The 46,611-nt window shown below is 41.9% G+C and carries 14 protein-coding genes; 1 reads left to right on the top strand and 13 read right to left on the bottom strand.

Going from position 1 to position 46,611, the window contains the following annotated elements; translation table 11 throughout:
- Positions 1–258 precede the first annotated feature (258 nt).
- Genes C7B70_RS16010 through C7B70_RS15950 form a run of 13 tightly spaced genes read right to left on the bottom strand, consistent with a single transcriptional unit; the run spans position 259 to position 45,089 of the window.
- A complete protein-coding gene (locus C7B70_RS16010) occupies positions 259–1,596 on the bottom strand; it encodes an MFS transporter (protein WP_106370016.1) in 1,338 nt (445 codons plus the stop codon).
- Positions 1,593–2,402, bottom strand: a complete 810-nt coding sequence (locus C7B70_RS16005; RefSeq protein ID WP_106370015.1) for a cupin-like domain-containing protein — start codon at positions 2,400–2,402, stop codon at positions 1,593–1,595. The genes C7B70_RS16010 and C7B70_RS16005 overlap by 4 nt, the downstream gene beginning before the upstream one ends.
- A gap of 24 nt (positions 2,403–2,426) precedes the next feature.
- Positions 2,427–3,821 carry an aspartate aminotransferase family protein gene (locus C7B70_RS16000; protein ID WP_106370014.1) on the bottom strand — a complete coding sequence of 465 codons (1,395 nt, stop codon included), beginning with the start codon at positions 3,819–3,821 and terminating at the stop codon, positions 2,427–2,429.
- Between the two features lie 41 nt (positions 3,822–3,862).
- Positions 3,863–8,131 carry a non-ribosomal peptide synthetase gene (locus tag C7B70_RS15995; protein WP_106370013.1) on the bottom strand — a complete coding sequence of 1,423 codons (4,269 nt, stop codon included), beginning with the start codon at positions 8,129–8,131 and terminating at the stop codon, positions 3,863–3,865.
- Positions 8,131–12,738: a non-ribosomal peptide synthetase gene (locus tag C7B70_RS15990; protein ID WP_233220962.1), complete on the bottom strand. Its 4,608-nt coding sequence runs from the start codon at positions 12,736–12,738 to the stop codon at positions 8,131–8,133. Before C7B70_RS15990 ends, C7B70_RS15995 begins: the two co-directional genes overlap by 1 nt.
- A gap of 19 nt (positions 12,739–12,757) precedes the next feature.
- Positions 12,758–16,006 carry a non-ribosomal peptide synthetase gene (locus C7B70_RS15985; RefSeq protein ID WP_106370011.1) on the bottom strand — a complete coding sequence of 1,083 codons (3,249 nt, stop codon included), beginning with the start codon at positions 16,004–16,006 and terminating at the stop codon, positions 12,758–12,760.
- Entirely contained in the window at positions 16,006–20,463 is a 4,458-nt protein-coding gene (locus C7B70_RS15980) for a non-ribosomal peptide synthetase (RefSeq protein WP_106370010.1), read from the bottom strand. Before C7B70_RS15980 ends, C7B70_RS15985 begins: the two co-directional genes overlap by 1 nt.
- Before the next feature lie 43 nt (positions 20,464–20,506).
- Positions 20,507–21,541: a TauD/TfdA family dioxygenase gene (locus C7B70_RS15975; RefSeq protein WP_106370009.1), complete on the bottom strand. Its 1,035-nt coding sequence runs from the start codon at positions 21,539–21,541 to the stop codon at positions 20,507–20,509.
- A 7-nt stretch (positions 21,542–21,548) separates the two neighbouring features.
- Positions 21,549–27,425, bottom strand: a complete 5,877-nt coding sequence (locus tag C7B70_RS15970) for a non-ribosomal peptide synthetase (RefSeq protein ID WP_106370008.1) — start codon at positions 27,423–27,425, stop codon at positions 21,549–21,551.
- Positions 27,422–31,831 (bottom strand): non-ribosomal peptide synthetase, encoded by a 4,410-nt coding sequence (locus C7B70_RS15965; RefSeq protein WP_106370007.1) that lies wholly within the window; start codon positions 31,829–31,831, stop codon positions 27,422–27,424. Before C7B70_RS15965 ends, C7B70_RS15970 begins: the two co-directional genes overlap by 4 nt.
- Positions 31,821–34,409: a condensation domain-containing protein gene (locus C7B70_RS15960; protein ID WP_106370006.1), complete on the bottom strand. Its 2,589-nt coding sequence runs from the start codon at positions 34,407–34,409 to the stop codon at positions 31,821–31,823. The genes C7B70_RS15965 and C7B70_RS15960 overlap by 11 nt, the downstream gene beginning before the upstream one ends.
- Positions 34,406–39,853, bottom strand: coding sequence for a type I polyketide synthase (locus tag C7B70_RS15955; protein ID WP_106370005.1), 5,448 nt, complete (start codon positions 39,851–39,853; stop codon positions 34,406–34,408). Before C7B70_RS15955 ends, C7B70_RS15960 begins: the two co-directional genes overlap by 4 nt.
- Positions 39,854–39,890: 37 nt before the next feature.
- Positions 39,891–45,089, bottom strand: coding sequence for a non-ribosomal peptide synthetase (locus C7B70_RS15950; RefSeq protein WP_106370004.1), 5,199 nt, complete (start codon positions 45,087–45,089; stop codon positions 39,891–39,893).
- 605 nt (positions 45,090–45,694) lie between these two features.
- On the opposite strand from C7B70_RS15950, the gene C7B70_RS15945 reads away from it, so the two are divergent.
- Positions 45,695–46,611 (top strand): AMIN domain-containing protein (locus C7B70_RS15945; RefSeq protein WP_146134079.1); only part of this gene is annotated, 917 nt, incomplete at its 3' end.

Genomic DNA, 46,611 nt, shown 5'->3' with positions numbered 1-46,611 from the left:
GCCGGATGCGGTGAAAGCCGCACGTCCGGATCTAACAGGGAGGGGCGGAAGATAATACTTCCCCTCGACCCTAACAATACAAGCTGACCTAGAAGATGCTCGTGCCGCTCTTGAGGAAGCACGGCAGCATGGTACTACTCCCCTTGCCGATCTTAAACAAGAACTCGGTTTGTAAATCAAATCAACATCTGCGTCTTGAAGATGCTGAATAGGCAACTTCCTTAAATGCTCGATAGCTCTATAAATCATTTAAGACTATTATTGTATTGTGCTTTTGTCGTTAACCTCATAGTCGGGTATAACAAGTTCAATATTTCGCAATTTACCCCAGGTATATCCGGTTAAACCAAGCAGTACACCGCAAAAAGCAAAGAGGGTATATTGTAGGGCGATCCCAGAACTATAATTATTACCAAATAAGTCGCCAAATGTATTTGCAAGTATACCTCCAGGGAGCATAGCAGGCTGGAAAACATGGTCAGCCAATGGGCCAGCGATCGCAAGTCCTATTGGTGCAGCAAGCTGGGTAAGCAAATAACGATTAGCAAAGACTCGTCCTTGTACCTCTGGTGGGACTTTAGATAACCAAATTGCTTGCTCCGAACTACTGATAGATGACCAAAATACAGCAGTGAAAAAACCAGCCAATATCCAAGTTGCGGGTAAATTTCCTAATCCAAACACCACCATACAGCCATAACTTAATACTGTTCCTAGCAACATCCCATGAATGCGACGTTTAAACCCACCCCACACACTCAGCGATACCGCACCAATTACACCACCTAAACCGATAGCAGATTGAACGCTGGCAAATACTGAGGTGTTGTTGTGACTGCGGGACAAAATTAGTGAAGCGTGGATACCAGAAATTGCATAATCAATAAAGTTAAAAATAAGTAGGAATATTAACAAAGATCGCAAGCTAGGATTTTTAAAGATGTAGCGCCAACCAAAAGTTAGATTTTGCCAAAGTTTTTGTTGTTCTGGTTCTCGCTTAACGACAGGTTGAGGAATTTGGACAAAATATATGGTGCAAAGGGCGATCGCAAAAGTTGCAATATCAATAGTCAAAATACCTTGCAGACCAATCTGATAATAAAGCGCTCCGGCTAATCCTGGGGCAATGATATTTGAACCAAATTGTCCCACATGATTGCACAAAGCCGCCGCTCGCGTGTAATGTTGTTTGGGTACAAGCGCCGATATAGAAGCGGAGTATGCTAAATGCTGAAAATAGCCAAATAGTCCGCTAAAAGCTGCGGTAATGTAAAGATGCCAAATTTCTAGGCGATTGGTTGTCAGGAGGATAAATATAGCAATAGTTGATATCCCGGCGGCGGAATCTCCTAAAACCATTAGTAATTTGCGATCGCACCGATCAACTAATATGCCTGCAAACAGTGCTGCTATTAATCTAGGAATTTGGGTAAAGAGGATAATCAAAGATAATGATGTAGCTTTACCTGTAATATTCCACGCCCAAATAGTTATAGCAAAATTAGTCATTTCTGAGCCAAGTATAGAGGCTACTTGACTTGCCCAAATAATCAAAAAGGTGCGGAGATTGGTTTTTTGAATATCTGCGGCGTTCAAAATTTATATCCTGTACTTACAGCTTTGCTAAAGGTAGGATGTTCTTGCCAAGTTTTACAAATATTTGCAGTAAAAACCCACATATTGAGATTAATTGCTGTTGTAATTGTTCGTGCTTGATGCCACCAAAAAGCCGGAATAAAAAGTATATCTCCTGCCTGTAATTCAGCTTCTAAACCGTTAATTTCCTTGAAACTAGGAAATTTATCTAAATCTGGTTGCTGGGGATCGATGGGACTTGACCATAATTCGTCATCAATCTTGACAATCGATAACTTTTCGTACTCCTCTGGTGGAAACAGTAAAAATGTTTTTTTTCCAAATATTTGAGCATTGAAGTTGTGATAGTTGTCATTATGAATTGTTGACTTTTGATTAGTAGCACCAATCCATAAACGAATTTCATTGCCGCTATTTTCCGGCAAGTAGTTAGGAAAACTAAAATGAGATTTAATTTTGTTAAAATACTGTTGAGTTAGCGGTGAATTGAGGGGAATATTACCTAGATAGGCTGGTCGCTTTCCCTTCGTATCGGTTAAATTAATGCTATCTATATATTCAGCAATTGACATTACTGTTTGTTCTTTAGATTGCCCAAAGAAAACATCAATTTCATTATCACTTGCTCTTAAAGGCGCAGATATATCTCCAAACATATTCTTAAACATTTCAGGTTGCCATAAAGAAGATGCTGCCCACTCTGTAGCAACCCCAGAAATAATTACTGGCTTACTTTGTAAACCATAGGTTGTTTTAAATTCGTCAACTGATGGGTTTTCAATGCGTTGAATAGGTTGGACATTCATAACTTTTTTTTATGAGGATTAGTTTTACAACAATCCGCCTAAGCGTAAATTGTTAATACTGTCTTGAACAGCCTGAACTATACAATTAATATCTTCATCAGTATGGGCTGTAGACAAGAACCCGCTACCACCTCTACTTAATATGCCTTGGTGAATTAAATGATAAGATAATAGGCTTAATCCCAAAGATGACGAATCGCTAGAATTATTACTTGATGTCGAATTACCAGGCCCAAATAATGAACCAAAGTTTATCATTTTAATAGGCATTTCCCCAGATTCAAAATAGGTATTTAAGGTTTGAATAAACTCGGTTGTGCGTTGATTTAGCTGGGTTTGTAAAGTTGCTCCCTGGGCTTTGAGGTATTGCAATATAACCTTTGCGGCGGCTAAGGATAGAGGATGTTTGCAATGCGTACCTGCAAAAAAAGTTTGCTTTACTTGAGGATAAGAAGAATCGCCATAATTCCACATTCCGCCATCAATTTTATCCATATATTTAGCTTTACCAGCAATAACACCAATGGGCATTCCGCCACCGATAATTTTGCCGTAGGTAGCTATATCGGCGGCAATATTAAACCAAGCTTGCGCGCCGCCAGGATGAATGCGAAAGCCTGAAACCATTTCATCAAAAATTAAAGCAATGTCTAATTGAGTTGTTAATTGCCTTAATTGATGGAGAAATTCATGCGGTTGAAAATCAATTCGGCTACTTTGGACTGGTTCAACTAAAATAGCTGCTAGTTCATTTTTGTTGGCTTTGATAATATCGAGCGCTTGCCAATTGCCATAATCTAAAACTAAAACATCTTCCGCAAATTTCGGTGGTGTACCTGAATCTACAGGAACCGTAGTGAAATTACCATTTATTTCTGCATTTTCAACTAACGTGCCATCAAAATGACCGTGATAAGAACCGGAAAATATAGCAATTTTGTGACGATTTGTAGTAGCTCTAGCAATGCGAATTGCGGTCATAATTGCTTCTGTGCCTGTATTACTAAAAGCAACTCTTTCCATGCCTGTCATTTCAGTAATTAACTGTGCTACTTCGCCTGATAGTTCTGTTTGTACTCCTAAGTGAGTGCCTTTATCTAATTGTTCTAAGAGTGCGGCTTTGATAAAAGGGGGATTGTGACCAAAAAGGTTGATCCCAAACCCCATAACAACATCAATATATTCGTTGCCGTCTGCATCCCAAATTTTAGAACCGAGAGATTTTTTAGCAACTATGGGATAGCACATTTCTTTGAGTGCTAGGTTAAAACCTGCGGAAACTCGGTTATCGGCTAAGGTCGCACGATAAATTTGAGCGAGTTGTTTAGATGTTTTGGTGCGATCGCTATATTGAGCGGTAAACTCTGATAAATAGTTGGCTTGAAGGCTTGGCGATAAAGGAGAAATACTTTTTTGCATGAGAGTTTTGATTAATAAAAGACGCGAAGTGGAAAGAAAAATTATTGGTGAATAATGTCTTTTTGGGGTAGAGACTCTAAGTTATTGCGAATTATACGAGATAGGTAGAGACTAAGTAATTTTTCATCGGTAGATGGACAAATAATTGAGCTATTGTTGAGGCTTTGCAGGGTATTTTTACAGTCAACGTTTAGTGTTATCGGCGGTGATTTTTTGTGTGCGTGAAGTAGCGGAATCAAAGGATATAAGGGATGTTCGGGGGAACGATCGCCAATTAAAGCTAATTCGGCTTGCCAGGAATCGCTAGAAATCTGTTTTAATGGGTAGCCAAAGGAACGAATAACCTTAAACAGCATTTTTAATTCAAAAGGTTGAGGATTTAATAGGTGAAAGGCTTTGCCTAAAGATGCTGGTTGTTGCGATAAGGAGACAATAGCTTTACTGACATAATCTACTGGTGCTAGTCCTTCTAAAAATTCTCCTTCAGGAAAACTGCCCAAGTTTAAGCAACCTACGAGTAACCTAGATAAAAGGTCGTTGGGATTGAATGCACCAGTTTGGCTATGTCCAGAAATTCGTCCTGGTCTATAAATAGATATGGGTAAACCGCGATCGCCTGCAATCTTGATTAACTTTTCTGCTACCCATTTACTTTGTGCATAGCCGCCCTCTGGGAAGGGAATCTCGTCTAGGCTAGAATCTTCTGAAACTACTTTTAAGCCTGCTTCTCCAGCCGCCGAGAAGACGCTAATAGTAGAAATAAAATGTACTGGCTTGATTTTAATTTGGCTGGCTAATCGTAAAATTTCTTGAGTTCCCAATACGTTCGCCGCCTTGAGAATAGAGTAGGGGGAAGCATGATGAACCCACGCGCCATTGTGGTAAATAACATCAATTTTTTCGGCTAAGGCTGTAAATTGTGCCTCGCTAAGTCCTAATAGCGGCTGCGATAAGTCTCCCACAACAGGAATAATTCTCGAACTTTGCCCAACATCATTGAGTGAGTAAAAGGTAAAACTGTCCTGAATCTTGTGTCTAGCCGCTTCTGCATTGGTTGCACGTACTAAGCAATAAATATTTGCGCTAGTTTGTTGGAGTAGTTCAGCAAGTAAGAATGCACCCAAAAATCCAGTAGCCCCTGTGAGGAAAATACTTGCAGGTTCAGAGATGGGAATATATTTTTTTGAGCAAGTAATTTCTAAATCGAGGACAGCTTCAGATTGAAGATCGAAAACTGGCGATGTAGGAGGATCTGATAACAGTCTTTGAGCAAATTCAGCTATTGTAGGGGCTGTAAATATAGTTTGAATAGGGATATCTACCGCAAACGTTTGTCGAATCCGGGCAAATAGCCGCACGATCGCCAAGGAATGACCGCCTAGGGCAAAAAAGTCGTCATGTATTCCTACTCTTTCTAAGCCTAAAATCTCTGCCCATATATGTGCGAGTTGGGCTTCTTGGGTGGTACGCGGTGATATATAAGTTTTTAATTGTGTTGTGTGCGCTTGCGGTGCTGGTAATAGTTGGCGATCAACCTTGCCATTAACATTTATTGGTAGGGCTGTTAGAGGTATAAAGACTGATGGCAGCATATATTTAGGTAGCTTTGATTGCAAAAAGCCGCGCAAGTCGTCAATTAAGGATGGTGCTAAAACAACATAGGCGACTAATTGATCTTTGTTTGCTGTTACGACTGCTTGCTTTACCTGGGGGTATTGAGAAATTGCCCCTTCGATTTCTCCTAACTCAATACGGAAGCCTCTAACTTTTACTTGGCGATCACTTCTTCCCAAAAATTCGATATTACCATCCTCCCGATAGCGTCCTAAATCCCCCGTTTTATAAAGTCGCGCCCCAGGAGTTTTACTAAAAGGATGGGGAATAAAGCTACTGGCGGTTAACTCTGGGCGACGGTGGTAGTGTCTGGCTAAACCGTCGCCACCAACGTAGATTTCGCCGCTAATACCGATTGGAAGCAGTTGCAAGCAGGGATCTAAGATGTAAACTTGGGTGTTGGCGATCGCACGACCAATAGGGATATTTTCTAAATAGTGATCGTCTGTAACCGGGTAACAACAGCTAAATGTGGTGTTTTCTGTAGGGCCATAGCCATTAATTAGCTGACAATGTTTAGATTGCAGTAATTTTTGAACGTGGGGAACAGATAGCACATCACCACCCGCCAAAATTTGTTTTACTGTCTGTAAATCTTCTAGTTGCTCGTCTACTATGAGGTGAAACAAGCTTGCTGTCAACCACAGGGTTGTAATTTGATGTTGGCGAATTACTTGCCCTAGTTTTAATAAAGATGCGGTGTCATTAGGAAATAATACTAATTTTGCTCCATTTAACAAACAGCCCCAAATCTCAAAAGTTGCCGCATCAAAGGAAATCGGCGCAGCTTGCAAAAATACTTCTTGAGCGTTTAATTGAGCGTAATTGGTTGCTTTGACTAACCGCACTACACCTTTATGTAGAACGCTGACACCTTTGGGAGTGCCTGTAGAACCAGAGGTGTACATAATGTAGGCTAGGTTGTCAGGAGTGACAGCAACGAGCAGATTTTTCTCACTTTCTAGGTGGATATTCTGCCAATCTGCATCTAAGCAAACAACTTTAGTATTGATGGGTGCAAGTTTTGTTAACAGCCGTTTTTGAGTTAAAAATACTGGCGCGTGAACCTCTGCTAATATCGCTGTTAATCGTTCCTGGGGATAGGCTGGATCAATGGGTACATAAGCGCCCCCAGCTTTGAGAATGGCAAGAATACCAATAACCATTTCTAAAGAACGCTCTAAGCAAATAGCAACCGGAACCTCTAACCCAACATTGAGTTTTTGCAGATAGTGCGTCAATTGGTTAGCACGGCTGTTTAGTTGTTGATAAGTTAAATATTGGTCTGCAAATACTACCGCTATGGCATCTGGAGTTTGTGCTGCTTGATTTTCAAATAACTGCTGAATGCACTTGTCTTGAGGGTAATCAGTTTGGGTATTGTTCCACTCTAATAGTTGCTGTTGTTCGGCGGTGGTTAGTAATGGTAAAGAAGCGATCGCACTTTGGGGATTTGCTACCATCCCCTCTAATAATGTTTGCAAATGACCTAACATTCGCTGGATCGGAGTAGAGGGGCGATCGCTTAAAATTTCTAAAGATAGCTCATTACTAACTCCAGCTTTGAGAGCGATCGCGTAATTGGTTGATTCTACAGATTGAATCTGGTGAACTTGCATTTCTGTTGCCCATTGTTGCAAGCCAGCGTCTACAGGGTAATTTTCAAATACTAAAATGCTCTCAAATAAAGGTACATCACGCGGTACATCACTCCAAGCTTGTACCTGTACGAGGGGGCTATATTCGTACTGCTGCGCTTCTACCTGTCGCGCTTGAAGTTGCTGCAACCAGGGTATTAGTAAGGCTTTGCCCGACACCTGTACTCGTACTGGCAAGGTGTTGATAAATAGCCCTACCATTGATTCTGAGCCAACTAAGGTAGGTGGACGACCGGAAGATGTTGCCCCAAATACAATATCTTCCTCTCCACTATAACGAGCTAGAAGAATAGCCCAAGCGCCTTGTAAGAGAGTGTTTAAGGTTAATCTGTGCTGTCGTGCTATTGATTGCAGCGCGGCGGTGGTGGCGGCGGATAATTTGAGCGAGTGGTTACTATAACCTGTTGATTTCCCTAACTTTAGCGGAGTAGGTGCAGTAAATCCTTGGAGTGTCTTGCGCCAAAAGGTTTCGGCTTGAGATAAGTCTTGTTGTTGCAACCAGTTAATATAGTCTGCGTAGGGGCGCGTTGCACAGGAGCGATCGCTTATTCCTGCATAAGAAAGAAATACTTGCTGGAGAACTAAAGCTGTAGACCATCCATCTAAAATTAAATGGTGGCTACTCCAAACAAAATGATAAGTATTTTCGGCTATTTGGATTAGAGTTAAACGCAATAGCGGCGGGTGAGTAAGATCGAATCCCTGCTTGCAGTCTGCTTGTAAAAAAGCTGCTAATTGCTGCTCAATTTCTGAGGAGTTTTGCCAGTCGTAATATTGCCAAGGTATAGTTACGGACTTATGAACTACCTGAAACGGCTCTTTATATTGTTGCCAATGAAAAGAAGTTCGTAAAATTGGATGTCGGTTAATAACTTGTTGCCAAGCTTGTTGAAAAGCTGCTATGTCAAGAGTTTGGCTAAACGGATAGCAACTTTGCACAACATAAACTCCTGACTCTGGCGCGTGGAGAGTATGAAATAGTATGCCTTGCTGCGTAGGCGAAAGCGGGTAGATATTTTCGATATTTTTTTTATTCATTAGTTTAGTTCAGCAATTAAGCTGTCTAGTTCTTGTTGCGAAAATTGCATTTGGGGAAAATCTGTAGGCGTGTAACCGCCAGCATTGGGAGATTTACAGTGAGCAATTAGCGATCGCAATGCACTAATAAAGCTCTCCGCTAACTTAGTAACGGTGGTGTGTTGATGTACGGCTTGGCTGTAAGTCCAATTTAGGCGCAACTGATTTTCGATAATTAATCCATTGATCTCTAATAGACAGTTACGCTTTCCGCGTGGGCTTTGAGTTAAACCGCTAGATTCGGACGCGCTTTGAAATATAGACAATACTCGGTCGAACTGACCTAAGTAATTAAACTTCACTTCCGCTTGGGGCAGTGCTTGCAGCCCCTCGTCTCGGCAAAGATAGCGCAATACACCATAATTAATCCCTCGGTGCGGGATGCTACGCAATTGCTCTTTAATCGTCTTTAATGCCGTTTCTGGGGCGCTATTTGCTTCTAGGTGCAAATATACGGGGAAAATAGTAGTAAACCAGCCAATTGTCCGCGATAAGTCAATATTAGGAATAATATCTTCTCGTCCGTGACCTTCTAAGTCAATTAATAGGGAATTTACCCCCGTCCACTCCGAAAAAGCTTGGACTAATGCCGTTAGTAATACATCATTAATTTGAGTTTGATAGGCGGCGGGTATTTCCTGTAGCAAAGCTTGGGTTTCTTGCTGGCTAAGGGAAACCGATACAGTAGCCGCCGTAGCTTCAATATTTTCACCATTAGTAAAATCTACGGGTAGAGGCTGTAAATAAGATTGACTAAGCCAGTAATCTCGCTCTGATTCTACGGCGCTAGATTGAGCATATATTCTTAGTTGTTCCGCCCACTGTTTGAAAGAGGTTGTTTTTGCTGGTAGTTCAATTGTCTGACCGTGACTAAGCTGCTGATAAGCTGTTTGCAAGTCTTCTAGCAATATGCGCCAAGAAACACCATCAATAATTAGATGATGAGCGATCGCTAGCAATCGGCTAGGTTGTTGCATTCCTAGTTGAAATAAGACAACTTTTACTAATTGCCCAGATAAGTTTAAGCTTGCTTGCAAAGTGGTGGCGGTAGTCTCAATTGCCTGCTTTTGCTGACTTAGAGGCAAAGCTGATAAATCAACAATGGTAAAAGGTGGTGTATTAGCGGGAGGAGGACAAATAGATGCCGTTTGGGTAAAGTGCGATCGCAGAACATCATGATGTTCGAGCAGTTTTTGAACTACTTGCTCCCAAATTTGGCGATCGCTTGTTTGAGGTACTTCTAGCATAACTGCCTGATTCCAATGATGCGGATCGGTAAGTTCCTGCTCAAAAAACCAGTGTTGGATAGGTGTTAAAGGTAGAGAACCCGTAACAAGTCCTTGTTCTGCCTGCAATACTGTTGTTGTACTAGCAACTTTGGCTAATTGAGCGATCGTTTGCTCCTCAAATATTTGCTTGGGTGTTAGTTGCAAACCTGCTTGATTGGCTTTGGCGATTACCTGCAAGCTGAGAATTGAGTCACCACCCAATTCAAAAAAGTTATCGTCTACGCCAATATTTTCTATTTGTAAAACTTGGCTCCAAATTTGAACTAAGGTTGCTTCAATAGAGTTACGGGGGGCGGTAAACTCTAAATTCGCTCTCTGAAGATCGGGTAATGGTAAAGAATTTCGGTCTATCTTGCCATTGGGTAAAAGTGGCAAAACATCTAAGAAAATAAAAATAGCTGGAATTGTATAGTCTGGTAGTCTCTGTTTTAAAAAACTCCGCAGTTCGCTAACGGTGGGGGACGGCTGACGAGCAATAATATAAGCTACTAAGCGCTGCTGACTTGGTACGTCTTCCCGGACGATGGCAACGCTTTGTTTTACCTGTGGGTGTTGGCTAAGTTGCGCTTCTATTTCTCCTAACTCAATGCGGAAACCTCTTAACTTCACTTGGCTATCAATACGACCAAGAAATTCGATAACGCCATCGGTTCGATAACGCCCCAAATCTCCAGTTTTATACAGTCGCTCCCCCGTAGCAAAAGGATGAGGAATAAACTTTTGGGCAGTCAAATCTGGGAAGTCGCCATAACAGCGCGCTAAACTATCACCACCAATATAAATTTCGCCAGTCACACCTACAGGAACTAACTGGAGGTAGGAATCTAAGACATAAACTTGCACGTTGGCGATCGCATTGCCAATCGGTACTACTCTATATTCATCCTCAAACTGACATCGCCAAAAGGTAGTATCAATCGTTGCTTCAGTTGGGCCATAAAGATTGTACAGTTCTACCTTTGGTAAACAGCTAAAAAATCGCTGTTGCAAGTCAGTAGTTAATACTTCCCCGCCACAAAATACCCGCCGCAAACTTTTACAGTGGGCGATTTTTGGATTTTCTAATAGCGATCCTAGTTGCGTAGGTACTAATTGCAAAATAGTTACTTGTTGGGCGGCAATTAGGTCAACTAAATAAGTATTGTCTTGATGTCCGCCAGGTTGGGCTAACAGTAATTTACCGCCAGCCAATAGAGGGGCGTAAAACTCCCAAACAGACGCATCGAAGCTAAAGGGGGTTTTCTGAAGTACGCAATCGGCGGGTGTTAAAGGAAATTCTGCTTGCATCCATAACATATGATTGCAAATTGCCCTGTGGGGAATCATTACAGCTTTGGGAACGCCTGTAGAACCAGATGTATAAATGGCATAGGCGATGTTTTCCGGTTGTACAGTGCTATTGGGGTTGTCCTGACTTGCTTGGGCGATTTTTTCCCAGTCACTATCCAAACAAATAAGTTGTGCTTGTTCGGGCAGCAAATTAGCTAATCTTTCTTGAGTCAGCAATACTGATACGCCAGCATCCTCTAGCATGAATGCCAACCGTTCTTGGGGATAAGCTGGATCTATTGGTAAATAAGCGCCCCCAGCTTTGAGAATGCCTAAAAGTCCTACCACCATTTCTAAGGAACGTTCGACACAGATACCTACCAAACAATCGGGACGAATACCTCGTTTTTGCAGGTAGTTAGCTAACTGATTTGCCTGAGTATTTAGCTGTTTGTAAGTTAATTGTTTGCCAGCAAATACTACGGCGACGGCATCTGGTGTTTGGGCGGCGCGATCGCTAAATAACTCATGAATGCAGCGATCTAAAGAATATTCAGCTTGAGTAAAATTCCCATCTAGCTGAGGAGTTAAAGGGAGTTTGGCGACGGGCTGATTAGGATTTGCAGCAATACCCTCTAGAACGATCTGTAAATGTTCTACCATCCGGCTAATAGTTGTCGCCTCAAACAAATCGGTGTTGTATTCCAATGCAGCCTTTAGCCCTAACTCGGTTTCCTCCATTAATAAAGTCAAATCAAACTTAGCTGTTTTGCTATCAGTCGCTACAGTTTCCCAAGTCAAACCAGATAGTTCTACAGCCGACATTGGCGCATTTTGCCAGACAAACATTACTTGAAACAAAGGCGTATGACTCAAATCTCGCTGCGGATTTAAAGCTTCTACTAATAAATCGAAAGGCAAATCTTGATGATCGTAAGCACCTAAAGTTGTCTCCCGTACCCGCTTTAATAGTTCTCGAAAGCTAGGATTATCTGACAAATCAGTCCGCAATACTAAGGTATTGACAAAAAAGCCAATTAACCCTTCGGTTTCCGTGCGATCGCGGTTGGCAATTGGCGTACCGATAACAATATCCCTCATTCCCGCATAACGAGAAAGTAACACTTGAAAAGCTGCTAAAAAAGTCATAAACAAAGTACAACTTTCCTGCTGGCTGAGGCTTTTGAGCGCAACAACTAGGTTTTGAGGGAGGTAAAAAGATTGACTTGCGCCGCGAAAAGATTGGCTATGCGATCGCATTTTGTCTGTAGGCAACTCTAAAACTGGTAAGTTGCTTCCTAATTGCTGCTTCCAGTAGTCAAGCTGACGTTCTAAAACTTCCCCTTGTAAATACTGTCGTTGCCAAACTGCATAGTCGGCGTACTGGATAGTCAATTCTGGTAAAGGCGAAGGCTTGCCGTTACAGTAACATTCGTATAACGTTGCTACCTCCTGCACCAACACATCTATTGACCAACCATCGCTAACAATGTGGTGCATGGCAAACACCAATATATGTTCTGACTCCCCCAGACGTAACAATGTACTTCTAACCAAAAGCCCCGCTCCTAGATTGAAAGGTTGCTCGACTTCTTGAATCGCTAATTTTTGTACCTCAACTTCACGTTTTACAATTGATAAATTAGTAAGATCGATTAATTGAATAGTTAACTTTTGGCAGGGAGTAACAACTTGAATCGGTTGCCCATCAACAACAGTAAATGCCGTTCGCAAAACTTCGTGTCGCCGGATAATTTCGTTAAAACTATTTTCTAAGGCGGTAATATTGAGTACACCTTTCAAGCGCAAAGCCGCAGAAATATTGTAAAAGGGACTATCTGGTTCTAACTGATTGAGAAACCACAAACGTTGTTGAGCAAAAGATAACGGCAAATTCTCAGAACTTGGGCGAGGCGTAATTGTTGGTTGAGAAGATGTAATTTCTGCTTCTGCTAGTAAGTAATCCAACAGTTCCAGTTTTTCAGATTGTAAATATAAGTCTTCCATCATATTCCCCGATAGTTTTGAATTAACCGACAGATTTAATCGTTTTCCTACTTTGCAACGCTGCTTTCGCATCTTCAGAGGACATTCCCTCAATCTGTTGCAAGATTTGGGCGATTTTCTCAGTCATTCCTGGCTTTACCTCGTAAGTAATTAAGCTTTGCGCTAACGTCGCAACGGTTGGCGATTCAAATAACGCGCGTAGAGGTAACTGGACTTTAAATGTTTCGCGGATGCGGGAAACAACTTGAGTCGCAAGTAAAGAATGTCCCCCCAACTCAAAGAAATTGTTGTAAATGCCTACTTTTTCAACACGAAGAATTTTCGCCCAAATGCCTGCTAATACTTTCTCTATGGCAGTACGAGGGGGCATAAATGTATCTGTATTAGCGGCTAAGTCAGGCTTGGGTAGCGATCGCCGATCGACCTTACCATTAGCTAAAAGTGGCAGCGCGCGAAGCAATACAAACGCTGAAGGAATGGCATATTGCGGTAACTTTGATTGCAGAAAATCGCGCAATTGTAAATTAACATCTTGACACTGAATGTAAGCTACTAAGCGTTTTCCAAGTTCATCTTCTCTAACTACAACTACAACTTTTTCTACGGCTGGGTGTTGGCTAAGGATGGCTTCAATTTCCCCTAATTCAAGCCGAAAACCGCGAATTTTGACTTGATAATCAACTCTACCTACAAAAGCAATGTTGCCATCTGGGAGATAACGGGCTACATCGCCAGTTTTGTACAAACGGCTACCTGGAAACTCGCTAAAACAATCGGGAATAAATTTCTCTGCGGTTAATTCTGGGCGATGGTGATACCCTCTAGCCAAACTTGCACCGCCAATATAGAGTTCGCCACATACTCCAATCGGGACGGGTTGTAAATAAGGATCTAAGATGTAAAGTTGAGTATTAGCGAAAGGTCTACCAATGGGGACTAATTGATCTATTGATAACTTACCTGTAACCGTTTCAAAGTAGGAACTGTCAATAGTAGTTTCAGTCAAACCATAGGAATTAATTAGACGCGCGCGATCGCCTAATACTGCTTGAATTTTCTGATACTCTGCGCCATACCAACTATCTGAACCACAAATTACCAGCCGCATAAAATCAAGGCACTGTTGACTTTTGGCTAAGTATTGGACGAGATTATTTAAAACTGCGGGGACAAATTCGGCGCATTCTACTTGATGCTGGCGCAGCAAAGAGTACAGCGCGGCGGGTTCTAAAAGATAGTCGCGGGGACATAAAACTAATTTGCCCCCAGAACACAAAGCCCGAATTAAATCCCCCACAAAAACATCAAAGCAGAAATTCGCCATTTGCAAATGACAGCTAATATTTTGCAGTTGATAAGCTGTTTCCCAACCAAAATAAGCATTAGTCAAGCTGCTATGCGTCACCATTACCCCTTTAGCAAGTCCTGTAGAACCAGAGGTATAAATGAGGTATGCCAGGTTTTCCGGTGCAACTGTACTATGAGGTTGTAATTGTGATTCTTGAGAAATTACCCCCCAATCTGTATCTAAATAAACTATTTGTCCTGACTCAAAATCGGCGGCTAAATGTTTGTGAGTTAGTAAAATCTGACAACCCGCATCCTGCAACATAAAAGTTAGTTGCAATAAAGGGCGATCGGGATCTAGGGGGACGTAAGCACCGCCAGCTTTGAAGACAGCTAAAACTGCGATCGCCATATCTAAGCTGCGTTCTAGACAAATCCCTACTAAGATGTCTGCGCCGACTCCTAATTTTTGTAAGTAATGCGCTAATTGATTCGCCTGTAGGTCTAATTGTTGATAAGTTAGGCTTTGACCTTCAAACACTACGGCGACTGCATCTGGTGTTTTTTCTACCTGTTGGGCAAATAACTGATGAATGCACTGCTGCGGATAGTTAGTAGTTGTTTTATTCCAATCTACTAATAACTGTTTCTCCGTTGCGGTTAATAGTGGTAACTCGTGCAAGCGAACTTCGGGATTGAAAACCATTGCTGTTAGCAACGTTTGCAAGTGTCCCAACATTCGAGAAATAGTCGAAGCATCAAAACGGTGGCGATCGCCAGCAATTCTTAGTTCTAACTCAATCCCAGGTATAGCGCTAATTGTGAGCGGATAATTGGTATTATCGACAGCGCTAAGATTGCGAATTTCTAAATCTGCTTGCCAATCTTGCAGCGCCCGATCAACGGGGTAGTTTTCAAATACTAATATGCTCTCAAATAACGGTACGCCTCGCGGTATTTCGCTCCAGCCTTGAATCTCAACTAAAGGACTGTACTCATACTGGCGGATTTCTAGTAATTGATTTTGAAGCTGTCCAAGCCAAGATGTCAAGGACATTTGGGCATCTACCCGAACGTGCAAAGGTAGGGTATTAATAAACATTCCTACCATGGATTCAGAACTGGGGATATCAACCGGACGACCGGAAACGGTTACGCCGTAAACTACATCATTTTGACCGCTATAACGACTCAGGAGCAAAGCCCACGCTCCTTGTACTAAGGTGTTTAGTGTTAGTTGCTGTTGTTTTGCCCAAGTTTTGAGCTTCTCGGTAGTTGCAACCGATAGCTTAAGCCGTTGTTCGTCATATTTTTCTATTTGAGGATGTAAGTTATTAACTTCAAGATTAGTTAAGGGTGTAGGTGCTTGCACTCCCTGGAGGAGTCGCCGCCAAAATACTTCTGCTTGCTCTAAGTCTTGCTGTTGCAACCACGCAATATAATCAGCGAAGCAACTGCTAGAAGGTAAAAATATATCTTCACCCTGACAAAACCCTTGGTAGAGCAGAACAAAGTCTTTGAATACTAAAGCTGTTGACCAACCATCTAAGATGATGTGGTGAGAACTCCAGATAAATTGATAAGCGCGATCGCCTAAACGAATCAATGTTAGACGCAACAAAGATTCTGTAGATAAATTAAACCCTTGTTGGCGATCGCTCAACAACAGATCCTGAAATTTAGTTTGTTGTTCTTCTGGGTTTATTTCCCGCCAATCTAATTGTTTAAGGGGTAAATCTACCTGTTTATTGACAACTTGCAACGGTTTATCAATCCCTTCCCAATAAAAACTTGTCCGCAAGGGTGCGTGGCGTTCTAAAACTCTTTGCCAAGCTTGCGTAAAGGCGACAATATTTAATAGTCCGCCAAAGCTATAGCTCAACTGGACAAAATAAGCGCCATCCGATTCATACAGGCTATGAAAGAGTAAACCCTGTTGCACCGGGGAAAGTTCGTAAATGTTCTCGATATTGGCTGTATTCATTAGTTTGTCTCCTCCGATGGGCGGTTGAACTTTGCCAAAAACTTATTTAAGTCTTGAGAGTTGAGTTTGGCTTGGGGAAAGTCTGAAGGCGTGTAGCCTGCGTCTGGGGGTGATTGGCAATAAGTAATTAGCGATCGCAACTTGGCTATAAAATCTGCTGCCAATTGCTCAATCGTGGTGCGGTGATGGATTTGTTGGCTATAAGTCCAATTAACTTGTAAGCGATCGCCTACTACAACGGCGGTAATTTCTAGCAAATAATTCCGCCTTCCCTGTTGGCTGCGGTTTGCCCCAATCGACTCTGCGGCGGGTACAAACAGCGATGATAATATTTGGTCAGTTTGACCTAAGTAGTTAAACAAGACTTCAGCTTGAGATACTGGCAGTTTTTCCCTTGTATTACTTAGATAGCGCAGTACGCCATAATCAAATCCGCGATCAGGCAACGACCGCAATTGCTCTTTGACAGCCTTTAAACTATTACCTAAATCGCTGCCTTGCCATTCCAGCCATACGGGAAAATGAGTAGTAAACCAGCCGACAGTCCGCGACAAATCAACATCAGCAAACATTTCCTCGCGTCCATGTCCCTCCAATTCCACAAAGAGCGAACTTTCTCCTGTCCACTGAGTAAGTGTTTGTAATAGCGCCGTCAGCAACACATCATTAATTTGGGTGCGATAAGCCTGATGTACTTCTTGCAATAAAGCTTGGGTTTCTTGCTGACTAAGATATACAGATACAGTATTAGCCTCAGCTACAGTATTTTTGCCCCCCGCATCATCCACAGGTAAAGCCGTCACTGGTTTGTGCAATTGTGTTGACCAGTAATTTAGTTGCGGCAAAGACTGGGAATACTCTTGTAAATGCAACGCCCATGTTTGCCACGACGTTGTTTTAGCAGGCAAAGTAATCGCCTCACCTTGGCTAAGTTGCTGATAGGCAGTTTGCAAGTCTTCAATTAAAATCCGCCAAGAAACGCCATCTATAGCTAAGTGATGAACGATAATTAATAAACGACTACGCAATCGCCCCAAGTCAAACCACGCAAACCTTACTAGGGATTCTGCTAAATTCAAACTAGCTTGCAATTTGGTGGCGGTAGCTTCTATTGCTAATTTTTGCTCAACTTCTGGCAATGCTGATAAATCTACTTTTGTAAATACCTCCCTTTGGTGAGAACTAATAATTTGCTGCCAGCCAGATTCTTGCTGCTGAAAATTCAGGCGGAGTGCATCATGATGATTAAGTAAATGCTGTACTATCTGTTCCCACAAATTGGGGTTACTTCCGGGCGCAACTTCTAATAATAGTGACTGATTCCAGTGGTGCGCGTCGGGTTGATTTTGTGCCAAAAACCAGTGCTGAATCGGTGTAAGGGGTACTGCACCTGTAACTAATCCTTGTTCTATGGCGGTAGTTGAGGTTGCAAGTGCGATCGCACCTAATTGAGCAATCGTTGGTTGCTCAAATATCTGTCTGGGAGTAAGCTTTAACCCTGCTTGATTGGCTTTGCTCACCATCTGAATGCTGACAATAGAATCTCCGCCTAACTCAAAAAAATTGTCATGGATGCCTACTTGTTCCAGGCGTAAAACTTGTTGCCAAATACTGGTTAAAGTCTTTTCTGGAATAGTACGCGGCGCAACAAAAGCTCTAGATAATTCCGGATCTGGCAATGATTTGAGGTCAATTTTGCCATTGGGAAGCCGAGGAATGGTGCTAATACACGCCAAAGCTGAGGGCATCATGTAGTCTGGTAGCTGCGGCTGGAGGAATTGATGTATTTGGGTAAGAGTAGGCGCTATTTGTCCTGATTCAGGGATGATGTAGGCTATTAAACGCTGGCGATTACTTTTATCTTTTCGAGCAACAACAATACTGGTGCGGATACTGGGATGTTGCATTATTGCGGTTTCAATTTCCCCTAATTCAATGCGGAAGCCGCGAATTTTTACTTGTTGGTCAATTCGTCCCAAAAATTCGATGTTTCCATCTACCAAATAGCGGGCTAAATCACCTGTTTTGTAAAGGCGCAGTCCTTCCACGTCACTAAATGGATGAGGAATAAAGCGTTCGGCGGTCAAATCAGGACGATTGTAGTAGCCTCTAGCTATGCCATCGCCACTAATATACACTTCGCCAGCCACGCCCAAGGGAACGGGATGGAGACGAGAGTTGAGTAGATAAAGTTGCGTATTTGCGATCGCACGACCGATAGATACTGGTACTGTCAGTTTGGTTGCGCTACTCCAAACAGTCCCTTCCGTAGGGCCATATTCGTTATATAAGGATGTTTGAGGCAGTAGTTGCTGATGATGGTTGACTAACGCAGGTAAACAAGACTCACCAGCGACAATAATATTTTGTAGTGAGGCTAACTGTGCTGGCTTTGCCTGTTCTAAAAGAATTGCATACAAGGAAGACAGGCTTAATACGTGGGATATTTGATGTTGGGTAATTAGATCGAGAAGATAAGGAATGTCTTGTTCTCCTTTTGCTTGCGGAAGTATGAGAGCGCCACCAGAGCATAAAGTCCAGAAAATACCCGCTACAGAACTATCAAAAGCAAAGGATGAAAGTAATAAGAAACTGGTGACGCTTTCTTGGTAGTAATTGATCCGCGCTTGAGTGGAATGGACTAAATTTTGATGGCTGATTTGTACGCCTTTGGGTTTCCCTGTAGAGCCGGAGGTGTAGATTAGGTAGGCTAAATTAGTTGAAGTTACAGCATAACTAGATTGGCTTGCAGCTTCAGTATCTTGCAAATCTGTATCTAAGCAAAGAACTTTTGCTAGATGTGGTGGTAAATTTTGGACGAGTTTTTGCTGAGTTAATACTATCGGCGCTTGGGTATCTTGGAGAATAAATGCTAACCGCTCTTGAGGGTAGGCTGGATCTAATGGTAGGTAAGCACCGCCTGCTTTGAGAATGGCAAGAATACCAATTATCATTTCTAGCGACTTCTCTACACAAATTCCGACTACGGTTTCTGGTTTAACGCCTAGTTGTTGCAGGTAATGGGCTAATTTGTCAGCACGTCTGTTGAGTTCGTCGTAGGTTAATTTTTCCTCTTGAAATATTACCGCAATACTATCTGGAGTACGTGCTGATTGTGCTGCAAATAATTGGTGAATTAATTGGTAACTGGGGGGAGTGGTTTGAGTATTATTAAATTCAGTTAGTAATTGATGCTTTTCGCGATCGCCTAGTATTTCTAGTTCGCTGATTAATGTTTGTGGATTATTGGTAGCACTCGTCAATAGCTGTTGAAATTGCTCTGTTAATCTACAAATATCTTGAGCTTGGTAGATGAGAGGATCGTAGTGCAACTCTAATATTAAATTGTCGTCTTGATGCCAGCACGATAGTTTTAATTTGCATCTATCAATACAAGCGTACTGCTGGGATATTGCTAAAGAGATTTCACCTGCTGTATATTGTGGCGATCGCTCTATAAAATCAAAAGCTATTGGTAAATCGGTAAAATCCTGCTCGTTTTGTTGCCCAACAAAATAATCCTGCCATTGATATGCTTCGTCCACAGATGCTTGAACTTGTTGCCATACTTGGCTAAAAGATAAATCTGGATTTAAAGAAAATACTAAAGGTAAATACTTAGCAAATAGTCCGATTGCCGAGCGCAATTCTGTATGCTTTCGTCCATCATACAAACTATTTATAGTTATTTCCGCAACGTCAGTATTTCGCCACAATAAAACTATCCAGCAAGTTAATAACCAGCTTGCATAATTTGCAGGTAAATTGTCATTTTTTTGCTTGACAATATCGACCTTTAATGATTGGGACTGAAAATCTTGATTAAGGTGCTGTTCAAAAGGTAGCTTAATAGGTAAACTCGAAATGTTTTTGTTTTCCCAATAAGCTTTTCCTTCTGCTTCTAGTAGTAATTCGTGTTGCCATTCGGCTATATCTGCATACTGGAGTATGTCGTTATCTACTTCTTGATTGTTGATAGCCGCAGTGTAGAAAATGCTAATTTCTCGAACGAAGTTTTGCAGGCTAATTACATCAGCGATCGCCGTAGGTAAAGTTACTAATAATACGTGGTTTTTTGCGGAAAGTTTAACTAAGGTTAGTTGTAATAACGCTCCTGTTTCTAAATTGACATTTTTATAGCTTTGTTGTTGAGATAGTTCGGCTATTTTTAGATTTTGGTTAGGGATTAGTAAGGTATCCCAGTCATGATAATCGAGAGAAATTGATTGGCGATCGCGTAGGATTTGTACGGGAACTGTTGTTTGTGGTAAACAATCAAAGTTGGTGCGGAGAATTTCATATTGATTGACAATATTTTGGATGGCAGATTGTAATATTCCCAGGTTAAGGTTGCCTTGGATTGTGATGCTACATTGACTGTTAGCAGTGGGGTTAAATTGCCATAAATGTTCTTGCTGAGGAGAAAGTCTGTAGCCTATAAGAGTTGTTGATTGCATAATTGAAAATATTTTTGTTTAACTACAATTATTTTAAAAACTTTTAATTTTTAACTGGATCTGTCATTGCTACTACTACTTTGCGCTTACCTATAAATGGGGTGCGGCTGTGAGCTACAGAAAGATTATCTAACATTAATAAATCTCCTTGTTGCCAGGGAAACATTATTTTTTCTTGTTGATAAGCTGTTCTGATTTCTTCTAATAATTCCGGTTCAATTTGCGAGCCATCGCCGTAATAAGTATTATTTGGTAAATCTTCTTGTTTAAATTCTGCTAGTAAAGCTTCTTGCAAAGTAGGTTCGAGGGTGGAGACATGGAAAAAAGCAGCATGATTAAACCATGATAATTCGCCTGTAATTGGATGCTTGGCAATCGCTTGACGATAGGAACGAGTACGCAGGCGATCGCCTGTTTTCCATTCATATTCGATAGCATTTTTATTACAGTATTCTTCTACTACGGCTTTGTCTTCTGTCTGAAATACTGTTTGCCAAGTTAGTCCAAATCCATCGTTATAGTTACGAACATACAAAATGTTTTTGTCTATAAATTTTTGCCTAGTTTGAGGGCTAATCCTTTGAAAGACTTGGCGACAATCTGCTATTGGTGTTTCCCCGCCTTGTTGTGCTGCAACAAGACAACAAAAGTAAATTTTCAAGGGATAAGTTAACCAGTATGTACCTTCGTTGTGGAGATAAATACTTTGATCGGCGGGGTAGTCTGTGGAGGTATAGATTTTGTTGCTAATTTCGTGACGGGGAGAGGAGCGATCGCGATATTCTAATAATTGTCCGCTAGAGGTAGTGCTAACAAATTGGTTAAATAAATCGGTGGTGTTTATATTAAAACCGCGAAATAGCAACGCTCGATATTGGAGCAAGGTTTTTTTAATAAACTCTTGGTTATCTTGCGCCCATTTTACTAAGTTCAAGCCTTCAACAACAGGTTGAATGACTAAGGGGATTTTCCCGGATGGAAGCAAGTCTACTTTAACTAATTCTGTAGGCGATAAATTGATAGATTTGCGACGGATATTGCCTAGCTTAATGTTAGATGTTGGCGATGTTGATTCCATATAATTCCTATTTAGAAATAGCCTTTCTTTTCGCTGTTTTTAACTTTTCCAAGCTCGCGGTTGACAATTGTTGATTTTGAGATTTTTCTGCTGCTGCCAGCGTTGCTAATAAATCGCTTAATTTGCTGTTAGGTTGGGTAACTATTTGATTTAGTAGCGTTTCCAATTGGTGAAAAATCTTTGTAATTGTGGCAGATTCAAAGCGATCGCAATTAGAAAGAAGTTGCATCACCCAGGCAGTATTTGCCCTGACTCTAAGGGTTAACGGGTAGTTGTTGCGAGAAACCGCCGCTCGGACATCAGTTAGTTGTAAATCTGTAGTTTCTCGCTCTAAGGCTGGCGCTACAGGGTAGTTTTGAAACACAACAATACTTTCAAATAGTGGCAAATGTTGAGGTAATTCGCTCCATTTGTGGATTGCAGCTAGGGGGCTGTGTTCGTATTGACGTGCTTCAGCTTGCAAGTTTTGCAACTGATGCAACCAACTCCAAAGCAAAGCATCAGGCGCAATGCGGACTCGGACAGGTAAGGTATTAATAAATAGCCCTACGAGCGATTCTGCACCTTCTAAAGTGGCTGGACGACCGGATACTGTAGCCCCAAAAACTACATCTAGTTCACCGCTATAGTAGCTAAGGAGTAATGCCCAAGTTCCTTGTATTAGGGCGTTTAAGGCGATTTGATTTTGGCTTGCTAAGGCTTGGAGAGTGGCGGAAGTAGTTGGCGAAAGCTGAATTTCTTGTAATTTGTAATTATTATCTGGGTTAGCTGTTTGATATTGAGGGAATACAGGTGTTGCAGTAGTAAATCCTTGTAGAGCTTGCCGCCAAAAGGTTTCGGCTGCTTGCATATCTTGCTGTTGCAGCCAGTTAATGTAGTTGCGATAGCTGCAAGCTGGGGCTAAAGTGATTTGTGCGCCGCGATTTGCGGCTTGATACAGTACAAAGACTTCTTTGAGGAGTAAAGCTGCTGCCCATCCATCCATTAAGATGTGATGGTGATTCCAGATAAAGTAACTTTTATCGTCGGCAACTTGAATTAAGGCAATCTGCATTAATGGTGCAGAGGAAAGTTGCAGTTGATAACAAGCTAAAAACTGTTCTAATTGCTGGCTTTGCTGTGTGGGAGACAATTCTCGCCAGTCGTACTGTTGCCAAGGTAGTTCTACTTGTTTGCGAACAACTTGTACGGGTTCGTCTAGGTTTTCCCAGTAAAAAGCTGTCCGCAGCACGCTATGGCGCTCGATTACTTGCTGCCACGCGCTCTTTAAAGCTGGTAGATTTAATTTGCCTTGCAAGCTGCAACTCCACTGTTCGACATACATTTGTGACTCTGGAGCGTACAGGGTATGAAATAGCAAGCCTTGTTGTATGGGTGAGAGGGGATAAATATCTTCAATTTGGCGGTAATTGCTGCCAATTAATCGATCTAGAGTGGCGCTATTAAGTTTGACAAGGGGAAAATCTGAAGGTGTATAGCCGCCTGTAGTAGGTGACTGACAGTGAACGATCAGCGATCGCAATTTTCCTAAAAATCCTTGTGCTAAGTTCTCTATAGTAGAAGCTTGATGAATAGCATTGCTATACATCCAACTTAGTTGTAATTTTCCTTCGCTAACAAAACCGTTGATTGTCAATAAATGACTGCGCTTTCCTTTCAAGGTGCGGGTTATACCTTCGGTTTCTGGTGCTAGTTCAAAAAGGGATAACTGTGATCGCGTGGCATCAAATTGACCTAAATAGTTAAACGATACCTGCGGAGAAACAGCAATTTCTAAGTTTTTAGCGAGGTAGCGCTGTACGCCGTAATCAATGCCGTTGTTGGGGATTTGCCGCAATTGCTCTTTAATTGACTTTAATGCTGCCCCTAGTTCGAGTGTTTCCAAATCTAAGCGAACTGGAAATATTGAGGTAAACCAGCCTACAGTCCGGGAAATGTCCACATCAGCAAATAACATCTCCCGCCCGTGTCCTTCTAAGTCGATTAATAGGGCAGATTCTCCCGTCCACTGTGTAAAAGCTTGGATTAATGCAGTTAGCAACACATCATTAATTTGGGTGTTGTAAGCTTTGGGTACTTCCTGCAATAAAGCTTGTGTTTCTGCGGTAGTCAGGGAAATACTAATAGTCTGCGCCGATGTAACGGTATTTGTGCCAGTTGGGTAATCTACTGGTAGCGAAGTTGATTGTTGTATTGTTGGCTTGGATAATTGCGATCGCGCGTATTCCTGCAAGCGGTAAGCCCAAGCTTGGAAAGAAGTAGTTTTTGGTGGTAAAGCTAGTTGTTGATACGCTGTTTGCAAGTCTGCAAGTAGAATCCGCCAAGATACTCCATCAATAGCCAAATGGTGAACGATAACTAGCAAGCGCTGAGATTGCCCCAATCCTAAATTGAATAAAGCGACGCGCAGGAGGGAACCTTGTGCCAAATCTAGACTAGCTTGCAGTTGATCAACCTTTGTTGTCATTGCTGACAGGCGATCGCTTTCTGGTAGCGTAGATAAATCTATATGCGAAAATGGCACAACTTCATCGGGTGGGGCGTTAACTTGCTGCCAACCTGTTGTAGTAAGGGTAAAGCGCAGGCGCAAAGCATCGTGATGGTGAATTAGTTGTTTGACGGCGGGGGCTAATAGCTCCGGTTGTAGTTTTTGCTTTGCTTGCAACAATACCGCTTGATTCCAGTGGTGCGGGTCGGTTATTTCTTGCTCAAAAAACCAGTGTTGAATCGGTGTAAGCGGTACTGAACCTGTTACTAGCCCTTGCTGGGCGTTTATTGTTGGTGTAGTAGTAGCAACGGTGGCTAGTTCGGCAATCGTTGGATGAGAAAATAATAGTTTGGGCGTTAGTTGGATATCTGCTTGTTTAGCTTTAGCGATCGCTTGAATGCTTAAAATTGAATCACCACCCAATTCAAAGAAATTGTCATGAATCCCCACTTGTTCTAAATGCAAGACTTCCGCCCAAATTGCGGCTAATTTGGCTTCTAGGGGAGTACGGGCAGATACAAATTTAGTTAATTCTGGTCTAACTGCGTCTGGTACTGGTAAACTTCGCCTGTCTATTTTGCCATTAGCTGTTAGTGGTATAGCTGGCAATTGCACGAACACCGCCGGAATTGTATATTCTGGCAATTTATCGCTGAGGAGTTGGCGAAAATTACTAATTTCGTCTGCTACTACATAGGCAACTAAACGCTGTTCGCCGGGGATATCTTCTCGGAGTAATACCACTGTTTCGCGCACGGTGGGAAGTTGGCGAAGCGCGGCTTCAACTTCTCCCAGTTCAATGCGGAATCCGCGCAGCTTAACTTGATTGTCACTTCTGCCTAAATATTCAATGCTACCGTCCGAGAAGTAACGGGCGATATCACCTGTCTTATACAAGCGCCTTCCTGGTTCTAGGCTCCAGGGATGGGGAATAAACTTTTCTGCTGTTAAATCCGGGAAGTCGCAATAACCCCGCGCTAAACCGACACCACCTATGTATAATTCGCCTGGAACGCCTACGGGAACTAAGTTGAAGTGGGCATTTAAAATATATATTTGGATATTGGAAATCGCGTAACCAATGGGTACTACTGCTTCGATACTCTCTTTTTGACAAGTCCAAGCTGTAACATCAATCGCCGCTTCGGTAGGTCCGTAAAGATTGTACAATTGAGCGTTTAAATGCTGGAAAAAACTCTGTTGCAAATCAAAAGGTAGTGCTTCACCGCTACAAAATACTCGCTGCAAGGAAATACATTTTTCTAATCCTGCTTCCTGCAAGAAAATTCGCAGCATAGAGGGGACAAAATGCACTGTAGTAATTTGTTCTTGGGCGATGAGATTGACTAAGTAGTTGCTATCTTTATGCCCTCCAGGTTGGGCAATTACTAGACAAGCACCTGCAATTAAAGGTAAGAAAAATTCCCATACAGAGACATCGAAGCTAAAAGGAGTTTTTTGAATTAGGCGGTCAGCAGCGCTAATTTGATAGGTTTCTTGCATCCACAACAAACGATTGCAGACAGCAATATGAGTATTCATCGCCCCTTTGGGTTTGCCTGTAGAACCGGAAGTATAGATAGTGTAGGCTAAGTTTTCTGGGGTGATGCTAGTAGTTAAGTTGTGGGTGGGTTGTTGGGCGAAGTCTTTCCAGTCTGTATCTAAACAAATAACTTGCAGAGAGTCCGGTAAGGTTGCTGTAAATTTCTCTTGAGTTAACAGCACTGTTGTTTTACAGTCTTGCAGCATAAAAAGCTGTCGCTGCGAGGGATATTCTGGATCTATTGGTACGTAAGCACCGCCAGCTTTAAGAATGCCCAAAATCCCTACGACCATTTCTAAAGATCGCTCGACGCAAATGCCCACTTGGATCTCTGGTTTGACACCTAACTTTTGTAAGTAATGAGCTAGTTGGTTAGCGCGGTTATTTAATTGTCGATAAGTTAGCTTTTCGTCAGCAAATACTAAAGCGATCGCATCGGGCGCTTTTTCTACCTGCTGTTCGATTAACTGATGCAGGCACTTGAACGAATATTCAGTATGGGTATTATTCCACTCATTTATGCTTTGGCGCTCAGTTGGCGTTAGTAGTGGTAAGTCTTGTAGCTGTTGTTGGGGATTAGCAACCATCCCAACTAATAAAGTCTGTAAATGTCCTAGCAGCCTAGAAATCGATTCGTCATCAAAACACTGGCGATCGTAGATGGTTTGTAGGTGCAGTTGTTCGCCAGGAGCGACGATTAAAGTTAACGGATAGTTGTTACGATTAATCGCATCTACAGCCCCAATTTCTAAACCTCCCTGACTTTGGCGCAAACTAGCATCTACTGGGTAATTTTCAAAAGCAATGAAACTATGAAATAAAGGTACGCCCTTGGGTATTTCGCTCCATCCTTGCACCTGCACTAACGGGCTGTATTCGTACTGACGGGCTTGGGCTTGTTCTGCTTGGAGGTTTTTCAGCCAGGGAATTAGGCGATCTCTACCATTTACTTTTACTCGCACGGGCAAGGTATTTACAAACAAACCAATGGCTGAATCTACTCCTAATAAGTTTGCTGGACGACCAGACGAATTAGCCCCGAAGACAACATCATTTTCGTTGCTGTAGTGGCTCAATAACAACGCCCAAGCACCTTGAATTAAGGTGTTGAGGGTAAGTTGATGTTGCTTTGCTAAAGCTTTGAGTTGCTCGGTATCTGCGGGTGATAGCTCAAGATCGCGATCGCTAAATTCACTAGATGAACCGACAATAAACTTATCCACTACTAAAGGAGTTGGTGCAGTTACACCTTTAAGGGTTTGTCGCCAGTATGTCTCAGCTTGAGCTAAATCTTGTTGTCTTAGCCAAGCGATATATTTGCGATAGGGAAAAGCAGGTTTCAAATACAAGTTTTGGTTGCTGCACAGTGCTTGATAAAGTTCCAAAACCTCTTTAAATAGTACAAACCGCGACCACCCATCTAAAAGCAAGTGGTGGTTAATCCAAACAAATTGATAAACATTTTCCGTCATCTGAATAACGGCTAAACGCATTAGTGGCGGGGTTGCTAGTTCAAAACCACGTTTTTGCTCTGCATTTAAAAATGCGGCTAGTTTTTGTTGCTGTTCATCTATTCCCCGCCAGTCATGTTGTGTAAAAGGCAGCGTCACTTGACGATGGACTACTTGGATAGGTTCGTCTACTTCTTCCCAAAAGAAAGATGTCCGCAACACCGCATGACGCTGGACTACTTGCTGCCAAGCTTGCTTGAAAGCGGAGACATTCAAGCCTTTAAGGGTAATATTGTAGCGATCGCAATATACGCCAGAATCAGGAGCGTAGAGGGTATGAAACAACAAGCCCTGCTGTGTGGGGGAAAGTTTGTAAATATCTTCGATATTCTCTGTTTTCATAGCTTACCTATTTTGCCTAGTAGGTTGTCTAGTTCGGTTTGGTTCAATTGAGCTTCGGGAAAGTCTGAAGGAGTATAGCCGCCAACTTCCGGGGACTGACAGTGGACGATGAGCGATCGCAACTTGTCAATAAATTTTTCTGCTAAACTTTCAATCGTGGCGGCGCGATGGATACTTTGACTGTAAGTCCAATTGAATTGCAGTTGTTCATTAGCAACCATTCCATCTATTTCTATTAAGTGGCTGCGCCTTCCATGCGGACTGCGAGTTGCGCCTACAGACTGGGAAGCAATTTTAAATAGGGAAGTATCAGCAAATAGTTGGTCAAACTGTCCTAAATAGTTAAATTTAACCTGCGATATTCCTAGTAGTTGTTCCGCACTTAAGTATTTCAAAATGCCGTAACTAATGCCGTGCTGAGGAATGTTCCGCAGTTGTTCTTTGATACTTTTGAGGGTACTTCCTGGGGTTGAATCGTTATCTAAGCTTAATTGCACTGGAAAATGGCTAGTAAACCAGCCGACAGTACGCGACAAATTGATTTGCGGAAAAATATCTTCGCGCCCGTGACTTTCAAGCGTCAGCAACAGCGATTTTTCCCCCGTCCACTGGGCAAAGGTTAAAGTTAAAGCTGTCAGCAGAATGTCATTAACTTGAGTATGGTAAGCGCTGGGGACTTGTTGTAATAAGGCTTGAGTTTCAGTCTGGTTAAGGGTAACAGAGGTAATTTGAGCCGATGCGACGGTATTTGTTTCTAAATTATTGGCAAAATCGACGGGTAATTTAAAGCTAGAGCGTTCTACTTGTTGCCAATAGTCAAATTGCGATCGCACTTCTATAGTTTGAGCGTATTCTATTAATTGTTCTGCCCATTGCTTGTAAGCAGTAGTTTTTGCAGGTAGTTGGATTGTTTCACCCGAACTAAGTTGTTGATAGGCTGTCTGCAAATCTTCTAGAAATACGCGCCAAGATACGCCATCAATGACTAAATGATGAATGATAATTAACAGTTTGCCTAGTTTTTCTGTGCCTAAGTCAAAGTAGGCAACCTGCATCAGGGAAGTAGATAAATCAAGACTAGCTTGCAGTTCTGTGGCAGTATTTAAGATTACTTGCTCTTGTTCCTCCGCCAATAGTGACGACAAATCTAAGCGTGTAACTGGCACAATGTCGTTAGGTTCAGTACAAATTTGTTGCCAACCGTCTTGTCTGGGGTGAAAGCGCAGCCGTAGCGCATCGTGATGTTGCAAAAGCTGCCCGATAACTCCTTCTAATCTTTGAATATCTAGAGGTTGCGTAACTTCTAACAATACTGCTTGATTCCAGTGTTGAGGTTGGGGTAAATTCTGAGCAAAAAACCAGTGTTGAATCGGGGTAAGAGGTACTAATCCTGTTACTAACCCGGTTTCTGACGTAACATTAGCTGTAATTGCGATCGCTGCTAATTGGGCAATTGTCTGATGTTCAAATAAATGCTTGGGTGTAAGCTGCAAACCTGCTTGATTTGCTTTGGCTACTACCTGAATGCTGAGGATAGAATCGCCGCCCAATTCAAAAAAATTACTATCAATTCCTACTTGTGGCAACTTGAGAACTTCTGCCCAAATGTTTGCTAATTGTTGTTCTTGGGAAGTACGCGGCGCAGTGTACGTTGTTGCTAATTCTCTGGTATCTGGTACAGGTAGCGATTTAAAGTCTATTTTCCCGTTAGGCGTAAGGGGAATAGCATCAAGAAATACAAAGGCTGAAGGCAGCATATATTCGGGTAGCAACTCTAGCCCAAAGTGCCGCAATTCATTGACAGTTGGTGCAGGATGGGCAACTATGTAAGCAATTAAGCGCTCTTCGCAGACAGTTACAACCGCCTGTTTAATAGCTGGGTGCTGGCGGAAGATAGCTTCTACTTCTGCTAGTTCTATGCGGAAACCGTGAATTTTTACTTGGCGATCGCTCCGCCCCAAAAATTCGATGCTACCATCTGGGTGAAACCGGGCTTTATCTCCTGTTTTGTACAACTTGCCTGTATCGCTGAAGGGATTATTAATAAACTTTTGGGCTGTTAATTCAGGACTATTAAGATAACCCCGCGCTAAGTTTGCGCCGCCAATGTATAGTTCTCCAGGTACAAATATCGGGACAGGTTGCAAGTGATCGTCTAGGATATAAGCCTGAGTATTAGCAAGAGGGCGACCAATTGGTACTGTCTGCGACTGGCTATTTGCAACTTTATATGTCAACACGCCAACAGTAGTTTCTGTAGGTCCGTAATGATTCAAAATTTGGCAATCTGGTTTTAGCTGCTGAACCTTATCAACTAACTCCCAATTAGCAGTCTCACCGCCGAGGATGAGTAGCTTAGATGGCAACATATCTTCGCTAGAAGTTAATAGGGCATTAAGATGAGAAGGAACAATTTTGAGACAATCGATAGCATGGCGGCGAAAATAGTCAGCTAAAGCTACAGGATTAGTAGCGCGTTCTTGAGAAATAATATGCAGACATCCACCTGTAACCAAAGCGGCGAAGATAACTGTATTGCCCAAGTCTGCCGCGAAGGTTGAAACCGTCGCAAAACTCGCACCATGAGGTAAATCTATCTGTTCTAATACGCCATTGGTATAGTTGCATAGTTGCCTATGTTCAATGGCAACGCCTTTCGGCTTACCCGTAGAACCCGATGTATAAATAATATAGGCTAAATTGTTAGGGGTAATGCTAACGGGAAGGCAATCGCTACTTCGCTCCCAATCATCTAAGCATAGCTGGATACAATTGGGCAAATTAGCTAATTTTTCTTGAGTCAATAGTACCGCTACTTGAGCATCTTCTAATATATAGCTGATGCGATCGCACTGTGAAGTTGCTTCTATAGGCAAATAAGCGCCCCCAGCTTTGAGAATGCCCAACATTGCCACTAGCATTAAATTAGAGCGTTCTAAATAAATGCCAACTACGGTTTCTGGCTTGACTCCTAACTGTTGCAGATGGCAAGCTAATCTATCGGCGCGACTATTGAGTTCGCTGTAAGTTAGTTGTTCGTTTTCATAAATAACTGCGATCGCATTTGGTGTTAATTTAGCTTGTGTCTCAATTAGCTGATGAATACACTGGTTTTGAGGATAATCAACTTGGGTTTGATTGAAATCAACTAAGATTTGCTGTAACTGCTGGGGAGGAAGAATATTTAATTGACTAATTGACCCACTAGGGTTACTAATCGCACTGGTTATCAGAGTTTGAAACTGTGCGGCTAATAAGGCGATGGCTTGCGCCTCGAATAGGTTTTGATTGTAATCAATCCGAATATCTATAGATTCGCCGCGTAGAAATACAGAAATTTTGATATTGAATTTCTCAATACAAACAAATTGATTGTCAATAGCAAAAGTCACATCGTTTAAGCAACGTTTTTCTGGGAGTTCTATCAGTTCAAACAAAACTAATAAATTATTAACTTCTTTAGTAAAGTATTCCTGATATTCACAAGCATTCTGGCTAGTTGCTGTAACTTGCCTTACTACTTCCTCAAATTGTAAGTTTGGAGTAAAACGTGTAAAAATTGGTAAGGATTTGGCAATTAATCCTAAAGTAGCTTGTAATTCTTCGTACTCTCTACCATTAAAAACTCGACCTACAATTATTTCGGATTGGTTTGTGATGCGATACAGTAAAGTTTGCCAGCAGGCGAGTAAGAAGTTAGATAGATCCAAGTCTTTTCGCTGCAACCAATTTTTGATACCAGCAACTAAATAATTGTCAAGAGCTAACTTATAAGAATTAATCTTAAATTCTGCTTGTTTGTCTGCTTGAAAAGGAAGTATTAACGGCAATGTAGATAAGTCTTGTTGTTGCCAGTAATCTTGATGATTCTCTGTTAATAATTGATTTTGCCATTCGCAAAACTGAGCATACTGTATAATTTCTTGCTTTAGGGTTGGCGAATTAGAAGCATAGCGATCGCAAATTTCTATAAATAAGTTATTTAACGTCTCGCTATCAGCGCACAAAGCAGGCAAAGTAATCAATAAAATATGCTTACTTGCTAATACTTTAACGAGAGATACGGAGAACAATGGCACTTGCTCAAAATTAAAATTTTTATTCCTTTCTTGGTGACAAATCATCTCAATACTGCTACTTCCTAAATCAAGTTCTTGCCAGGAAATAAAGCAGTTATCTTCTACTACCATAATCGGCGTTTTCATTCCCGCAATCTGACGAAAAGCCGTGCGGAGAATTTCATGATTTAAGGTGATTTTTTGGATGGTAGCTTGTAAAGCTTTTGAATTTAGATTTCCTATTATTTCAATAACAATTTGAGCAACATAATCATTACTTTCTTGTTGCCACAACCACAATTGTTTTTGTTGAGGAGAAAGGCGAAAGCCTCTTAAATCAGTTAGCATTAGTTTCTCCACTATTTAAAAAGTTACTCATTTCTCCCATTGCTACAACAATTTTGCGCTCTCCTGTGTAGGGCAATCTTCCGTGTGCAGTTAACATATTGTCTAGCATTAAAATATCTCCTTTTCGCCAAATAAAGCTAGTTTGAGACTGTTGATAAACGCGATTTATTTCTGCGATCGCTTGATTTTCAATTGAACTACCATCACCATAATAAACATTGCGCGGCAACTTATTCTCAGCGAATAATGACAACAAAGATGTACGAACTTCTGGCTCTAAATAAGCAATATGATGTAACTGAATTTGATTAAAAAATACAGGTTCTTTAGTTTGAGGATGTATAGCGATTGCCGGACGAATTTGGCGAGTTATTAATCCATCTCCCGCATACCATTCAAAATCAATTCCATCTTGACGGCAGTATTTTTCTACTACACTTTTATCAGAAGTGTGAAAAAAGTTTTGCCAGCTAACATCTAAATCATTCGTGTAGTTGCGGACGTACATTAATTGTTTTTTAGCTAACTTTTCTCGCAGTTGAGGACAGAGAATTTTGTAAGCTTTGCGACAATCTACAATTGGTGTTTCTCCGCCTTGTTGTGCTGGATGCAAACAGAAAAACCAAATTTTTAAAGGATAGCAATGTAAATGAGAACTTTCATTGTGAAATAAGATCGCTTTATCTGCGGGATAAGGTGTAGAACCATACACTTTATTACCTACTCCAACACGGGGTAAATCGCCATATTCACCAAATAAATGAGGACAGATAGCTGTAGCAAAGTTTTCAAAGCCAGCTACAGAATTAACTGAAAATCCTCTAAATAAAATAGCGCCGTGCTTGACTAACTTACCTTCTATAAAGTCTCGATTACTTTTAGCCCAATCAACTAAATCGATCTCATTACTTACAGGTTGAATAACTAAAGGAAATGTTTGCTCTGGTTGTAAATAAGTTGTTGTAACTAAGTTATTTGCAGATAGATTAATAGCTGTAGGCGCAGCTTTAAATAATTGCTCTCGATTAAAAGCCTTACGCTTGTTTTTTTGCATAGCTTGCTGTTTAAGTTCGTGTTCCGTCAACATTTCTAAAGCATCGATTCGCGCATGAGGCTGGCTGACAATGTTGGTAAGTAAAGTTTCAAAATGTCTTGCCATCTGTGCGATCGCACTTTCGGTAAATAGTTCGCTACTATAGCGCCAAGTGCTACTAATTCCTTGGGGTGTTTTTGTCAGAAAAATAGCTAAATCAAACCTGGCTGTATCGTTACGCCAAAACCATTCTTTTAGCTGCACTCCTGGCAAATCTAAAGCAGGCATCGGTGTATTCTGAAGAACGAACAACACCTGAAATAGGGGTGAAGTATTGCTTAAATTGCGTTCTGGTTGCAGCGCCTTGACTAATTCCTCAAAAGGCAAATCTTGATGGGCGTAAGCTGATAGCGTTACTTGACGCACCCGTGCGAGTAATTCTACAAAACTAGGATTTCCGCTTAAATCTGTCCGTAATACCAACAGATTCATGAAAAAACCAATCAATGATTCCGTCTCCACACGGCTGCGATTGGCAATATCTGTACCAATAACTATGTCTTCTTGGTTGGTATAACGCCACAGAAGCACCTGAAAAGCTGCCAGCAGCGTCATAAACAAACTAACGTTCTCTTGCTGGCTGAGAGCTTGGATTGCCTCCGTAAGATTAAAGGGTAGTAAAAAAGATTGACTTGCACCGCGATTAGTTTTGACTTCTGCACGGGGACGAATTGTTGGAAGTTGCAAAACGGGAAGATTGTTACCTAGTTGGGCTTGCCAATAAGCTAGTTTTTCAGATAATACCTTGCCTTGCAAGCGGTTTCTCTGCCATACAGCGAAGTCTGCATACTGAATAGTTAATTCTGGTAGCGGCGAAGGTTGATTGCTGCTAAAGGCGCGATACAGGGCGCTTAATTCCCGAATTAGCACCCCTATAGACCAACCATCCCAAACAATATGATGTACGGTGAGCAATAAAATGTTTTCTAAGTCGCCAAGTTTGAGCAAAGTTAGCCGAATTAAGGGTAATTTTGTCAAATCAAAAGGCAACTTAGCTTCGGTATCGGCTAATTCTTGCACCTCCGGTTTTGATAAGTTGCTGACATCTATAACGGCTACTTTTACTTGCAAGCTGGGGGAGATGACTTGCATAGGTTGTCCGGCGATCGCTATAAATGTAGTACGCAATATCTCATGACGGCGGATAATTTCGTTGATACTCTCCTCTAATACGGCGGTGTCAAGATTGCCCACTAAATGCAATGCAACGGGTTCGTTGTAGGTGCTTGTATGCGGCTGGAGTTGTTCTACAAACCAGAGTCGCTGTTGGGCAAAGGATAGAGGGAGATTGTCTCTCTTTGCTGGGTGAATGGCGCTATCTTGACTTAGTAGTTGAATAATCTCAGCTTTGCGTTCCCGCATCTGAGTTAGTAAAGTTGGGGTAATTTTGCCTTTGGGGGCGCTATAGCGTAACTTTTCTCCCTCTACCCACAACTGGACATCTAGGTTAGCAATCTCAGAAATAAATTGACTGGTAGCGCTCATACTTCGCCCTCCTCACGATTACTTGTACTTGCCAAAACAGGGGTGAGAGATTTTTGAGGAAAGTGTGCAACGAGTTCGGCGATAGTTGGCGCTTCAAATAACGCAGCGATTGGAATGTTGTAATTTAGTTGTTGAAATTTGTTGATGATAGTTACTCCAGTTAGAGAATCGCCACCCAATTTAAAGAAATTATCGTGAATACCTATTTGACTAATACCCAGTACCTCTTGCCAGATGTCTGCAATATCTTGTTCTAAGCGATCGCGGGGAGCAACATAATTAGTTTGCAAGTTGGGCCCGGAATGCCCAGAGGAGTTAGTTGGCGCTTGATTAATCCAGGTGTCAATCCTAGTTTGTAGGTTGCGAGTTGATACGACTATCTGCCCTTCTTCCCCAGATAAAACGCGCTTAAATACTTCAATGTCATCTTGTGGTGTCATCGTCAGTTCGGGATTGACGTTCAATCCGGGCAAAAATGGTATTCGTCCATCCCAGTTGATACTTGTCCAAGGTACAGGATTAGTTTGATTGTGCTGGCAAACAAAAGCATCTAAAAACAAGTTAGCCGCCGAATAAGCCGCGTGTCCGACTCCGCCAAATATTGAGGCTAAGGAAGATACAACTAAACAAAAATCTAACTGTAACCCTTGTAAAACTTGCTGTAAGACTAAAATACCGTAGACTTTTGCTTGAAATTCGCGATCGCATTCAACTTGACTAAGTTGTTCTATCTGGCGCATTCGTTCGGTAATGTTAGTTGCAACAGAGTGAATGACACCATCAAGCCGCCCAAACCTGGTTTCTGCTAAAGCGATCGCATTTTGCATTTGTTCTAAGTTGGCAGTATCGGCGCTAAAAGTTATAACTTCAGCCCCCAAAGCTTCCAATTCCAGCAATTTTTTATGTTTGCAATCCTCTGGCGAGGGTACAGCAGAACGCCCAACCAAAATTAGTTTCGCTTGGTAGGTTTTTGCTAAATACTCCGCCAACACTAACCCCAGGCTGCCTAGTCCACCGATAATTAAATAAACTCCCCCTTGCTTGAGTTTTGGTACTGTCGATGCTGGCAAAGAAACGGGAAGAAAGTTTTGTAGCCAACGATAACCACCTCTGTAGGCAACTACTTTATCGGTAGAAGTTGCTGTAAGTTCTGCTAATAACTTGTTTGTGAGTTTCTCTGCTTGCCAACTATCCGGCGCGGGGAGAGTAACATCAATGCTGTAACAGCGAATATGTGGGTATTCTTGAGCAATAACTTTAACAAGTCCAACTACCGTAGCTTTTTGAGGGCAAATACTTTCATCTACATTCACCGCCTGCATATTGTTGGAGATTACTTTTATTTGCAAAGGATCGCAGTTTTGAGCGACAAGTGCTTGAGTGAGAAAAAGTAGGCTATAGAATCCTCTTGTTTGTGCTTGGCTGACTTGGGCAGTTGTTAGTTCGCAAATATCTGTAATGTTCCATAAATGAGCGATCGCCCTGGGTAGCAAATTTTTGGCAGCAAGTGCTTGAATTAGTGTGTTGTAGCCTAATTTTTGCTGAGGATTGAGAGTGTAAGAGCGATCGCCTATAGAACTAAATTCTGTTCCTACTTTCACGGTAACAATATCGTGTCCTTGCAACTGCAATCGTTGTACTAAGCGATCGCCTAAACCGAGATCGTCTAAAAATATCAGCCAGCGTTGTTTTTGGTTATCTGTATCTAAAGGTTGTAAAGAACGCTGCCAAGAAGGAATGTAAAACCAGTCTGCGATATCTTTTTTCTGCGATAAGGAAGCGTGAGCGATAAAAATATGTTGCCCAAAGTCTGCATCTCCGTAAGCTACTATTTTAGTAAAAGTGCGATCGCTTAGTAGTTCTTGCCACTGTTCTTTAGATAAAAAAGGATTGCCTCGGCTGCGTTGAACGTCCTCTAGGGGCTGCATCAGCAAACCATCGGTAATATCAAATTCTAGTTGTGGTTGGGTAATTTCCTGCATCAGTAGCAAGCCGTCAGGAGTAAGTAGAGAATGCACGCGATCAAGGGTATCAGCTAAATTTTGGGTAATGTGCAGAACATTAACAGCAATAACCACATCAAAGCTTTGCAGCGAAAAACCTTGCTCCGTTAGAGGTTTTTCAATATCTAAAGTGCGGTATTCCACAAAAGGATAATTGTTAAACTTCTGCTTGGCAGCATCTAAGAAAAAACTCCCAACATCGGTAAAAGTATATTTAGTTCTTGAGGATGGCAACAAGGGTAATATCTCGGCGGTTGCAATACCTGTACCTCCACCAATTTCTAAAATTCTTAAGTTCGCTTCTGGTGGCAATGACTTTACAACTTGCTCTAAACTTGCTCGCAGAATACTGTTGTAATAATTATCAGCAGGTAAATTGGCTCTAGAAATTGCTCCATTTTTAACTAACGTGGCAAAATGCAACTCTAAAGGTTCTTTTGTACCAACCAGTACGGCGGCTAAGTTCTCCCCGCAAGTTTGGATAAGTTCTAACTGTTGTTGATAGCCTGGATGTTGTGTTATTGCTTCTGCAACTAAGTCATTGATGGCTGTTGGAGATAAAGGTAAAAAGTTGCTGTATAAATTGCCATCTTGCTGCAAATGCCCTCGTTCGACTAAAACATCAAGCCAGCGATGCAACAATTGCCGATAACGGGGTACAACTTGGGCTAATAATTCTTCTTTTGTAAATGGATCTTTGCATCTACCCAAATCTCTCAAAGCCAGATTCATATATGCCGTGCATAGGTACGCCAAACGGTTTTTATGTTGTATATGGGTTTGGCGATCGCCTATGGCAATTTTTTTTTGATTAGCTTCTACTACCGCTTGCCCAAGACTTCTTACCGCCGGGCGATCGCGCCAATAACGTTGGCGTTCAAAAGGGTAGGTAGGTAAAGGAAGACGTTGAGGGCGATTTTCACCATAAAACCCAGTCCAATCAATCGTCACTCCCGACAGCCAAAGACTACTTAAGCTATGCAGTAAGCAAGCAATATCAGATTGTTTTTCTTGGGGATGAGGTAAAGAAGATAAAATAATTCGTTGTTCTGAGTGCTGTTTGGCAAAGGTAGATAAAGTACGTCCCGCGCCTACTTCCAACAAAATTCGGTTTGGTGCTTGGAGTAATTCAGAAATCCCACTACTAAAGCAAACTGTGTGACGCAAATGTTTTACCCAATAATTAGGATCTGTAGCTTCTTGGGCTGTAATCCAAGTCCCCGTAACATTAGAAATAAAGGGAATTTTGGGCGGATGCAATTTAACGAGGGTAATTTCTTGCCTAAATGGTTCTAAGGTTTCGTCCATCAACGGCGAATGAAAAGCGTGAGAAACGTGCAAGCTACGACAACTTATCCCTTGGGTTTGCAACTGTGCTTGCAAAGCCTCAATAGCATCATCCGTTCCCGCCACTACGCTAGATGATGGCGCATTAATAGCCGCTAAAGACAAGCGATCGCTAAGTAAAGCTGTAACTTCTGTTTGAGGTAGCGACACCGCCAACATAGAACCCGTAGGGCATTGTTGCATCAACTGTCCGCGCACCGCCACCAACTTCAAAGCATCTTCTAGGGAAAATACACCAGCCAAACAAGCCGCAACATATTCGCCAATACTATGACCGATCGCTGATTCTGGGTTTATCCCCCAAGACATCCACAACGCCGCTAAAGCATATTCAACAACAAATAATGCAGTTTGAGCTATAGGAGTTTGTTTTAGTTGTTCGGTGGAATCAAACAGACTTCGCAAATCTAAGCCTAAATAAGGCTCTAATATCTCGCAGCAGCGATCTACACATTGGCGAAATACAGGTTCGCTAACATATAATTCTTTGCCCATGTCTGCATATTGAGAACCTTGTCCGGGAAACATAAAGGTAATTGAGCGATCGCCCGTTACTTGGTTATGCGTCAACTTTGAACCCAACTGACTCAAAGCATCATCAATATCTCGACACACCAAAGCGCAGCGATAATCAAACTCTTTGCGTCCTACTTGCAACGTATAAGCCACCTCCGCCAAATTTGCTTGAGGATGTTGCTGTAAATAATTACCAAGATTTCTAGTTGCACTTTCTAGCGCCGACTTAGTTTTAGCAGAAAGTACCAACAGATGATATTTCTTCTGCACCTTTTCCACCTGTATCGGCGCTTCTTCTAACAAAACATGAGCGTTAGTTCCACCCATCCCCAAAGAACTAACACCCGCACGGCGCGGACTTGTCTGCCATTCCTTCAGCTTAGTATTGACATAAAAAGGGCTATTCGCAAAATCAATTTGCGGATTGGGTTGCTGAAAATTCAAGCTTGGTGGTATTAGCTTATATTTAAGCGCCAAAGCCGTTTTAATTAGCCCTGTAACGCCCGAAGCAGCATCCAAATGACCAATATTAGTTTTAACAGAACCGATCGCACAGAAACCTGTTTTATCAGTCCGAAAAGCTTGAGAAAGTGCGGCAATTTCAATCGGATCGCCTAAAGTCGTACCCGTACCGTGCGCTTCTACATAGCTAATTGTTTCCGGTTCCACACCCGCCAACATCATCGCTTCGGTGATTACTTCCCCTTGACCATCTACACTAGGGGCTGTATAGCCAACCTTACCCGCACCATCGTTATTAATCGCCGTACCGCTAATCGTGGCATAAATATGATCTCCATCTGCGATCGCCTCTTGCAACCGCTTGAGAACTACCACACCCACCCCATTACCAACCACCGTACCCTTTGCACTAGCATCAAAAGCACAGCAACGACCATCCGGCGATAAAGTCCCCCCAACTTCAGAGAAATAGCCTGTTTTTTGGGGAGTACGAATAGAAACACCACCCGCCAAAGCCATGTCGCACTGGTAACTCAGCAGACTTTGACAAGCCAAAGCCACCGCCACCAACGAAGTAGAACAAGCAGTTTGAACGGTGATACAAGGGCCTTTAAGATTTAGCTTATAAGCAACGCGAGTAGTCAAAAAATCTTTATCATTACCAATCAAAGCTTGATAAGATATCGCCGAACCAAAGCGATCGCAATTCAAAGCCAGATAATTACTTAAACTAGCCCCAGCATATACACCAACGCGACTTGTACACCTTTGCAAATCGTAGCCAGCATCCTCAATCGCCACGTAAGCCGATTCTAGAAACAAACGATGTTGAGGATCGGTAATTTCTGCCTCTTTGGGACTAAATTCAAAAAACGCTGCGTCAAATAGATCGATATCTTCCAGTACACCGCCAGCTTTGACATAACTCGGCAAATCAAGCCAAGTTGGATCGACACCTGCCGCTAACAACTCTTGATCGGAAAACGTCGAAATTGAATCAACCCCAGCTTGTAAATTTTGCCAAAAGATTTCTATATTTTCCGCCCCAGGAAAACGCCCCGCCATTCCAATAACAGCAACCTTTTCTATTAATTCATCTATTTCTGTACTCATCATCAACCACTACAAATTACTAACAACAAAAAATGCAATATCAAAGTTCAGCAAACCTTCTCGCTAACTGCTTTCTTTTTTTCGCAGCATCCATTTGTTTTTGAGTTCGTTCTTTTAGCGATCGCCAAACTAAATCTTTCGGTTCATCTCGGCTTAAATACTGTGCCAAAGAGCGAATCGTTGGATATTGAAACAAATCGATAATCCCTACCTTTTGTTCTAATACCGAGCCTAATTTCTGTTGAACACGCACCATCAGCAAAGAATGACCGCCCATATCAAAAAAATTATCATTGACGCTGACATTTTCTAGCTGTAATACCTCTCGCCAAATCTTAGCGATCGCTTCTTCTATTTCCGATTGCGGAGCTTCATAAGCCTTAGTCTGATTAATTTTTATTCTACTTAAAGCACTACGATCAACTTTCCCATTTAGCAATAGCGGCATACTATTTACTAATACAAATGCCGCAGGAATCATAAAATCTGGCAACAATTGTTTTAAATAACTCCGCAATTCTTCTGTGGTAGGAGTTGAATCTTGGCAAGGAACAAAATAAGCTAATAATTGTTGTTCAACTGCTAAAACTATCACCTTACTTACTGCTGGATGTTCGCTTAAAACATTTTCAACTTCACCTAGTTCAATCCTAAAACCTCTAACTTTTACTTGGTTATCTATTCGCCCTAAATACTCCAAGTTACCATTTGGCAAGTAACGCGCGATATCACCAGTTTTATATAACCATGATTTTAATTCGTTACTAAACGGATTAATAACAAACTTTTCTTTAGTTACTTCTGGGCTATACAAATAGTTTCTAGCCAGCCCTGCCCCACCTATATAAATTTCTCCTGTTACACCAATTGGGACTGGTTGTAAACAAGAATCGAGAAGATAAATTTGTGTATTATTGATTGGGCGACCGATGGATACAATTTTATCATCTTTTCTCACTAAAGTAAATGTTGAATAAGTTGTATCTTCCGAAGGTCCGTAAAGATTAAAAACTTTTTCAATTGCTTGATTTTGATAAATTTGCTGCGCAAGTTGATAGGACAGAGGTTCGCCAGCTAAGTTAATAGTGCGAACAGAAGTAGGCATATTTCCGTTTAATAATTCGGAAATTATACTAGGAACTGTATTAATTAAAGTTACTTCATCTGTTGCACTAGAAAGATGCAAAGCATTTTCTACCAAAATTACTTTCCCACCCCAACTTAGCGGGACAAATATTTCAAATAACGACAGATCGAAGCAAATAGAAGTTGATGCTAAAACTCCTTTTAGTTCATCATCGCTAAAAACTGTTCGCGCCCAAGTTAGTAAAGCAACGCAACTAGAATGAGCGATCGCAACACCTTTAGGAATGCCTGTAGAACCAGAGGTATATATAGCATAGGCTAAGTTTTTCGCAGTAACTTCACTGTCTAAATTTTCTATACTTTGTCGTTTAACCTCTATATCTTCAAAACAGACAGTACGCACATTACTAAAAAGTTCAACTAAATGCTTCTGTGTGACTAATATCTGCGCTTGACTATTTGCCAGCATAAAATTCAAGCGTTCTTGAGGATACTTAGGATCCAGGGGCAAATATGCGCCGCCAACTTTGAGAATTGCTAAAAGCCCTACAATCATCTCAATCGAACGTTCTACGCAGATACCGACAATAACCTCCGGCTTGACTCCAAGAGTTTGTAAGTAGTGCGCTAATTGGTTAGCTTGGTTATTTAACTGGCGATAAGTAAGTCTTTGTTGCCCAAATACCAAAGCTACAGCTTCCGGCGTGCGTTGTACTTGTTGCTCAAATAGTTGATGAATGCAATCTTGAGGATAATCTTGCTGCGTATTATTCCACTCAACTAGCATTTGATGCTGTTCGGCGGCGGTTAGTAAAGGCAATTTAGCAATAGTGCGATCGCAATTAGCAACAATACCTCCAAGTAAAGTCTCCAAATGTCCCAACATTCGTGCGATCGCCTCTGCATCAAATAAATCTGTGTTGTACTCTATAGTTGCTACTAATTCTTGTCCTTGCTCGTGCATAAATAGAGTTAGATCGAACTTAGAGGTGCTAGTGTATCCCTCTTGCCAATCAATAGACATTTCCGCTAACATTGGCGTTGCCATCGGCATATTTTGGAAAACAAACATCACCTGAAACAACGGATTGTAGCTAAGGCTGCGTTCTGGTTGTAATTGCTGGACTAATTGCTCAAAAGGTAAGTCTTGATGTTCGTAAGCGGCTAAAGCAGTAGACTTTATTTGTGCCAGCAGTTGTTTAAAACTAAGTTCATTACTTAAATGGCTACGTAACACCAACACATTAACAAAGCAGCCAATTAACGAGTCTATTTCCGTGTGGTTACGATTAGCAACGGGAGAACCTACCAAAATATCTGTTTGCCCTGTATAACGATAAAGCAAGGTTTTGAAGGCTGCCAGCAGAATCATGTATAAAGTTGCGCCCTCTTGCTGGCTGAGGTGTTTGAGAGCTTGGGTAAGGTCTTTTGGTATGGTTAAGCTAGTGCGAGCGCCTGCAAAAGTTGGCACTGGAGGACGCGATCGCATGGGTAGATTTGATATAGGTAAATTACCCCCCAGTTGCTGCCGCCAGTATGCCAGTAGTTTGCTATCTGCTTGTAAGTATTGCCTCTGCCAATAGGCAAAATCTACATACTGTAAAGGTAGTTCTGACGAGGATTTCAACGATCCATAACGTTCTATTAATTCTCGCATTAATATACCTACAGACCAACCATCAGCAACGGTATGGTGCAAAGTCAGCAGTAGTTTGTATTCTTCTTCAGCTAGACGTAGCAGCAAACCCCGAATAAGTAGTTGTGTAGATAAGTTAAATGGTTGCTGGGCTAAATTTGTTGTCTGCTTTTGCACCATCTCAGCACGTTCGCTATCAGACAATTCCCGCAAGTCCAGAACAGGTAGATCGATAGTTGCAGTAGGATTAATAACTTGCATGGGGCGATCGCCTACTACTATAAAATTGGTTCTCAAGACTGCATGACAGCTAATAATCTCCTTTAAGCTTTGTTCCAGCAGTCCAACGTTTAGCCGTCCTTTAAAATCCACCACTAGGGGAATGTTGTAAGCAGAACTTTCCGGCGCTAGTTGATGCACGAACCATAGTTGTTGTTGGGCAAAGGATAAAGGATGAAACTGATTATCTGTCTTAATTTGAGTTAAATTCAGTGCAGTATCAACTGTGAGATCCGATAGCTTTATTGCTAATTGAGCAATCGCACTCTCAAATAAGTCTGCAACAGCTACCGTAATTTCCAAATCATGCTCAATCTGATTTTTTAACTCAAATACTTTTAACGAATCGAGTCCTAATCTATTTAAAGGTTGCTCTTGTTCAATTGCTGTCGGTAAAACTGCCAACACTCTCGCTACTTGGGCAATTAGGTAGGATGTTAATACTGGTTGACGTTCCGCCGGAGTTAGAGTTAGCAAGCGATCGCGCTTTAAAATACTGGCTTCACTAACTACAATATTTTCCTGAATACTGCTGTGGACTATTTCTAGTTGCCCATTATCAAAGTCTGCACGAGTTGCGCGGCGCTGAATCTTGCCACTAGAGGTTTTAGGAATAGTCCCGCCTTTAATTAGCACTACTGCATAGACTTGAATTTCATGTTCTACGGTTACAGCCTGACGAATAGCACTTGCAACTTCATCAAGATTTGGTTTTGCCCGAAATTCTAATTCCTGGACTACTACTAAACGTTCTTCGCTGTTACTTGCAATGGTAAAGGCGGCATTACTACCCAGACGTAAAGCAGAATGACAGCGTTCGGCGGTCAATTCTATATCTTGCGGATAGAGGTTGCGACCGCGAATAATAATTAAATCCTTGAGTCTACCTGTAACAAATAATTGGCGATCGTCCAAAAAGCCCAAGTCCCCAGTCCGCAAAAAACCACCTTCCCCCGTACCTGATAAACAAGCATGGAAAGTTTCTAGAGTTTCTGTAGGACGCTGCCAGTAACCTTGACCAACACTAGCACCTGATACCCAAATTTCGCCTACTTCCCCAGCTTGGCAACGAGTTAAGGTGTCAGGATTGGCAATAATTATCTGTTGGGTTGGGATGCTTTGACCGCAACTAACAAGATGGCATTCATCCTTAGCGGCAATTATTTGATTAACTTCTAAAGCTGATTTTTGAACTGTTTTAACCACTGGTGGCGCTGATTTTTGACCGCCAGCAACTATTAGCGTTGCTTCTGCCATCCCGTAACAGGGATAAAATGCTTCCGGGCGAAAGCCGCAATCTGCAAAAGCTGTAGCAAAACGTTCTAAGGTATCGCTGCGGATTGGTTCAGCACCGTTAAAAGCAACACTCCAGCCACTTAAATCTAAGGTTTGTTTTTGTTCAGGGGTAATTTTTTGCGTGCATAACTCATAGGCAAAGTTGGGAGCGCCACTTGTAGTCCCTTTGTAGTGGGAAATAGTTTGCAACCAGCGATAAGGACGTTGCAAAAACGATGCTGGTGGCAGGAGAATACAAGGAAAACCGCCATATACAGGCTGCAATATGCCGCCGATTAATCCCATATCGTGATAAGTCGGCAGCCATGAGACAAACCTACTAGCGGGGGAATGTTCCATTACTTGGTAAGTTGCCGCCGCATTGTGTAGCAAGTTGCCATGAGTTAGCATCACTCCTTTGGGCGTACCTGTAGAACCAGAGGTATATTGCAAAAACGCTAAGGTATTTGTGTCTATACAAGGCTGTTGCCAAGCATCTTCTATACCCGGTTCTAAATTGTCAGTAGTTAGCCACTCCAAGGAATTTGAGTCTATTAGCAACTGAACTGTAGAACAAATAGCCGTTGTTGTTAAGGCAATCTGCGCCTGGGCATCGGCAACAATTGCTTTAATTCTGGGCGTGTTGCGTTGATTGCGAGGTGGGTAGGCGGGTACAGCCACGACTCCAGCGTACAAACAGCCGAAAAATGCTGCCAAATAATCTAAACCTGGTGGATATAGTAATAATGCGCGATCGCCTGTTGCTCCTTTTGCCTGCAATTGAAACGCGATCGCCCGCGCGCGGCTATCCAACTGCTGGTAAGTCAAGCTTGCTTTTACATTCTCGCCATCAACCAAAAATGTAAAAGCCTGTACATCCGATTGGGTAACGCTTCTATGGCACAGAAGTTCTACAAAGGTTGAAAAATTACCAGCGATTTTCTTGCCACAGTTATCAAACATTAAAATCCACCCTTAAAAATCTTTAGTGCGACAAAGTTGTGTCCGTTCTCCTCGGCAATTGGCTAAATGCCTTCCTTTCGAGCGCATCTAGTTCGCCCTCTTAATCAAAAATATTTATTCGAGCGTTCTTTAAGCTTTTGTTGCTACTCTTTCTCAGTTACACAAAATTACTTTAGTGGTTTAACCGCCTTTAGCCTCTGTATATTTACAAATATTTGCAATAAAGTAAAGCCCCTAAATTTTGTAATTGCTTATTTTTTCAGATAGATGCAGGTGCTTTTGCGCCCTGATGAACGTTGTTTTAAATAAATTTTGAATTTTACGCAATTGAAGCTTGAACCCTAAAAGTGTTGCATAGCAAGGGTTTGGTGAACAATTCATCTCAAATTTTCAGAGAAGTTTTAAATGATTCTCAATCGCCTACTTTTAAAAATGCAAATAGTTTGCAATAATCTCCTTTGACCGTAATAAGTATTATTTGCAATAAGCTTCGAGTCTATTAGCCTAATTAGTGCTAAGAATATTCAATAAGTACCGATTGATTACGGGTAACAAAGGGCAGTTAAGTTTGGGGTTTAAAAGTGGAGCTACAGAAGTTACTTCAGATGCTATTGGTTTCAGGTTTGGCTGGGTTATTGGCGATTGATTCCGCCCTTGCTGAGGAGGTCAAAATAAAGCGAGTGCAGGGAAAAGTGATGCAAGGGAGCGCAGCTAGGGAGGCGATCGCAATTCCTACCCAGTTGGCACAAATACCCACAATAGTACAAATTACTGGAGTTGAAGTCAGCCCTACCGATCTTGGGATTGAGCTAATATTGCAGTCTGCCAACAGCGAAAAACTGGAAGTTGTCGAACGCACGGAGGGAAATAGTTTTATTGCCGATGTCAAAAACGCTCAACTGCGCTTACCTTCTGGGGCTACCTTCAACCAAGATAAACCTGTTAGCGGAATTGCTAACGTAACGGTTACTAACTCTAGTGCTAATACTATCCGCGTCACCGTAAACGGAGAAAATGCCCCACCCCAAATTGAGTTATTTGATGGCGATGAGGGTTTAATTTTTGGAGTTGTACCAACAGCAAATACAGCCCAAACTCCGCCCCAATCTGCTCTTACTACCCCCGCAGAACCAAATACAGAATCAGAGGGAGCGCAAACTCCCCCCGCAGAACCAAATACAGAATTAGAAGAAGCCCAAACTCCCCCAACAGAACCAGAGGAAATACCGGAAATTCTGGTTACGGGGAGACAAGAAGACGGCTACAATATTCCTGAAGCAACCACAGCCACTAGAACAGATACGCCAATCCGCGATATTCCTCAATCTATTCAAGTAGTACCGCAACAGGTTTTAGAAGATCGCCAGGTGACTCGGTTAGAAGAAGCGTTGCAAAATGTTAGCGGCGTATTTTCCGGAAATAATTTTGGCGGTACTGTTGATAATTTCAATATTCGAGGTTTTGCAGATTCAACGACCTTGAGAGATGGATTCAAAGACAGCTTTACAGAAAGCGGACTAAT

The sequence above is a fragment of the Chlorogloea sp. CCALA 695 genome (genome assembly GCF_003003885.1).
Classification (GTDB): domain Bacteria; phylum Cyanobacteriota; class Cyanobacteriia; order Cyanobacteriales; family Chroococcidiopsidaceae; genus Aliterella.
Note: the sequence above shows the minus strand (reverse complement) of the source record. Positions and strands in the feature narration are given on the sequence as shown.

Excerpts from the sequence above, each read along its gene's own strand:
- C7B70_RS15975 (WP_106370009.1), bottom strand. The coding sequence starts at position 21,541 with ATGGAATCAACATCGCCAACATCTAACATTAAGCTAGGCAATATCCGT.
- C7B70_RS15960 (WP_106370006.1), bottom strand. The coding sequence starts at position 34,409 with ATGAGCGCTACCAGTCAATTTATTTCTGAGATTGCTAACCTAGATGTC.
- C7B70_RS15950 (WP_106370004.1), bottom strand. The coding sequence starts at position 45,089 with ATGTTTGATAACTGTGGCAAGAAAATCGCTGGTAATTTTTCAACCTTT.
- C7B70_RS15970 (WP_106370008.1), bottom strand. The coding sequence starts at position 27,425 with ATGAAAACAGAGAATATCGAAGATATTTACAAACTTTCCCCCACACAG.
- C7B70_RS15955 (WP_106370005.1), bottom strand. The coding sequence starts at position 39,853 with ATGATGAGTACAGAAATAGATGAATTAATAGAAAAGGTTGCTGTTATT.
- C7B70_RS16000 (WP_106370014.1), bottom strand. The coding sequence starts at position 3,821 with ATGCAAAAAAGTATTTCTCCTTTATCGCCAAGCCTTCAAGCCAACTAT.
- C7B70_RS15980 (WP_106370010.1), bottom strand. The coding sequence starts at position 20,463 with ATGCAATCAACAACTCTTATAGGCTACAGACTTTCTCCTCAGCAAGAA.
- C7B70_RS15990 (WP_233220962.1), bottom strand. The coding sequence starts at position 12,738 with ATGATGGAAGACTTATATTTACAATCTGAAAAACTGGAACTGTTGGAT.
- C7B70_RS15985 (WP_106370011.1), bottom strand. The coding sequence starts at position 16,006 with ATGAATACAGCCAATATCGAGAACATTTACGAACTTTCCCCGGTGCAA.
- C7B70_RS16005 (WP_106370015.1), bottom strand. The coding sequence starts at position 2,402 with ATGAATGTCCAACCTATTCAACGCATTGAAAACCCATCAGTTGACGAA.
- C7B70_RS15965 (WP_106370007.1), bottom strand. The coding sequence starts at position 31,831 with ATGCTAACTGATTTAAGAGGCTTTCGCCTTTCTCCTCAACAAAAACAA.
- C7B70_RS15995 (WP_106370013.1), bottom strand. The coding sequence starts at position 8,131 with ATGAATAAAAAAAATATCGAAAATATCTACCCGCTTTCGCCTACGCAG.